The following is a 57,671-nucleotide window of genomic DNA, read 5'->3' as shown; positions in this document are numbered from 1 at the left end:
AATGCATACAGGCGTTCAACGCTCCAACTATACTGGTTTACTCGTACCAGAATGCCATAGAGAGAAAGTATTGAAAATGCATTGAGTAGAATAATGCTAATTAAGACAAAACCATTTAGACCTGTACGGTATTGATATTGGCTAGTGCCATCGCCATACACAAAATTGATGAAAATGAGGTTTAAAATTAAAAACCATAGCATCACCGCTGAGCCTAAATTCGTGGAGCTTAAACCTGAAAAGTAGGAAACAACAAAACCACCTAAGAAAATAACGGCAACAATATTTAAGAGGGGTAAGAAAAAACGAGCAATAAAGCTAGCAAAATTACTGAGCTGTACATTTAGTGTTGCCCGTAAAAAAACTAAACTCACGTTGAAGCCAAGTGCAAAGCTCACCCAGTAGATAACGTCGTTATCAAGAGCTTCACTCAAAAAATTAAGGTTAACAATATCAAATAGGAAACTGGCTATTTTTATGATTAGAGTTAGCAACCCACCGATAGCAGCAGCTAGAACACCTAAAAAGGTATTTTTAATATATAGCCCCATTAAGCAACCGTAATCGATTTTCCATGTTCTTGTTACTTGCCACAGTTGCATCCAAGGAAGCATAAAAAAGAACAGGACGGTTAGGGTGATAAAGGCGAAGAATGGGTCTGTATCTGCAGGATTTTTAAAGTCTTGGGCATGCCAGTAATTGAGCCAGAAAATTAACCCAATAATAACGACGATGTTGAGATAAAAAATACCGGATTTTGCATTGGTAATTAGGTAACTTATTGCTGAAGGAACAAAAATAGCGAGCAAAATAGGCAGATATAGAGTGGTCGTGCTTAATTGGCTTTCTATACGGATGGCGTAATCAGTGGTGGCAGTGATGACGATGCCTTGCATCACGGCAAGTATGACAATAATAAAATAAGAATAACCGCGAATGGCATCACGTTCTAATTGTTGCCCCATACCTACACCTATATTCGTAAATGTTATGTAAAAACAGTATAGGGAGTATTCGAGAAGTACAATATAAACTTGCTCTTAAAAATATATGTAAAACCAATAGTTAAGATGGGTAATATCAGTAACAAAAAAGGCTTCAATTGAATAAACATTGAAGCCTATTTAAGTCACAATAATTTATTGATTATTTAGATGCTAAGCCATCAAGATAACGCTCTGCATCTAAGGCGGCCATACAGCCTGTGCCCGCAGAGGTAATGGCTTGACGGTAGATGTGGTCCATGACATCACCGGCAGCGAACACACCTTCAACAGAGGTTTGGGTCGCATTACCTTGGGTGCCTGATTGCACTTTAATATAACCGTTGTCTAAATCGAGTTGACCTTCAAAAATGCCCGTATTTGGACTGTGGCCGATGGCAATAAATGCGCCCATAACAGGGATATCTTCTGTTGCGTGTGTTTTAGTACACTCTAAGCGCACACCTGTAACCCCCATGTCATCACCTAAGACTTCATTTAATGTACGGTCGGTATGCAGGATAATATTACCGTTTTCAACTTTATCCATTAAACGGTTAATAAGGATTTTTTCTGCACGGAAGCTATCACGGCGATGAATTAAATGGACTTCTGATGCAATATTAGAAAGGTACAGCGCTTCTTCTACCGCGGTGTTTCCACCACCAACGACAGCCACTTTTTGATTACGATAGAAGAAACCATCACAGGTTGCACAAGCTGAAACGCCACGGCCTTTGAACGCTTCTTCTGAAGGCAGACCGATATAACGTGCGGAAGCGCCTGTCGCAATAATTAAAGCATCACAGGTATATTCATTTTCATCGCCAATTAAACGGAAAGGACGTTGTTTTAAGTCCACTTTTTGGATATGGTCAGAAATGATTTCAGTATCAAATTTTGACGCGTGCTCATGCATGCGTTCCATAAGCCCTGGGCCAGTTAAACCTTCTGGGTCACCAGGCCAGTTTTCAACTTCAGTTGTGGTGGTCAATTGACCGCCTTTTTCCACCCCAGTAATCAATGCTGGGTTTAAGTTTGCACGTGCAGCATAGACAGCCGCAGTATAGCCAGCTGGGCCAGAACCAAGAATGATTAACTTGCGATGTGTTGTTGTGCTCATGAATTCCTCTTTAATCTAAAAAGCATTTATCAGATTGTAGGAGAAATAAGAGGCTAACAAAAGTGGTTTAAGTGCGACTTAGTTTCATTTGGCTTATTTCATTAATAGGTAAAACCGACAAAATGTAAAAAAGTGTGACAAAAAGTTGCTTGTGTCACGCATCACAATTTTTAGGAATTATCTTGAATTAAGGCTGCGAAACGTTTTACTGGAAAAAAAAGCGAAATCTTGTACTGATTTTTATTCATTTGCTTTGACAATCGGCTGCGCATTTGCGAAAACATCAGTGTAAGAGTTAATTATCTAGCGGATCAATGGAAATGGCGCATTTTTGTTCTCACTGGAAAATTAACTTTACACTACTTACAAATTTAAAATACAAGTAAAAATTGTGGGTGATAATTACATTCACACTAACTTCAGCATTACGAACAAAATTTGCTCCTGAACACGAATTCCTAAATAAAAAAGGTGGTGGCTAAGGTGCTTATTTTTAGATGTAGAAAATAACAATTAGAGAAAGAGAGATAAAGAGATGATTGACAATAAAAAGCGTCCAGGCAAAGACCTTGACCGTATCGACAGGAATATATTAAACGAGCTACAAAAAGACGGGCGAATTTCTAACGTAGAATTATCTAAACGAGTTGGTTTATCCCCAACACCTTGTTTAGAGCGTGTGCGTCGTCTTGAGAGACAAGGATTTATCTCTGGCTATACGGCGTTATTAAACCCACATTACTTAGATGCATCTTTACTCGTGTTTGTTGAAATTACACTCAACCGCGGTGCAGCTGATGTGTTTGAGCAATTCAATACTGCAGTTCAAAAATTGGAAGAAATTCAGGAATGTCACTTGGTTTCTGGTGACTTTGACTACCTGTTGAAAACGCGTGTGCCAGATATGTCCGCATATCGTAAACTATTAGGTGAAACTCTGTTACGTTTACCTGGTGTAAACGACACTCGCACCTATGTAGTTATGGAAGAAGTTAAACAAAGCAATCGCTTAGTGATCAAAACTCGCTAATCAGAGCTTTTTAACCTCGCTTCAGCACAGCATTTCAGCTTTGTTGCCGCACTGCAGTTTCAACGCTGAGTTTACTCAGCGTTGTTCCGTTTTTCTCACCTCATTTGCTGCTAGATAAAAACGTAATGTCTCGTCTTTAAAAGGCATTGTCTGACCGCAATCCCAGTCTTTCTGTGTTATCTTGCAAAAATTACTTAGCAATTGATAAATTTTATTTTCAATTTATTGATTCTAAAGCTATAAATATTTAGGACTTTTGATGAGAAATAGAAATTGAATCGTCATACATTAGATGGAATACTGCACCTTAGCGTTTTCATAATGCCCTGATTTACCTTAGATGTTGTAAAGCAGGCAGAGTCAGTCGTTTAATGGTAGAATAAACCTAGGTTAGTCAAGAACATCAGTTAGCAAAGAAACAATAATGAGCCAAGAATATACAGAAGATAAACACATCAAATTTAAAAAACTAAGTAGCGGAAGGCGGCTATTAGAGGTTATTTTGCTCGCAATATGCTTGAGCGCACTCTTCTTAATGGTGGCTTTATTGAGCTTCAGCCCTTCAGATCCAAGCTGGTCACAGACAACTTGGAATGCCCCAGTGAAGAATTTAGGGGGAAGTGTTGGTTCATGGAGCGCTGACATCCTTTTCTCGGCTTTTGGTATTCTTGCATTTGCTATTCCCCCCTTATTACTTCTAGGGTGCTGGGCGATTTTTCAATACGAAAGTCAGCGCCGATATATTGACTTTTTCTCTTTATCATTAAGATTAATCGGTGGTTTAGCACTTATTTTATCCTCTTGTGGACTCGCGGCTCTCAATTTTGACGACTTACCTAACTTCGCCTCTGGTGGAGTGATTGGCAGTGTATTTAGCAGTGCCATTATGCCGTGGTTCAATTCATTAGGCGCTACGTTAGCATTGCTATTTTTATGGGCAATAAGCTTTACCCTGTTTACTGGGTGGTCATGGCTTACAATCGCAGAAAAAATTGGTGCGGCTGTGCTTCTCCCAATTACGTTGCTGACAAATCGAGCAAGGGGAGATGATTTAGATAACTATGATTATGACGTTGAAGAGACTGAAGGGGCTTTACAGCGTGCGCAAGAAGCTGAGCACAGGGCCAATGACGATCTAGAAAATATTGATGCGGATGATATTTTATTTTCTGCTCCCACAGTGGCTGAATTAGTCACTGAAATCGCTCCAACAACGGAAAAAACGACGAATGAAGCGATGACAGCGACAGAAAACGCAATCCCATTGGTGAATCAAAGCGTGTCTGAGCAAGTTCCAGTAACGGCCTTCTCTGCAGTGGATGAGCCGAGCACATATCATTTTGAAGTACCTGAAGATTACCAGCCTAAGCTTGGTACTGGTTTTGATACAACTTCAGATACCGTTAATGAGCCGTTAGCTCAAGCGTCGCCATATGTTGCACCAGAAGAACAGCTGTTTAGTGTTCAGCATAATCAACAATCAGAACCACAAAAACAAGGTAATACCGCTTACCAAGAGTATTCGGATAAACAAGAAACGCCCGTTCAGCAAGCGGCTTTTGAATCACAAACTCACTCAGTTCCATCATTTGACACTACCAATATAACGCAAAGTGTTATTCCTTCATCAGTCACTGAAAGGGTCTCTAACCCTGCGGCATTAGCAGCTGCGGGTATTTCAGTGGCTGCGCTGGAACGTCATGCTCAGGTTAAACAAAATATGGAACCAGAGCTTCCGCGGCCAAACCCTGTTCGCTTACCGACTCGTCGTGAGTTATATGGTATTCGCATTCCATCGTTACGTGATGCAGAACTACAGCGGCGTGAAGAAGAAGCCTCTAAACGTGAGCAGATATATCAGCAGTGGTCTGCGAGTGAGTCTGAGCAACTTGAAACTGATGATGAAGCACAACAAGGTGAATTACTACGAGCTCAGTTTTTAGAGCAGCAACGCGAACGTTATGGTGAAGTTGATGAAACGGATTATGAAGCGCCATTAAATAGCGTACATTCAGATGAAGAACCATTACAAAATGAGCCAATGACAGAAAATAAAATCAGCTCATTTACACAGCCAGAAATTGAACACCGTTGGGCGTCGGCTTCACAACAGTCCAATAATACGCATACAATTCCAGAGCCTGAGGAAGTTGCGCCAGTCGTTGATAATGGCTATCAGCCTCAGTTCACGCAAGAGTATTCTTCGCAAGTACAAGAGGACTTTGAGCCTAGAATTGATTTAAGAAAAGAGTTCTCTGTACTGGATAGTTTTACCCCTGTTGATGATTTGGTTGACAACGAGCCTGCTGACCCATTATTTATGCCGTCATTTAGTACGTCTTCTGTTCCACCTACGGCTTCGCAAAATAATATTGATAATATTGCTGAAGGGCTTGGCAACTCACCAGCAGTAACACAAACTTTTGCGCAGCCACAGCAGCCACAGCAGCCACAGCAGCCACAGCAGCCACAGCAGCCACAGCAGCCACAGCAGCCACAGCAGCCACAGCAGCCACAGCAGCCACAGCAGCCACAGCAGCCACAGCAAGATAGCTTATTCCACCCGTTCTTAGTGCGTAATGACCAACCATTACCGAAACCAACAACGCCAATGCCATCTCTTGATTTGCTGGCAAGCCCGCCAGCGCAAGAAGAGCCAGTGGACATGTTCAAACTAGAACAAACAGCGAGGTTGATTGAAGCGAGGCTCAATGATTATCGTGTTAAAGCCGAAGTAGTTGGGTTCTCTCCAGGCCCTGTCATTACTCGGTTTGAGCTTGATCTAGCGCCGGGAGTAAAAGCAGCAAGGATATCTACATTGTCACGTGACCTTGCTCGTTCGTTGTCAACTGTAGCCGTACGTGTTGTAGAAGTGATACCGGGCAAACCTTATGTAGGCCTAGAGCTCCCTAATGAGAAACGGCAAACTGTTTACTTGAGTGAGGTATTAGATTGCGATGACTTCCGCAAAAATCCATCTCCTCTCACTATTGTCTTAGGGAAAGATATTGAAGGCGATCCTGTCGTTGCTGATTTAGCAAAAATGCCACATTTACTCGTTGCGGGGACAACCGGCTCTGGTAAATCTGTAGGGGTCAATGCAATGATCCTCAGCATTTTGTATAAAGCGAAACCAGAAGATGTTCGCTTTATCATGATTGACCCGAAAATGCTCGAATTATCCATTTATGAAGGTATCCCGCATCTATTGACAGAAGTGGTTACTGACATGAAAGATGCGGCAAATGCCTTGCGCTGGTGCGTGAATGAAATGGAACGTCGTTATAAACTCATGTCTGCATTAGGGGTACGTAACCTAGCGGGTTATAACGACCGCATCAAAGCGGCAGAAGAAATGGGCCGGCCAATTCCTGATCCGCATTGGAAACCTGGTGATAGTATGGATACAGAGCATCCAATGCTGAAAAAAGAACCTTACATTGTTGTCATGGTTGATGAGTTTGCTGACTTAATGATGACGGCAGGTAAAAAAGTGGAAGAGCTAATTGCACGATTGGCGCAAAAGGCACGTGCAGCGGGTATCCATTTGGTATTGGCAACCCAACGACCATCGGTTGATATTATTACAGGGTTAATCAAAGCAAATATTCCAACGCGGATTGCATTTACGGTATCCAGTAAAATTGACTCGCGCACGATCCTTGACCAAGGCGGTGCGGAGTCTTTACTCGGTATGGGGGATATGCTGTATTTACCGCCAAACTCTTCAATTCCAGTGCGGGTGCACGGCGCCTTTGTCCGTGACCAAGAGGTTCATGCCGTTGTGAATGATTGGAAAGCTCGCGGTAAACCACAATATATTGATAGCATTACAACCTGTAGTGATGATAGCGAAGGCGGTGGTTATGATAGTGGTGGCGAAGAGCTCGATCCACTGTTTGACCAAGCTGTTGAGTTTGTTGTTGAGAAACAACGAGTTTCCATTTCTGGGGTTCAACGCCAATTCAGGATCGGTTATAACCGTGCTGCAAGGATTGTTGAGCAAATGGAGGTCCAAGGCATTGTCAGTGAGCAAGGGCACAATGGTAACCGTGAAGTTCTTGCTCCTCCGTCAATGGGACATTAATAATTTAGTGTGCTGATTGCTGGTTTAATTTAAGGGGTGTATAAAGACGGGACGCCTCTTAAGGTAATAATTTTAAGGTCTTTCATCGATGAAAAAAATGATGTTATTGGGTGCGTTAGCCCTGAGTTTACATATTGGCCAAGTATTGGCAGACGCAAGCGAAGACCTTCAAGAACGTTTGAATAAGGTCAATAGCTTCCAAGCTAGCTTCTCGCAAAAAGTGACAAGTCCTGAAGGGGATTTGATTCAAGAAGGTGTTGGAGATTTATGGCTTGAGCGCCCAAATTTATTTAATTGGAACATGACATCACCGGATGAAAGTGTACTGGTGTCAGATGGAAAAAATTTGTGGTTTTATAATCCGTTTGTAGAACAAGTGACCGTAACTAATTTAGCGGATGCTACGCAGGATACGCCATTTCTACTAATTACACGTAACGACCCGAAAGATTGGAAACAGTACTCAATCATCCAACAAGGAAATACGTTTGATTTAAAACCAAAACAAACTAATGGAACTTTAAAACGTTTTTCCATTACAGTTTCTCCCCAAGGGACGATTGAGCAGTTTTCAGCGGTTGAACAAGATGGCCAAACCAGTGCTTATCAATTAAAAGAGCAAAAAAATGGTCGCGTTGATGCAAGTAAATTCAAGTTTACTGTGCCAAAAGGTGTCACTTTAGATGACCAGCGCTCAAACGCAAAATAAGCTTGATTAGAAAAAATATTAACCAGCAACATGAGTATTTGCTGGTTAATATATAGGGTATTTTAAGAGGTAAAAAAGAGGATATAGTGGGTAACCTGTCTCTTGATTTTTCGCAGAATGAATTTCAACCTTTAGCAGCAAGAATGCGGCCTGAAACCCTTGAACAATATATTGGCCAAAAGCATTTATTGGCAGAGGGCAAACCGTTACCGCGTGCGATTAAAGCGGGTCATCTGCACTCCATGATTTTATGGGGGCCCCCAGGAACAGGCAAAACAACCCTTGCTGAAATTATTGGCAATTATGCACAAGCCGATATTGAACGCATCTCAGCGGTTACCTCTGGTATTAAGGAAATCCGAGAATCCATTGAAAAGGCTCGGCAAAATCGTAGTGCAGGGCGAAGAACCATTTTATTTGTGGATGAAGTTCATCGTTTTAATAAAAGCCAGCAAGATGCATTTTTACCGCACATAGAAGATGGCACGATTACATTTATTGGTGCGACAACAGAAAACCCATCATTTGAATTAAACTCTGCGTTGTTATCACGTGCTAGGGTGTATTTGCTTAAATCTCTTGAAGAGAATGATATTGAACAAGTATTGCTGCAAGCGCTGGCAGACTCATCTCGTGGCCTTGGTGGGCAAAATATTGTTCTACCTGACAGCACGCGCAAAATGGTTGCTCAGTTGGTTAATGGGGATGCTAGGCGTTCATTAAATCTGCTGGAAATGATGGCGGATATGGCCGAAGCGGATGGCCAAGGGCAGCGTATTTTAACCGCTGATTTATTAAAAGAAGTCAGTGGTGAACGAACCGCAAGGTTTGATAACAAAGGCGACCGTTATTACGACTTAATTTCTGCGCTGCATAAGTCTATCAGAGGATCAGCACCGGATGCCGCACTATATTGGTTTGCAAGGATCATCACTGCGGGTGGTGACCCTTTGTATGTTGCTCGTCGGTTACTTGCAATTGCATCAGAAGATGTGGGTAATGCGGATCCTCGTGCGATGCAAGTAGCCATCTCAGCTTGGGATTGCTTTACTCGAGTGGGGCCTGCCGAAGGTGAGCGTGCAATTGCCCAAGCCATTGTTTATTTAGCTTGTGCACCAAAAAGTAACGCGGTTTATACCGCCTATAAAGCTGCGATTAAAGATGCACAAATGCAACCGGATTACGATGTGCCAGAACATCTTCGAAATGCACCAACTAAACTATTAAAAGAAATGGGAGCTGGGAAGGAGTATCGTTATGCGCATGATGAACCTAACGCTTATGCGGCAGGGGAAAACTATTTTCCTGAACCTATGCAAACAACACGTTATTACTACCCTACGAAACGGGGTCAAGAAAGCAAGTTTGCTGAAAAACTAGACTGGTTAGCCCAACAGGATCAAATTAGCACCACAAAACGCTATCGCTAAACTGGGCAATGCGGTAAGGTTATATAGCGAAATACTTTACTTTATTTGTTGTGCTGGAATGCACCTCAAAAAGTATCATTAATTACTAACAATAATCACAGGATAAGCATGCTCGATCCCAATTTACTGCGTACGGAGCTAGACGCGGTTGCTGAAAAACTGGCTCGCAGGGGTTTTACCCTTGATGTGGAAAAGCTGCGTGAATTAGAAGAACGCCGCAAAGTTTTACAAGTTGAAACTGAAACCCTGCAAGCAGACCGTAACTCGCGATCGAAAACTATTGGTGCGGCAAAAGCACGTGGTGAAGATATCGAACCATTACGTCTAGAAGTTAACCAATTAGGCGAAAAATTGGATTCTGCAAAAGCGGAGCTTGAAAAGCTGCAACAAGAAATCCGTGATATTGCCTTGAGTATCCCGAATATCCCTGATGACCAAGTACCTGACGGTAAAGATGATTCTGACAACGTTGAAGTGGCTCGTTGGGGTGAGCCTCGCCAGTATGATTTCGAAGTTAAAGACCATGTTAGCCTTGGTGAGCTATCTGGCGGCTTAGACTTTCCAGCTGCGGTAAAACTGACGGGTGCACGTTTTGTTGTCATGAAAGGGCAAATTGCTCGTATGCACCGTGCATTGGCACAATTCATGCTTGATTTACATACTGAACAACATGGCTACCAAGAATTGTATGTTCCGTATTTAGTCAACCATGACACGCTTTACGGAACTGGCCAATTACCAAAGTTTGGTGAAGACTTATTTCATACTAAACCACTGGAAGAAGAAGCAGACAGCAGCACTTATGCTTTGATTCCAACAGCTGAAGTACCTGTGACTAACTTGGTTCGTGATGAAATTTTAGATGAAGACTCACTTCCTCTGAAAATGACAGCACACACACCTTGTTTCCGTTCTGAAGCGGGATCTTATGGCCGTGATACACGTGGTTTGATCCGTATGCACCAATTTGACAAAGTTGAGTTAGTGCAAATCGTACATCCAGAAAAATCTATGGATGCATTGGAAGAGCTGACTGGCCATGCAGAGAAAGTATTACAATTACTGAACTTACCTTATCGTAAAGTGATTTTATGCACCGGTGATATTGGTTTTGGTTCACGTAAAACTTATGACTTAGAAGTATGGCTACCAGCGCAAAATACTTATCGTGAAATTTCATCTTGTTCAAACATGTGGGATTTCCAAGCGCGTCGTATGCAAGCTCGCTTCCGCGGTAAGAGTGATAAGAAAACACAACTTGTTCATACTCTGAATGGTTCTGGTTTAGCGGTTGGTCGTACATTGGTGGCGATTTTAGAAAACTACCAATTAGCAGATGGCCGTATTGAAGTTCCAGAAGTATTACGCCCATATATGAAAGGGTTAGAGTACATCGGTTAATTTCCGTTACTTCTTCAAAAGTAAAACGCGACTCATAGTAGTCGCGTTTTTTTTGCAAATTTAAAGCATTTTGAAAACGTATCCTCAGGCTAAACCTGATCCCCCCTCAATATTTTCCAAATAGCACTATTCAATGCAGGACATTACTCTACGGTAAAGTAAATTTATCGGAGCGAAATAAATGGGTGTAATTATTGGTGTTTTCTTACTAGCAGGCCTTGTAAAAGGGGTGATTGGGTTAGGGTTACCGACAATCGCAATGGGGTTATTAAGCACGTCAATGGAGCCTGCTGCCGCTGCTAGCTTGTTAATTATTCCCTCGTTAATCACGAATATATGGCAATTATTGATTGGCCCACAATTTATGGCACTAATCAAACGGCTCAGTGGTTTTATTATTGGGGTGGTACTTGGCACCATATTCAGTTTTTTACCTTCTTTAACCTCAGCATCTGGTTGGACACTACCTGCACTTGGTTTCGTGCTTATTATCTATGGAATATGGGGGTTAATCGCAAAAAAAATGCCATCATCCAAGAAGCATGAAATATGGCTTTCACCAACAGTGGGGTATATCACAGGTGTGATTACGGCTGCTACGGGTGTATTTGTTATTCCAGCAGTCCCTTATTTGCAAACCTTAAAATTAAATAAAAATGAGCTTATTCAGGCTCTAGGGTTAGCATTTACCGCATCAACAGTTGCATTAGCAATCAAGTTATCCATTGACCAGCAACAATATGATATTAATTGGAGTTTATCTGCCTTTGCCTTAATACCAGCTATTGGTGGAATGTACCTTGGTCAATATTTTCGCAAGATTATTAGCGAGAAATTATTCCGTCGTTGCTTTTTTATTGGTTTGATCGGATTAGGAATTTACATGGCGACAAAATTAGCCTTCAGATGACCAATTAATTAAGAAATTAACAAACTCATTAGTGTAATCAGGTAATTGGTTGAAATCTCGTGCACAGATAACTAATTTTCGGCATGCCCAAATTTCAGTCAATTGCACTATTTTACTCGCAGAGAGCTGGCTACGCTGTGCCGCTTGTTTGGGAATAATGGCTATGCCAATGCCATCATTAACTCCTTGCATTACAGCATCTAATGTTGGCATACGTACCCGGTAATTTAGCCGCCTGCCTTGTTGTTTGGCGTTATTATCAATATGTTTTTGTAATGGGTTATCTTCCATTAAACCAATAAATTCAGCATCAATAATGTCAGAAAATGGAACATTTTCTCGGTTTGCCCAAAGGCTATCTTTATGGACAAAAACAACTAATTCATCTGAGCTGAATGGCCGGATATCCAGCCCGGTGAGATCAGTAGAATCTGCGATAACACCGATATCAGCGATTTTATTTCTGATTGCAGTGACGATATTAGTACTTGGCATTTCCTTCACTGACACAGACATCGCAGGGTGCTGGCGTAAATAAGCACTAACACGGGCAGGTAAAAACTCCATTTGAGCAGAGGTATTACAAAGAATATTAATATGCCCACGCAGGTGTCGACTATATTGCTGCAGTTCATCTTGCATTACTTCAATTTGCTGCAAAATTGTTTTCGCATGCTCAATAAATGTATGACCTGCATTTGATAATGAAACCCCTTTCACTGAGCGAACAAAAATATCTACGTTTAATTCATTTTCTAACCCACGTATCCGTTCACTTGCAGATTGCAGTGTAAGATAAGTTAGTTTCGCTCCATGGGTGATGCTCCCTGCATTAGCGACATTAACACACAGTTTTAAATCAGTAATATCGAAATACATGGAAAACAGCTCCAATTTATGAAAGGAAAGAGGGAAATTACTATTTAAAGGAATATATGTGAATTTGTATGGGATAGCAAAAAGGAAAGCAATTGCTTTCCTTTTTTAGATTTAATGATTTAGCAAAGTCGTTAAACCATCACACTTTGGTTTATTTTACTTGTGAGAAAAACAGGCTGCGGTAGCTGCTGTAATAGCAAACATACATAATTGGCATAGAAACTAATAAACCTAAACCTAAAGGAATTACTGAGATTATCATTAAGATTGATAAAACGATAAAGAACAGGAGACCTGGCAGGATATTTTTCTTAACAGCTTGTAAGCTTGCAGAAATTGCAGCGCCAACAGTGAAGTCGTGGTTCATAACCAATGCTGGAGCAAACCATGTCAAGGCAGTACCTACTAACGCAGCAACGGCCATGATAATAATTGCAAAGAAGAATGTACCTGAAGATGCAAGGATAGCCGCGTCAGATGGTGAACCATATTGGTTGCTTTCCATCAATAAACCAAACATAGCAGAACCACCGATAATAAATGCGATGATCATGCCTACTAAGTTAGCCGCAAAGTTGATGGCACCAACGGCAAATAGGGTACCGAATTTATTTTGGAAACCAGCAAATAATAACCCAATTTCTGCTTGGCCAGTTTTACGTTGATTTTCACTGATAGCAATAATACCACCAATAAAAATAGGCGTAATAAAAGTAATCAGTAAGTTCAAGAATGGGATCATTGAAATGATAAAGATCACCGCAAACAGAACGATGTTAATTAGGATCCACATTCCCAGCTTTTCTTTAACAAGAGACCATGATTGGCTGATCCAGTTAACACCTTCACCTGCATCTACTGTGCGAGGTTCTGCGTGAAAAACGAATGTATCGGCTTGAGTTTGTGCGTTAATTGTAGGTGCAGGGTTGTTATCTGCACTGAAGTTTTCATTATTCATGATAAGAAAGGAACCTGTTAGTCGTAGTGAATTAGCAATATATTATTATTAATAAGTTTTCTGAGTTTATACTCATTCTTGTAACTTATCGGCAGTAGTATGCAGATAAGTTAACTTATTATAAAGCAGACTATTCTGGTAAGGTATTTTTGATTAAAATTTTCTTGTATAAGATATTTTTTATTGTAATAAGACCATTATCTATACCTTAATGTAATGAATAGAGTATGAGTATTTAGTAGTACAGTGAAAACGGCTGTTTTTTTTATTCTATACAGTAAGACCAAACCCTAATTTAATAGTGAATAGTAAATTAAATAATCATTATTATTAATACGTAAGCAAAATGCCATTTACCCAGCGGTTAAATGAGCGATATGGGGTAAGCATCCAATGGCTTAATCTCTTTTAGTACAAACATACTTTGCATTTCTTTGATACCCGGTAACCGGCGAATAACCGTCATCGCGAAATCGGCGTAGGAGTCTAAATCATGAGATACAACCTGCAATAAAAAGTCGGTATCACCACCAATACTGTAGCAAGCGACAACATTTTCGAGCTCAGTCACTTCTTGTTCAAATTTTTGAGCTTCAGCCTCGCTATCGCTATCAATAATAACGCGAACAAATACCATCACACCTAAGCCAATTTTTTTACGATTGAGAATAGCGCGATATCCTTCAATAACATGTTCTTCTTCTAGCTTTTTAACTCTTCGCCAACAGGGAGAGGCTGACATGCCTACTTTTTCAGCAAGAACTTGATTCGTTATTCGAGCGTCATCTTGTAGTAATTTCAATATTTTTATTTCTGTCTTATCTATTGCCATAAATGAAAGCCTTTACCTTAAAATTGCATAAAATAGGATAAAATTGCCTAAATTTTAGCGTGTAATGACTGAGTTAGAAAGCTTATTTCTTTCTTTAAATGCAATAATAATGAGGTGTTTTAGAACAATAACAAACAGTAAAAGGGAAAAGAGAGATGATTTTTAATCCAACAGAACACCGTTGTGCCATCGTGGTAAACCAAAACTTATCGAATGGTTTAGCGATGAATGCAGCGAGTGTAATTGGTGTGAGTTTAGGAAATAAAGTCAATAATATGGTAGGGAATGATCTTAATAGTTTGGATAATATGAATTACCCAGGGGTGATTTATGCACCATTACCGATATTAAAATCCGCAGAGCAATATATGAAAGAGATTGAAGTGGCAGCTTACCAGAAAGATGATATTTATATCATTCCTTTTAGTTTGCTCGCTCAATCTTGCCGTACTTATGATGAATATCAGCAGAAATTATCTGAACAGCAATATAAAGATATTCAATTGGCAGGGATAGGCTTGGTGGGAAATAAAAAAGCAGTTACTCAGTTAATTGGCCATTTACCGCTTTTCAAATAAATAAGAGGCTCTGCAAAGAGCCTCTATAATTTTAGTACATCACTTTGTGACCATAACTTTCAAGAATACTTTTGACTCGTTCCATCACTTCTTTTGATGGTGGTCTAACGCCATCTAGCTTGTATTCTTCACCCATAGTTTCCCATTTGTGTTTACCAAGCTCATGGTAAGGTAATAATTCGATTTTCTCGATATTGTTCATATCTTTGGTAAATTCGCCCAGTAAATGTACTGAATGGTCGTCATCGCTCCAACCCGGCACGACAACATAGCGTACCCAGGTTTTTTGGTTGCGTTTGGCAAGGTAACGGGCAAATTCCAAAGTACGGTGATTAGAAACACCCACTAATTTTTGATGAATTGCATCATCGATTTGTTTTAAATCAAGCATCACTAAGTCAGTGACATCCATCAGTTCATCAATCACTGGGTCGTAGCGGCGTACAAAGCCATTGGTATCAAGGCAAGTATGAATATTTTCTTTTTTACATGCGCGGAACCAGTCACGAACAAATTCGGCTTGTAAGATAGCTTCACCACCAGAGGCGGTAACGCCGCCGCCTGTCGCATTCATAAAGTGGCGATAGGTCACGGCTTCTTTCATTAATTCGTCAACAGTGACGATATTGCCACCATGGGTGTCCCAAGTATCGCGGTTATGGCAATACAGGCAGCGCATTAAGCAGCCTTGGAAAAAGACAATAAAACGGATCCCTGGACCATCGACCGTTCCGCATGATTCAAATGAATGAATGCGGCCGAGTGTGGTTGGGGTTTCTGTCATATTAGTTATCGCTATTGTTTTGGTTTTTGTATCATCGATAGACATAGCAGGCACTCCAAAATATCTGTCATACCGCAAACTTTAGAGAAAAAATATCGTTGCTGGTATAGATAAAAAGACCCCATAAAGCGGGGTCTTTAATTTACTTTATTTTAATAAGCTAATTATTACATTGTGCTTGTGAAAGTACGAGTAATAACGTCTTGCTGTTGCTCTTTAGTCAGTGAGTTGAAACGTACAGCATATCCCGATACACGGATAGTCAGCTGTGGATATTTCTCTGGGTTTTCCATTGCATCTAACAGCATTTCACGATTCATAACGTTAACGTTTAAGTGCTGGCCGCCTTCGATAGACGCTTCGTGGTGGAAGTAACCATCCATCAGACCGGCTAAGTTAGTTTTACGAACGTCATCATCTTTACCTAACGCATTTGGTACGATAGAGAAAGTATAAGAAATACCATCTTTCGCGTAAGCAAATGGCAGTTTAGCAACAGAAGTCAGTGAAGCTACCGCACCTTTTTGGTCACGACCGTGCATTGGGTTTGCACCTGGTCCGAATGGTGCACCTGCACGACGACCATCTGGTGTGTTACCTGTTTTCTTACCATACACAACGTTAGATGTGATGGTCAGGATTGACTGAGTTGGTACCGCGTTACGGTAAGTAGGCAGTTTCTGAATTTTCTTCATGAAACGTTCAACTAAGTCACACGCGATATCATCTACACGAGAGTCGTTGTTACCAAATTGAGGGTATTCACCTTCGATTTCGAAGTCGATAGCAATACCGTCTTCGTCACGAATTGGTTTAACTTTCGCATATTTGATTGCAGACAGTGAGTCAGCAGCAACAGATAGACCCGCGATACCACAAGCCATGGTGCGATATACATCACGGTCATGTAACGCCATCAGTGAAGCTTCATAGCTGTATTTATCATGCATGAAGTGGATGCAGTTCAGTGCAGTGACGTACTGAGTTGCTAACCAATCCATGAAGTGGTCCATTTGGTTCATCACAGTATCGAAATCTAAGACTTCGTCCATGATTGGTGTATGTTTAGGACCTACTTGCATTTTCAGTTTTTCATCAACACCACCATTGATGGTATACAGCATGGTTTTCGCTAAGTTTGCGCGAGCACCGAAGAACTGCATTTGTTTACCAACAATCATTGGGCTGACGCAACATGCGATTGCGTAGTCATCGTTATTGAAGTCTGGGCGCATCAGGTCATCATTTTCATACTGAACTGATGAGGTATCGATAGACACTTTTGCTGCGAATTTTTTGAAATTCATTGGCAGTTTTTCTGACCACAGGATAGTCATGTTTGGCTCAGGAGATGGGCCCATGGTATACAGTGTGTTCAGGAAACGGAATGTGCTTTTTGTTACCAGAGTACGACCATCAAGGCCCATACCTGCTAATGACTCAGTTGCCCAGATTGGGTCACCAGAGAACAGCTCATCGTATTCAGGAGTACGTAAGAAACGTACCATACGCAGTTTCATGACTAAGTGGTCAATTAATTCTTGCGCTTGTTGTTCGGTGATTTTACCTGCTTCTAAGTCACGTTGGATATACACGTCTAAGAAGGTAGAAACACGACCAAATGACATTGCAGCACCGTTTTGTGATTTAACAGCGGCTAAGTAACCGAAGTAAGTCCACTGTACTGCTTCTTGTGCGTTTGTTGCTGGTGCAGAAATATCGTAACCGTATTTTGCAGCCATTTCTTTCATTTGACCTAATGCACGGTGCTGTTCAGCAATTTCTTCGCGCAGTTGGATAGTCATTTGTAAGTCTTCACCTTTTTCTAATCTTTCTTGCAAAGAGGTGAATTGGTTAAATTTGTCTTTCATCAGGAAATCAATACCGTACAGTGCAACACGACGGTAGTCACCGATGATACGACCACGACCATATGCATCAGGTAGACCCGTTAAGATACCTGATTTACGGCATTTTAAGATGTCTGGTGTGTAAACGTCGAAAACACCTTGGTTGTGAGTTTTACGGTATTCAGTGAAGATTTTTTTGATTTCAGGGTCTAAAGTGCGGTCGTAAGCTTTGCATGAGCCTTCAACCATTTTGATACCACCGAACGGGATAAGACCACGTTTCAGAGGTGCATCAGTTTGTAAACCAACAATTTTTTCTAATTCTTTAGTAATGTAACCTGCATCATGGGAAGTGATGGTTGAAGCGACATCTGTGTCAAAATCAACTGGCGCATGAGTGCGGTTTTCGATTTTGATCCCTTCCATGACTTTATCCCACAACGTGTCAGTTGCTGGAGTAGAGCCTGCTAAGAAAGATTCATCACCTTCATATGGAGTGTAGTTTTTCTGGATGAAATCACGTACGTTGACGTTATTCTGCCAGTCACCTTGGTTAAAACCTTGCCATGCTAAAGCGAATTTTTCATTTAACTCGGACATGATACTTTTACCTTTTAACAATGGATCTTTTAGGGATCTTAATAAATCTTTTAGTGTGTGTCAGTGGCTATTAATGTTTTTGGCCACTACGTAAATGCATAAACCAATAAATGAGGCCGACTAAAATCGCGCCGCCAATAATATTTCCGATAGTAACTGGAATTAAGTTATCTGTAATAAAGTTACCGACTGTTAGGTGTGAAAATTGATCAGGAGACATATTTATTTGAGACCAATATTCAGCAGGTGCAAACTCTTTAATCATAATACCTAATGGGATCATGAACATGTTTGCAATACTATGCTCAAAACCACTCGCCACAAACATCGCGACAGGTAACACTAGAACGACCAGTTTATCAGTTAAACTACGGCCGGAGTAACTCATCCAAACGGCAAGGCAAACCATTAAGTTTGCTAAAATTCCTAATGCAACCGCTTCAATAAAGGTATGGTGCAATTTATGGCTGGTGGTTTGTAATACATTTAATCCCCATTGGCCATTGGCTGCGGTGTATTGTCCTGCAAACCAAATCAGTGCAACAAAGAACAGCGCGCCAATTAAGTTACCAATATAGACATTAAACCAGTTGAGGAACATTTGCCCCCAAGTGATTCTACCTGTGGCTTTTGAGACGATAGTGAGTACGGTGGAGGTGAAAAGGTCTGCACCACATACAACCACTAACATCAGGCCTAAGGAGAAACAAATCCCGCCAATAAGTTTAGTGAAACCATAAGGCGCTTCAGCTGCCCCGGTTGTTGCCGTGATATAGAATACAAATGCGATAGAGATAAAAATACCGGCAGTGAATGCTGACAAGTAAGTAATTGCAGGATGTTTATTTGCCTTATAAACAGAGGCATCATCTGCGACTTGCGCCATTACAGCTGGTGGCAATAAATTAAAAGGGTTGTCAGCTTTCATACCAACACTCTCTTACAAAGTTGATTAATTATAGCACGCAATAATAGTAACAAAGGGGAGAATTGATAAATTTGATATGGATCATGAACTCTCTAGAGAGAGTGGTGAAAACGGTTAATTTAATGTTAAATTACAACTTATCCATTTGATAAATAAGGTTTAAATATTTTTTAAAATTTATATAAAATTTTTATAAAGTCAGTTTTGGCCAGCAAAATAAGTAAAAATATACGCGTAAATGTTAACTATTTAAGATGAATATGATCTCTTTGGCATATAATTTAACTTATGTTTGCATAATGCCCTAGTTAATTAGGGGAGATTCCGATATATATTCCTTAGCCAAACCATATTTTTGCAATATTTATCTAACAATTATGCAAATAATAAAAGATTAATATAAATTAATCGATAAATTAAAGTGATATATCTTAATAAAACAATCCGTTTTTAACGTTGTAACTAGGTATAAAATTCAATATTGTCAAGAGTGTTTAGTTCTTGCTCAATACGTTCTCGACTAGTTAAGAGCGTTTTGATGACTTGGTTCACTTTGGGTTCATCGATGCGGAAGGTTGGGATAGACACACTGATTGCCGCAATGATGTTATTGCGTTGTCGTAATGAGACAGCATAACAAATGGTTTCTTCATCAATTTCTTTATTATCAACGGCATAACTATTTTCGCGAACCGCGTTAAGCTGTAGGCGAAGTTCAGCCAAAGTTTGCACGCTGTATTGGGTTAACGGAGTAAAACCCGAAGGATAAAGTTCGGAAATTTGCTGGTCACTGTAGTTAAAAATCATAGCCTTACCCAGTGCCGAGTAAATCGCAGGCAAACGAGTTCCAATATTAGAGATTAATTGGACCTTTTGCGCCGATTGAACTTTATCAATGTATAACACATTAGCACCGTCTAAAATCCCCATTTGGCACACTTCATTGCATTCATCAACGATATGCACCATTTCCCGATGAACCATTTTTAGCCAATAGGATTTTTCGAAAAATGAGCGGGAAAGAAGCGAGCAGGCGATACCTAAATAATATAGCTGGCTATTATCATCGTAATTAATATACCGATGTTCAACCAATGTTTTTAAGATAGGATAAATCGTCCCTTTTAATATTTGTGTTTTATCAGAAAGTTGCGTCAAAGAAAGCCCAGTATTTTCAGCCGATAAAACTTGCAGTATTTCTAATACCCGAATTGTCGGCATGTGCCCCGTAGACATTAAACCACCTCCCTGATTAATTTTGTCGCTATTCTAGGTTTAAAATACCACTATGTAAATCATCTCAGGAATACGTTTAATCTCAAATTGGTCACTCTTAATAATGGGTAAAGTCATCCAAAAGGCGTGACTTTGCTCAAAATTTAGCAATAAAAAAATTATTCTTTAGTTAGCTTTATGACCACTTAATCCCTTCAAATATCTTTTTAATCAGATTATTACATAAAATTTTCATATGAGTTGTATGAATTTGACTCAATCAATGATTCATGATTTCTTGTTTATAGTTTTTATTTATGAATGTGGTTTGTATATATGAACATCGGTAACGAGGAGATTATCAGTATGGAAAGTCGTTATATCACTCCAGTAGTGACCATCTTTGATGACAAAGGTCGAGTGGATATAGAACAAAATATACGTGTTTATGACTCATTGAAGGGCAAAGTCTCCGGTTTTGTCACTATGGGAAGCACGGGGGAGTTTTTTGCGCTCAATATGCAGAGCTCAAAAAAACTCATCGACCTATGTGGTCGTTATCCCAAGGAGGAAATGCGTGTTTATGCAGGGGCAAGCCGCCTTGATGTGGAAGAGTCGATTGAATTGGCTAACTATGCATATGAAAAAGGAATCGATGGGGTGATGATTATTAGCCCATATTATTTCCCGCTAGATGATGAAGGTGTTTTTCGTTTTTACAGTGCGATAGCAGCAAAAACATCTGCTAACATTTTCATTTATAACTTTCCTGAACGAACAGGTTATTCTGTCTCCCCTGATGTTTGCCTACGTTTAGCGGATAAATATCCCAATATCATCGGATTAAAAGATACCATTCCTGACACGACTCATACCGCCCAAGTGATTGAAACGGTGAAATCACGCTTGCCTCATTTTGAGGTATACGCAGGTTACGATAATAACTTTGCTCATGTGGTGTTATCGGGGGGAAATGGGTGCATTGGTGGGCTTTCAAATATTGTGCCGCAATTTTTTGCATCATGGATGCAGGCGTTTACCCAAGGTGATTTAGCGTTAGTGGCAAAACACCAGCAACGAGTAGACCAATTGATGGCTATATATGGCGTCAATGCGCCATTCATCCCAACCTTTAAGAAAGCGTTGCAGCTAAAAGGTGTGGTTAATTCAGATTATTGTACAGCACCATTTATTGGGTTGAACAATATACAGATTGAGCAACTTCAGCAGTTGTTAACCCTTGCTGATTCACCGCTCTGACCTTTCCTGAATCAAACACAATAGAACATCTTACCAACAGGGAAAAATATCATGGCGACAACTAAAGCTTATAACAATCCTGTTTTAAATTCTGCGATAGCCAAATCGTGGAAACGTTTAGTACCCCTGATGTTTATTTTGTATTTTGTTGCATTTATTGACCGAGTCAACGTAGGTTTTGCGAAAGATGCAATGCAAGTCGACATTGGTTTATCTGATTCAGCGTTTGCTTTTGGTGCCGGTATTTTCTTTGCGGCATATGCGCTATTTGGCATTCCCGCTAACTTAATTTTAAACAAAATTGGTGCGCAAAAGTGGCTGAGTATTACCACGGTAATCTGGGGCGTTCTGTCGGCAATGACAGGTTTTATCACCAATGAAACGCAATTTATAGTTTTGCGTTTCTTGTTGGGACTTGGGGAAGCTGGCTTTTATCCAGGCATTCTATTATTAGCCTCAATTTATTTCCCCAATAATGTACGTGGGTCTGTAATTGGGATCTTTGTTCTAGGTGTACCTTTGGCATTGACACTGGGTTCGCCATTATCAGGCGCGTTACTGGAATTGCATGGCTGGTTAGGCCGGACAGGTTGGTTCTGGATGTTTGTCATTGAAGGACTTCCTGCCGTTGTGATTGGTATTTTTGCTTTCTTTTATTTGGATGATAGCCCTGAAAAAGCCCGTTTTTTAACCGAAGAAGAGAAAAAAGCGCTAACTGAACAATTAGCCAAAGAAAATGCAAAAACTGAAACCACATCGGTATTATCTGCACTAAAAAATATCAAAGTTTGGCACCTTGCACTGATTTACGGCACGATACAAATTTCAGTATACGGTTTGATGTTCTTTCTGCCTTCCCAAGTTGCGTCCTTAATGGGGGAAAGTTTAGGCTTTAAACAATCCTTAGTTGCTGCCATACCTTGGGCTTGTTCTGCATTCGGGGTGTATTACATTCCTCGTTTTGCTGACCGCCATCCAACTCGTCGCATCGAAATCTCAGTGCTGTGTATGTTAGCCGCAGCATTAGGTTTGGCATTGTCAGCATTTGCAAGCCCTGTTTTTGCTATTGCAGCATTATGTTTAAGCGCTGTTGGTTTTTTATCCGTTCAACCAGTATTTTGGACGTTTCCTCCTCAGTTATTAAGCGGCCCTGCATTAGCAGCAGGAATTGGTTTCTGTACCACCATGGGGGCATTTTGTTCATTCCTCGCGCCAATCATTCGCGTGGAAGTCGATAAAATGATGAATAGCAATACCGCAGGTATCGTGACATTAGCGGTGATCACCGTAGGTTGTGCCGTCTTAATCGCATTACTTAAAAAAAATACGCATAACAAGAATCTCAACGCATTGTCATCTAACTAATGACAATTTTTAGGAAGGTGTGACATGCAAAAAATTCTCAAAATTGATGAGAGCGACAACCTAATTGTTGCCTTAAAGGACTTGCAAGCAGGGGATATTTATCACTGGGGAAGTGAAGATGTGACCCTCGTGACTGATGTTAAAGCAAAGCATAAATTTGCCATGGAAGCGATACCCGTTGATGGCATTGTTTCTATGTATGGCACAGCAGTAGGAAAAGCAACAAAGCCAATTGCAAAAGGTGAAGTTATCACAGTCGATAATATTCGCCACTATGCAGCCCCAGTTTCTTTAGAACAAGATGCACCGTACGAGTGGAATGCACCTGATGTATCTGCATATCAAGGACGCACATTTAAAGGCTATGTACGTGAGGATGGGCGAGTAGGAACCGCAAACTACTGGTTAATTTTTCCATTGGTATTTTGTGAAAACCGCAATGTAACAAAACTTACAGACGCCTTAAATGAAGCATTAGGTTATACCAATAATAGTTTGAAAAATTTTGCGTTGGATTTAACAGCTGGTGAGCAAGGGGGAACGGCAAAACCTAAATTATTCCCACATATAGAAGGTGTACGATGTATTACGGTCACGAGTGGTTGTGGTGGAGCGACCTCTGACAGTAAAACGATGTGTGATGTGCTTGCTGCTTATGCGGACCACCCTAATGTCATCGGTATTACGGTATTCAGTTTGGGCTGTGAAAAAGCACAGCGTAAAATGTTTAAAGAGTCACTTGTTGCTCGTAACCCTAATTTTGCTAAACCTGCACTTTACTTTCGCCAGCAAGAGTGGAGTAGCGAAGAAGAAATGATGCAAACAGCATTGAAGCAAACCTATGAGTGCATGAAGGCCGTCATACCGCAATCTCGTGTGGACGTTCCGTTGTCTCATTTAAAACTCGGTGTGAAATGTGGCGCTTCTGACGGTTTTTCTGGGATCTCGGGTAACCCTGCGATGGGGCTAGTTTCTGATTGGCTAGTGACTTTGGGGGGCGCATCAGGGTTAGCTGAATTTCCGGAATTATGTGGTGCAGAAGGGGATATGGTGAAACGGTGCGTCTCTTTTGAAGATAAGAAAAAATTCTTAGATTTGATGGAACGTTATGAAAAAACAGCGAATTTCTTTAATACTACCATTGCCGATAACCCAAGTCCCGGCAATATTGCGGACGGGCTAATAACCGATGCGATTAAATCGACCGGAGCGGCTAAAAAAGGCGGAACATCGCCGATTAGTGCGGTGTGTGACTATGCGGAGCCGATGCCTGACAGTGGGTTATCCTTAGTTTGTACGCCGGGTAATGATGTTGATGCAGTCACAGGACTTGTTGCTGCAGGGTGTAATGTGGTTATTTTCTCAACAGGGCTTGGCACTCCCACAGGGAACCCGATTGTACCTGTTTTAAAAATATCGACGAATAGTGCCATTGCAGAGCGCCTATCGGACATAATTGATTATGATTGCGGGCCAATTATTGATGGGGTTCCATTACCGACAATAAGTAAAGGGCTATTTGAACGGGTAATTGATACGGCAAGCGGTGACTATCAGGTCCAAGCGGATCGCCTAGAACAGTTTGATTTCTTATTATGGAAACGTTCATTGGATTTATAATTAATATAAACCAATAAAATGTAAAAATGTTGACGGGGCAAGTTCCCCGTCAACGATTTAATTCACATTATGCATTATCACGCTTTGCTTTTTGCAGCTTTTCATAAGCAGCCAGCAAAGCTTGATGCGCAGGAAGTGCTTTAAGTTCTTCGTCAATAGACCACAAGCCATAGAAGCATGATTCCCCAGCGATAGCGGCTGATGCAGCATCTACTGCCTCTTGACCATACATACGCACAAAGGCGTTGTAGTATTGCGCAGGGTCACGTTCTTCTTCTTGAGATAACAACAACAGGGTTTGCAAGCAACGATAATAATTTGCGCGCTCGGCAGTAAATACTGAGCTATTGAAGTCTTGTGTCCATTCAACCCAAGCAAGTGCTTGTTCAAGATCACCACCCGCTAGTGCCAACATGGATTTTAGTTCACCAATACGCAGGTTACTCCACCCATTGTCTTTACCTACTGCCAAACCAAGTAATTCACGAACACGGGTAAAATCATCTAAACCGTCGTCATCTAATTGCTCGATAAGGGCAAGATAGTCTTGTTTTTCCCATTGGCTATCAGGTAGGTTGATAATGGTGTCGCGTAAATAAGCGCCCATCGCGTTATTGGCGATATGTAAGTCTTCAACTGGGTAAATATCAGACATACCTGGGACTAAGATTCGGCAAGCGTAGACACCCAAGTGGTTATAATCTGCAATATAGACTTCAGCATCTAATGTATTGAAAATACTGATAAGTGTTGCAAACTCTTCTTGAGTTGTGCCTTTAAAGCTCCAATCTGCAAAGGCATAATCGGCATCATCTTTAAACAGATCCCAGCTAATTAAACCGCTTGAATCAATAAAGTGAGTTTCAAGATTCGTGTGCTCAGCCACTTCTTCGTCATCAAAGGTCGGTGCATTAAACACATCGAGGTCTTTTAAGCCACGGCCTTGCAGTAATTCCGTGACGGTACGCTCAAGGGCAACACCAAAGTCGGGGTGAGCACCAAATGAGGCAAAACAAGTCCCATTTTGTGGGTTAAATAACACCACACAAATCACAGGGTACTGGCCACCGAGTGATGCGTCATAACAGAAAATTGGAAAACCTTCTTTTTCTAAGGTTTCAACCGCTTCAACTACCGCAGGGTAGCGTGCCATGACGTCTGCTGGGATAGCCGGTAGGCTAATACTTTCAGCAATGATTTTATTTTTTACAAAGCGTTCAAAGACTTCGGAAAGTCCTTGTACACGAGCTTCGTTGGCTGTATTGCCCGCAGACATCCCGTTAGAAACATAGAGATTGCCAACAATATTCATTGGAATATATACAGTTTGGTTGTCTGATTGACGGGTAAATGGCAGTGCACAAATACCGCGTTCTTCATTACCAGATTGCAAGTCAATTAATTGGCTGGCGGCTAAGGCGTTGTCGGGGTCATAAAACTTAATCAAACGATTGTCTAATAACCCTTCAGGTAAGCTATCATCTTCGGTTAATGGGAACCATTTTTCATTAGGGTAGTGGACAAAATCCCCTTCAGCAATAGATTTACCTAGGTAGAAATCCGCAAAGAAGTAATTCGTTGATAAACGCTCAAAATACTCACCAAGCGCTGAGGCTAATGCAGCTTTCTTGCTCGCCCCTTTACCATTAGTAAAGCAAAGTGGGCACGCTTTATCGCGGATATGTACAGACCAAACGTTAGGTACAGGGTTTAACCAAGAGGCTTCTTCAATATCAAACCCTAATTTCTTTAATTTGGTTTGAAATGCATCAATGGAATCTTCAAGAGCGGCATCTTTGCCGGGAATAAAAGTTTGGCTCATTGTCAGTCACTTGTGAATAGAGTGTTTCAAACGGGCTATGATACGGATTTTTGCTGCAAGCCTCACGCTTTTTATTCATTCATAGATAAATCATCTTAAAATTCATTATTTATCCTAAAATAATTGTATAGGTCACATAAAATTCAGCACAATTCCACATAATAACCGAAGTTTATTAATGAAAGGAAAATAGGATGAAAAACAGAAATAAAGCGCTTTTGGCGACATTGGTTTCACTGTTTGCCGTATCCGCTATCGCTCAACCGAATATTACGGTATTGGCGACAGGGGGAACGATAGCAGGTGGTGGTGATTCAGCCACATCCTCCAGTTACCAAGCGGGTAAAGTAGGGATTGATGCTTTAATTAATGCGGTGCCAGAAACCAAAAAAATTGCCAATTTAAGCGGTGAACAATTGGTGAATATTGGTTCGCAAGATATGAATGACCAAGTTTGGCTGGCACTGGCGAAAAAAATTAACCAAGATTGTGATAAAACAGATGGTTTTGTAATCACTCACGGGACTGATACTTTAGAAGAAACGGCATTCTTCCTTGATTTAACCACGCAATGTAAAAAGCCCATTGTCTTGGTTGGTGCAATGCGACCGTCAACGGCTTTAGGCGCTGACGGTCCTTTGAACCTGTATAATGCAGTCGTTTTAGCGACGGATAAGTCTGCTGGAGAGCGCGGTGTTTTGATGGCAATGAACGATAAAGTCGTGCAAGGCCGTAATGTGATGAAAATGAGCACCACTGAAGTACAAGCGTTTGATGCCGTTAATAGTGGGGCAGAAGGCTTTATTCATGATGGTAAAGTTACTTATTTCCAAGCAGCGCAACCTCGTAGTGACAAAGCGGCATTCGACGTCAGTAAGCTCGAAAAGCTCCCTGCGGTAGGTATCGTTTATAACTATGCCAATGCATCAGCAGCTCCTGTGAAAGCCTTGAGAGAAGAAGGGGTTGAAGGAATTGTAAGCGCGGGTGTGGGTAACGGTAATATGTATAAGACTGTCTTTGACGCTTTAGCAAAAGCAGCGAAAGAAGACGTGGTTGTCGTTCGCTCAAGCCGTGTACCAACAGGGTATACGACAAGAAATGCCGAAGTGGATGATAACTTATATGGTTTTGTTGCTTCAGAAAGGTTAAATCCGCAAAAAGCGCGCGTATTGCTGCAATTAGCCTTAACTCAGACTAAAGATCCTCAGCAAATTCAGGCATTATTCGAAAAATATTAATTATCAAAACGAGTATTTATTTCATACAGCGGGGTGCAGTAGCCTGTACCCCGTTAGTTTTGCTGTGACAATAAGGCAATATTATTGAATGCTCGAATTACACAATGTCATCGATAACGCCACCATCAACACGTAAGGCTGCACCGGAAGTCGCTGAGGCTTGTTTAGAGCAGGTATAAACTACCATATTCGCGACTTCTTCGGCAGTCGCTGCAGAGAAACGGCATCATTAACACGTATATTGTTACGGCCATTAATCAAAACTTCTGCGCCACAATTAGCGAGGCCTTTAGCAATTGCATAACCAATTCCAGCTGTTGATGCACTGACTAATGCGCGTTTGCCTGTTAAGTCTATTTTCATTTACGAACTCTTTATATTGAAAAGGAGAGTTCATAATAGCAAATGATAATGCGGTGCTTTTCTTAATAATGCTGTACATTTTATTTGATTATTTATTGAGAAATTTTATAGCTGTGTATGTTATTTTTCAGCATAACAACATTTATCCTAATTATTTGACTCAGTAATCTGATCTATTTTAAGGCAATTAGGTCAATGTGGTGATAGAACTTAGCGAATTCCTGCAGAATAGACGAAATTAAGGAACAATTAGTTAATTTATTGATTTTTTCTTAAACACTTCCTTATACGTATCCCATGCATATTTTTTATATTTATCAATCAATTACTTTTTATTTTTAGCAAGGTCATCATCGGTGATAATGACAGTTAATTAAAATTAATGTGCCATTGATCATATTTTGGCAACAAAGCCTGTATCTGTGTTGATAATTCGCGTTGCAAAAAATAGGCTAAATACATCGCAAGAGATATAACTCATTGTGAATATTTAGATTTAAATGGAAAGTTAAATCGTATTTCGGCCGAAAAATAAAATTAAAAAATATTAGAGGAATACAAGAATGGTTAATAAAAATGTCAATACTGGCAGGAAATTGCTCGTCTTAAAAATTGCAATAGCAATGCTTCCTATTGGTTATCAACCAATCATGCATGCGGAGCAATTTATTGAAGATTCAAAACTTACAGGTGGCCTTTACTACTGGCAACGCGATCGTTCACGTAAAGATTTAGACCCAAATAGCGATAAATATAAAAAGTATGCGGATAATCTTAAACACTCAACATTTAATGCCAGTCTTGATTTCTCATCCGGTTATTTTCAGGACATCATCGGGCTAGATTTAGCGGGTTTTACCGCTATTGAGTTATCTAATAGTGGGCCAGCTGCACCCAATGAAATCGGCTTTAGTGATGCGAAATCACGTTGGGATGAAAAATGGACTGGAGATCGTAGTGGTGTGACTTTTTATAAGGCTGCTGCAAAATTGAAATATGGCCCTTTCTGGGGTAGAGGTGGCTATATTCAACCTACTGGTCAAACTATACTCGCATCCCACTGGAGCTATATGCCGGGTACATATCGCGGATTAGAGGTAGGCGGGGTGTTTGATTTTGAGCAAAATGGTGAACTTAGCATGTCCTATATGTGGACTGACCGCTATAAAGCACCTTGGTACCGTAGCATGTATGACTTTCGTGAAGCGGATGGTGAAACTGGGATCAGTTATTTACACTCAATTGGCTTTAAATATGACTTTAAAAACAATTTAGTCTTAGAAGGGGCATATGGGCAAGCTAAAAGCTATATGGATCAATATTTTGCCAAGGTTTCCTATGCAGTTCCTGTTGTTGACCGTGACTTACGTATGTCTTATCAATTTTATGGTGCAAAAGATAAGGTTTCAGGGGGGGGAGTTAACGATGTTTATGACGGTTTAGCTTGGTTGCAAGCGATGACACTAGGCTACACTTACGATGAATTTGATTTTAAATTAGAAGGAACCTATGTAAAAGCCAAAGGTAACCAAGGTTATTTCCTGCAGCGTATGACCCCCGGTTGGGCAACATCAAATGGTCGCATGGACATTTGGTGGGATGGCCGTTCGGATTGGAATGCTAATAATGAAAAAGCCGTTATGGCCGGTGTCATGTATGATTTAAAAAATTGGGACTTAGCTGGATGGAAGGTTGGAACCTCATATATTTATGGATGGGATGCTAAACCAAGTACCAATAGCCAATATGCTCAGGATGTACGCTTAAAAGAAAGCGCATGGAACTTTGATATTTTATATACCGTACAGTCAGGTCGAGCAAAAGATACATTATTTAAATTGCATTTTACCAAGTATGATAACCATACAGATATTCCGAGCTATGGCGGTGGTTACGGAAATATCTTCCAAGATGAAAAAGATATTAAATTTATGGTGATGATGCCATTCACGGTATTCTAATTAGTAAAATCCTTTAGTAGCAATGACTGCTATAAAGAAACTATAGCAGTCATTTGCCCTGATAGCTAAAGGCTTACCATATATTTTTAATATTGAATGGAATATTAAGACAAGAATAAACACTTATATTAAGAGTTAAAAATAAGGTGAATTTATTCACCTTATTTTATTTTTGATTACAAGGATGCGTTATTTACACTTTCATTGAGTATAAGGGTATCTTGTTTTAATTTATCTTTTAATACGGTAACTTTTTCTGATTGATGGGGTGGGTTTTTAACTTGTGCTTGGCCAGATAAAATTCCCCCTTTTTTAATTGATAAACTACTGTAATGGATAGTACCGTGGATTTCCCCATTATTTTCAATACAAATAGTATCAGATAAGCATTCACCTTCAATACGACCATTAACCACCAGTTCTTTGCAGGTGATATTTCCCGTAACTTGGCCGTTTAACATAACTTTAACCGTATTTTCTTTTCCTGTTATATTTCCAATGACTTTCCCATAGATATGCACTTGCTCATTAGACGTAATATTTCCTTCAAAAATAACGTCCCTAGAGATAATCGTATTCGATTTTTCTTCACTAATAGTCGGAGTTGACAGTGTTATTTGTTCTTCTATTTTTGTAGTCACTTCAGGCTCATTACTTATAGAAGGGGACGTCGCTGTAGGCGTGGGCTTGTTTTGTCTTTTGGTGAACATTTTACTTACCTTTTTTTGATTGAAGTATACGATCAAGAACAGTATTGATAATACAAACGAAAATAAGGTGATAGACGAATAGCTAAAAAACCACCCTATTAAAGTAAGAAACCAGAAGAAAAAACTTGTATTGAGAAAAAGATAGGTTTTTTTCATCAGTTAATCTCTTACAAATTACTCAAGTACTCAAGTACTCAATTAGTTTAGTCAATAAATGTAATTACGCATTTAAATGATGATTTAACGTTATGACTACATTTGGATCATTAACTCTCTAATTTGGAGTTGAAATTATAGCAAGGTAATTAAATAATTTTAAATAGTATGAAATGTTTGGAATCATCTATGATGTTATTTATATACCACTTTGATATGTAAAGTATTATTCTAGATAACGGAATATATTTATCTCTGAAATAATATAAGGGTTTTGATTTGAATTGCAACTATTATAGTTTTTATAAAAATCTTGCATTGTTGCTAAAATACAGTGATAAATAATTGTGTTTAAGTTACTTACTAACAATTATCACTAATCGAGTAAAAAAGGGAATATTAATACTTAAAATAAAAAACCCCGATAAAATTGTATTATCAGGGTTTTGGCATTTTTAACCATGATGTTTCATCAACGATGGTTGAATACTATTACTCTTTTGCTTCGTGTGCGTCAGCATTGTCACGGCAATCACCATCTGCGCAATGACCATATAGATATAAACTATGGTTAGATAGTTTAATGCCATGGCGAGCAGCGATATTCTTTTGGCGGGTTTCAATGGATTCGTCAGTAAACTCAATCACTTTTCCACAATCTAAACAGATTAAATGGTCATGGTGATGTTGCTGAGTTAGTTCGAATACAGATTTACCACCCTCGAAGTTGTGACGGGTTACGATACCGGCATCATCAAACTGGTTTAACACGCGGTATACAGTTGCTAACCCGATCTCTTCACCCATATCGATCAGCTTTTTATAGAGATCTTCCGCACTGACGTGGTGGCACTCAGGCTCTTGAAGTACTTCCAAAATTTTTAATCTTGGAAGAGTGACTTTGAGTCCAGCATTTTTCAATGCTTTATTGTTGTCTGTCATGCGGGTTTGTCCTGTATCTTAAATCATAAATTTAACAATAATGAGACATTTTTAACATCAATACAGTTGTCTTCTAAACTGATTTACAATTATAGGCATGGAAAATAAAAATAGAAACCATGCATTGTCTCATTATTTTGATAATCTCTTGAGAACCTATCCTATTAGGATACCTTATCGGTTATTTTAGACTACGCCACTGGCTTTGGGGTTCATTTTGTGTAAGACAGTGGTGTAATCTATGGGTAAGGGTTCTTTATGTAGTCTATCAGCCTAAAATTTCAGCTAAAGACATCTCTTCAGAGATTTGTTTTACCCATGCATCAACACGTTCATCAGTTAGCTCAGGTTGACGATCTTCATCAATAGCTAAACCAATAAAATGGTTGTCATCTGCCATGCCTTTGGATACTTCAAAGTGATAACCTTCTGTTGGCCAGTGACCAACAATAACAGCACCACGTGGTTCGATAATATCGCGGATCGTACCCATAGCATCACAGAAATATTCAGCGTAGTCTTCTTGGTCTCCACAACCAAATAAGGCGACAAGTTTACCTTCGAAATCAATCTCTTCGAGAGTAGGGAAAAAATCATCCCAGTCACATTGGGCTTCACCATAATACCAAGTTGGAATACCAAGAAGTAGAATGTCAAAAGCTTCAATATCTTCTTTGCTGCATTTCGCGATATCGTGAACTTCTGCTACATCTTTGCCTAATCTTTCTTGGATCATTTTGGCAATATTTTCTGTGTTACCTGTGTCACTTCCGAAGAAAATGCCTATGACTGCCATAAAGTGATTAACCTCTTGTTTTTCTAAGAGAGCTAGAGGTGAAAATTCGCCTTCTATAGCCCGTTTAGAACGAAAATAGATAGAATATTACGCCTTATTTTGGCGAAAAAATGTTGCTAAGTCTGTCAAATTTGTGTGATTTATCAAGATAACGTTACTTGAGTATTGATGTATCAACATGTTCAAGTTGTGACATCAAAATTTCTTCGATCAATTCACTACGGCTTATATTTTTATCTTCAGCTAACTGATTCAATACCGCGACAGCGTCTTCGTTCAGTTTCAATTCAACTCTGCGCAATCCCTTCACTTTATCTCGTTTCAGTTGGTTGCGTTTGTTGATCCTCAGTTGTTCATCCCGTGATAGCGGGCTTGTTTTAGGTCGCCCAGGCCTTCGTTCCTCAGCGAACAAATCTAGTGTCGTTCGATCCGTTTGTTCTTTTGCCATGTCTATAACTGCTAAAAGGGTGTGCCAGTAATTCAGCGCGCCATGATACCCTAGCTAATCCCCTTGTGCTATAGCTTCATCAATGATGATTGGGTTTAATTGATTGTAAAATGAGCGCTTTTGGTAAAAAAGCACCACTTGCTATAAGCGTGATGCTTTTTTATTCGTATTATTGTGTCTGCTGGTGCCATAAATTGGCGTATAAACCATTTGATTTGAGTAAGTTTTCGTGGGTATCCATCTCGTGTACTTCTCCTTGGCAAATCACACATATCCTATCAGCGTGCATAATCGTATTTAGCCGGTGAGCAATGCTAATGACGGTTCTTCCTTGAGTAATTAATGGCATATTCTCCATAATGGCGGCTTCTGACTCGTAATCGAGTGCAGAAGTGGCCTCATCGAGAATTAAGATATCGGGTTCGGTGAGTAATGCACGCGCAAGTGCAATCCTTTGACGTTGACCACCTGAAAGATTGGAGCCTTTTTCTGATAAGGGATAATTAAAATTATCAGTCAATGTCATGATAAATTCATAAGCTCCCGCTAATTTTGCTGCGTGAATCACCTGCTCGTCAGTCGCTTGTGGATGACTCAAACGGATATTATCTGCGATAGAACCAACGAATAAGGTACTTTCTTGTAATACGACGCTCATTTTTCGGCGTAATGATACGGTATCTGCGACAGCTAAATCCATGCCATCAACAATAACTTGCCCATGTTGTGGGACATAAAGCCGCTGTAATAATTTCGTTAAGGTACTTTTTCCTGAACCTGAGGGGCCAGTAATACCAATAAATTCACCTGCATTAACCATTAAGGATAAATTATTGAGAACTTCAGGTGTATCAGGTTGATAGCGAAAACGGATATTTTGAAACTCTATTTTTCCGTGAATATTTGATGTATTTGCAATCCCTTTACGTTCATTTTCTACCGGTTCATCAAGAATATCTCCCACTCGGCGTAATGAAATAATGGTATGTTGGAAATCTTGCCAAACCTGGGCAAACCGCAATACGGGCTGCGTAACATGCGCACTTAGCATATTAAATGCCACTAATTCGCCAGGAGAAATTCCACCATTTAATACCTCTTTGACACCGACCCACAAAAGGATCGCAGTCGTTATTTTGCTCACAAATGTCATTAATTGAGAGGCTACTTCACTGCGCATTGATACTTTAAAGCTTTGAGTTAGCTGTTTGCTAAATATTTTTTTCCAACGTTGATTAAAGTATTTTTCTGTTGCGGTTGTTTTGATGGTTTCAATCCCAGTAATACTTTCGGTGAGAAAAGTGAGACCATTTTCATCCGCTTGATAAGATTTTTCAGTTTGTTGGCGAATAATGGGGCCGAGTATCATCCATAAAACAAAAAATACCCCCATTGAGCCCAATAAAATCCAAGCCATCAAACTACTGTAGGAAAATAAAACTGCGACAAAAAGGATGACAAAGATAAAATCAATAAACAGCATCAGTGTTGAGCCCGTTAAAAATTGCCTTATATGGGCTAATTCACGGATTCTGGCAATAATTTTCCCTGTTGGCCTTAGCTTAAAATAATTTAACGGTAAGGCCATTAAGTGGCGATAAATTTTCCCTGACAACTCAGCACTGATCTGGCTACTACTATGACTAAAAATTTTATTACGAATAAAACCATATATCGGTTCTGCAACAGCAATGGCAAAAATCGCCAATGCAATGACATGTAAATTTGAGAGACTGCGACCAACTAACACTTTGTCGATTAAATTCTGAAACAACAGCGGGCTAATTAAGGCGAAAAGCTGAATAATGGCAGAGAGAATAAAAATATTTCGTAATTTAACATGTTGTCGCAAAACAGAGGGAATAAACCAGCTAAAGCCAAAGGCCTTTTTTTGCTCTGGCTCTAATTGCTCCTTAATGAGTAATACATCATATTCAGTTTCTTGATGTCCAATAGAGTTATGAATAGGTTTTCGTTCCTCATTAGTAGGGTTAATGAGAATTAATTCATTTTCTTGGCTAATAACTTGCCAAAAACCATCTATATAGATTAAAGCGGGTAAAGGTAGCGTTATTAATTGTGTGTATCGTGCAGTAATAAGCTCGGTTTCATACCCCAATGTATGTGCACACTCTCTAATTTCCCACTCTGTAGGAGATATAGTTTGCATACCAATTGCGTGCCTGAGTTGATCTGATGAAACATTGTTTTGGTAATATTTAGCCACCCAAACTAAGGCATCCAAGCCATGATTATTAAACTGTTCCATCGATTATTTTTCTCTCATCGCGTTTGAGGTGTATTCATTAATAGGGCTAAGCAAGTAGTCAATAATACGGCGTTTATCCGTTTTTATTTCTGCCACAATGGATAAACCGGGAGTCAGTTCAATAGATTCACCATCAACGGATAGTTCTTTTTGGTTAAGACCAATTTGCCCTAAGAACACTAATCCAAGCTTTTCATCGAGAGTACTGTCGCGCGATATGGAAATCACTTCACCTTCAATCGTGCCATAACGTGTGTAAGGGAATGCATCTATTTTCACCTCTGCTCTCAACCCTTCATGGATGAACCCAATGTCTTTGTTCAAGATTTTAATTTCAGCTAATTGAACATTATTGTTAGGAACAACAGCCATTAGTTGCTGTGCGGGTTGCAATACAGCTCCTAAAGTGTGTGTAGCAAGCTGTTGAATAGTGCCATCAACGGGGGCTCGTATAATTTCTAATTGATTTCTTTCTTTATTTTTTAATAGTTCTTGCTCAAGAGAAGCTCGTTTAAAGTCAGCTTGTTTGTATTTCTCATCCCACTCTTGGTTTTTTTGGGCTTTTATCCGGTCTATTTTTTCATTTAAGGCATGGTGCTGGCTTTTCAGAATTGAAAGCTCAGATAATTTGGTCACTTTTTCTTTTTTAGCGATTAATAGCTCTCGCTCTTGTTCTAAAAATTCCTTTTGACTGATTAACTGTTTTTCAGTTAACGAATGGTGTGCATCGAGGCGTTTTTTGATATTGACAATAAGGGAGTTGATGGTAAGTAATTCATCTTTTCGGGCTTGTTGATTGACGGTATTCAATTGAATTTCATTATTAAGTTCATTCATTAATGAATCAAATTCTAATTTTTGTGTTTGATAGCTAGCCCGCGTGTTGTTTTGCTCTAGTTCAGTTAATTGATTAAATAGAGGTAACTGCTCAATAGGCTGTTGTGAAATCAATGCTTGATAAATTACTATTTCGGCCAAATGGAAGTTGTGTTGATAATTTAAACTTAGAATATCTTGGTCAACACCTAACACATTGACGGTAATTAAAGGATCGCCTTGTTTTACTGTTTGCCCATCAGTAACATGAATATGTTCTAAACGGCTTAATTCAAACGCTTGAATTAATTGTGTTCGCCCTGAAACAATAAGTTTACCCTGCGTGGTGGCTTGAATATCCAACTTACCAAAAAACGACCAAGTCACAGCAAGAAAAATACCCACACTAATAGAAATAGCGACGTATAGTGCCAAGTAAGATGGGGGAGTTTTTAATATCGCCAAGTGTGAAGGCAAAAAGCTGTTATAACGGTTTTTGTCTAATCGATGTTTCATTTTACGTCCATGTCTGATTTCAGAGACTGCTGTAGAGTCCACAAGTGTTTATAAAAATTACCTTGTTCAATAAGTTGCTGATGGCTACCTTGCTCAATGATTTCACCATGTTGCATCACAATAATCCGCTGGTGATGGCGAATGGTTGATAAGCGGTGAGCAATTGTGATGACGGTTCTTCCTTTGGCAATGAATTGCATATTTTCTTGAATAACTGCTTGGGATTCGTCGTCTAAAGCGCTAGTCGCCTCATCAAAAATAATTACTCTAGGGTTTGAAAGCAGCGTTCTAGCAATTGCAATGCGTTGGCGTTGACCGCCAGAAAGAGATGATCCCCCCTCAGCAAGAACAGTGTCGTAGCCTTTGGGTAATTTCAAAATAAATTCATGTGCTCCCGCCATTTTGGCAGCATGAACCACTTCATCCATGGAGGCATTAGGTGAGGTTTGAGCAATATTATGAAAAACAGATTGGCTGAATAAGAAATTCTCTTGCAACACAATACCAATTTGCTGACGAAGAGAGTGTAAGTTAATCGCGGATATGGGAGTGCCATCCACAAATATGGTTCCACTTTCAGGGGTATAAAGCCGTAGTAATAATTTAGCAAGAGTGCTCTTGCCTGACCCTGATGTGCCAACAATGCCAATGGTTTCTCCCGCTGCAATATTTAAATTAAAGTTTTTTAGAACAAACGGCATGTTCGGTTGGTAGCGGAACGAGATATTTTTTAGGTTTAAATGCCCTTGAAGAGGTAATTTATTTTCTTGCTGAGATTGTTCGATGGGTAAGTTGATAATCTGGGAAAGTTTTTCGATAGCGACGCTCGTGCGAATATAGTCTCCCCATAGCTTGGTCAGTTTGATGAGAGGCTGGTTAGCATGGTTAACCATCATATAAAAAGCAATAAGTTGGCCAATTGTCATCTGCAATGCTAAAACTTCAGAGGCACCAACCCACAATACAATCGCACTGGTAATTTTTTCGATAGCCATTACGAGATGCTCGGAACGGGAGCTAATTTGTCCTGCTACAAAGTTAGTTTGGCTCATATCTGAGGTTTGACCATCCCAGCGACGCGTAAAATTCGGTTCGACGGATAAACTTTTGGCGGTTTCTATCCCATTAATACTTTCGGTCAAAAAAGAGGTATTAATGGCGATATTAGTAAACTGTTGCTGTGCGGCAGACTCGATTTTAGGCGTTAGCCACCAAGCCAATAAAAGATAAAAAGGAATAGAGCACAAAAATATTATTGTGAGTGTTGTGGATATTAAATTCATCACGAAAATGAATACAAATAAAAACAACACATCAACACATAGCGTGAAAAAACTACTGGTTAAAAATTCGCGAATAGTTTCGAGCTCTTTTACGCGAGTGACAATCGCGCCTATTTGCCTACTTTTAAAAAAGGGAATAGGCAATCTCAATAAATGATTAACTAGCTTTAAGCCGAGTGTCATATCAATACGGTTAACTGTATGATGGTAAATATATTCACGTAACCCTTTTAACGTTACTTCTATTAGTGCAGCAACCATTAACCCAAAAATTAAAACGTCCAAGGTGACTAAGCTATTATGAACGAGCACCTTATCCATAATCACTTGCATAACAATAGGGGAGACTAATGCGAGGATTTGCAATATAAATGAAAAAAATAAAACCCACAAAATAATGGATTTGTATTTCATAAATTCAGCTTGGAACCAAGTGATGTCAAATTGCCCTTGTTTAAGGCTTACCTGTAACCAATGGCCACTCCATTGTTGGTTTAGCTCGTCAATGCTCCATATCTCTGGCGGTTTATTCCCAAATTGCTGAATGAGAACTTGTTCTTGATTGCGGTTAGCTAATAGAAAAGCTACGCCTTTGGTATTATATAAAATTGCTGGGCAAACGATTTTAGCTATATTTTTATCTTTCTGATATTTATTCCTACAGCGAATGTTGTGTTTCGATTTAATAATGTTAATTTTTTCATTATAACCAATAGATTGATTGAGTGTTTGTTCTAGTTCTTTAGGATTTACTTGCCCTGATAACTTAGCAATGACACTAATGAAATATAATGTTGATTTTGATTTTAGACTATCCATTTTCTATATTAATAAATTCCTTAAGTTATTTGAATTTTTAAATCCAAACTTGCATTAATAAAATATGCACTAGATAGTAATAAGGTAGAGTAGAATTTGGATAATACAGGGTTTATAATTCGCTGTGTATTGAAGTTAGTCTTATTGTGTAATTAATAAAGTAATTATATTTAACTACAAATATATTTAAAGATATTGAAAAGATACATGTCTTTCCAATATCTATATTTAAATATGATTAATTATTCAGGATCAGGAATAGATAAAAAGCGATGGATAGCTCTTAATACATGGTCTGGTTTTTCTGCATGAACCCAGTGGCCCGTATCGGCGACAACCCATGCTTTGGCTTGTGGAAATTGTTGCGCTATTTGCTCTTTATATTCCGCTTGCACATAAGGGGAGTTTCCTCCGGGGATTAACAATACGGGTTTATTCCAAGCGGGTACGGTTTCCCAACCAATAATATGTTCATAATTCGCTTTGAGGGCAGGCAAATTAAATTTCCATTCACCTTGTTTAAAAGATTTAAGCAGAAATTGGATAACGCCATCTTCGTTAATATAATTACGCATAATCACGGTAGCTTCTTGGCGAGTTTTCGCATTTTTTTCCGTGACGGCATCAAGAGCCGCAAATATTTTATCATGACGACGGACTTGGTAAGCGACAGGCGCCATATCAATAGCAACGATGCTATCAATAAAATTAGGGGCGATTGCAGTTGCAGCCATGGCTATTTTGCCACCCATTGAGTGACCAATTAAAATAGCATTTTCGTACCCTAAAGATTTTATTAATGTAATAACATCTTGGGCCATTTGCTGGTAACTCATTTGCTCATCACGGAATGAGTCACCGTGATTACGAACATCAATTTGAATCGTATCGAAATATTGTTGTAAATTACGACCTAAAACACCTAAGTTATTGAGGTCACCAAATAACCCATGTATGAGTACTATAGGGCTATTTGAGATTGGATTTTCAGGTTTATGGATAGTATGGTTAAGTAACACAGTCATATTTATTTGATCAATTCGTCAGTGGTACATGTGGTCTTATCATGTCACGGCTCTGAGTAAAATCCAAATGGTCAAATAAACGGCTATCTTGGCTGAGGTAAGTTAATAGTCGATAACTAGGAGGTTTATAGCCAATAAATTTCAGAAAATTGAATTCGCTCACTGAAGTAAAATATTGAAATTAATGGCATGATAACCCACTGAATTATCTTTGAACTTAGAAAAATGTTTACTTTAAGTTATTGAAATTTTAATTGTTTTGTTTTTTTTAAATCTGTCTTATAATCACACCGCAAATTTTAGTTAAATAAGTACTGGGAAAAAATGAAAACGATAGAAGTTGATGAAGAGCTTTACCGCTATATTGCGAGCCATACACAGCATATCGGTGAAAGTGCATCGGATATTTTGCGCCGTATGTTAAATTTCAAATCCGGGCAGCCAGTACAAGCAAAAGAAATTAGTCAGGAACATGCCGTCATTAAGGCTGAACCTGCGATGAGTACACCCGCTGTTGCATTAAATCCTGTTAGAGTCATTAGAGAGCTTCTGTTATCTGACGCTTATGCAGAAAAAAGTAAAGCGATTGACCGCTTTATGTTGATTTTATCTACCTTATATAGTTTAGATTCAAATCGTTTTGCGAGTGCAACAGAGTTAATGCATGGCCGAACTCGTATTTATTTTGCTGGTGATGAGCAAACATTACTTGCAGCTGGCAAGCAATCTAAGCCGCGTCATATACCAGGAACACCCTATTGGGTGATCACAAATACGAATACTAATCGTAAGCGTAGTATGGTTGATGCAATCATGCAGGAAATGCAATTTCCAGCCAATGTGATTGAAAAAGTTTGTAATACTATTTAAAAACTGACAGGCCACTGGTGTTGATAACAAAGCATCAGTGCTTTGGGAGAAAACAAGTGACAATACATGAACGTGCAGGGCAGCTTCCGTTTCAAAGTGACTTGATCAATGTCGCTCAATTAACCGCTCAATATTATACGCAGCAACCACAACCTGGAAATGCATCTCAGGCTGTTAAGTTTGGAACATCAGGGCATCGCGGTAGCTCATTGCGTAAAAACTTTAATGAAAACCATATACTAGCCATTGCACAAGCAATTGCTGATTTACGCAAAAAGCAAGGCGTAACAGGCCCTTGTTTTGTGGGCAAAGACACCCATGCGTTATCAGAAGCGGCATTTATGACTGTGGTTGAAGTGTTAGCGGCAAATCAGGTTCATGTTATTGTTCAGGAGAATAATGGGTTTACTCCAACTCCAGCTATCTCTCATGCTATCTTAAGTTATAACCAATCACACCAAGATATTGCAGATGGCATTGTGATTACACCATCACATAACCCACCTGAAGATGGCGGTATTAAATACAACCCAGCAAATGGCGGGCCGGCTGATACCGATTTAACCTCTGTGATTGAGAAAAATGCCAACCAATTGCTAGCCAATAACCTCGAAGGTGTAAAACGAGTCAGTTTTGATACAGCAATGACAAGCGAATATGTGACCCAGCAAGACTTAATCATGCCTTATGTCTGTGCATTGGGTGATGTTGTTGATATGCAAGCAATTGCTAAGTCAGGTTTAAAAATTGGTGTTGACCCTCTAGGCGGCTCCGGTATTGAATATTGGAAAAAAATTGCAGAATATTATCAACTCGATATTGAAATCGTAAACGACCAACTCGACCAAACTTTCCGCTTTATGCCACTTGACCATGATGGTGTTATTCGCATGGATTGCTCATCAAGTTGGGCGATGGCGGGTTTGCTTGGGATGAAAGAAAAATTTGATCTTGCGTTTGCTAATGACCCAGATTACGACCGTCATGGCATCGTCACGCCAGATGGGCTAATGAATCCTAATCACTATCTTGCTGTTGCTATTGATTATTTATTTCAACATCGTCCTCAATGGGGTAAAGATGTTGCCGTCGGAAAAACATTGGTCTCGAGCGCCATGATTGACCGTGTGGTTAATGACATCGGTTGTGAACTAGTCGAAGTACCTGTAGGGTTCAAATGGTTTGTTGATGGCTTATTTAGCGGTAAATTAGGTTTTGGTGGCGAAGAAAGCGCTGGAGCATCGTTCTTAAAATTTGATGGCACACCGTGGTCAACGGATAAAGACGGTATCATTCTTTGCTTACTCGCAGCTGAAATTACGGCTGTTACAGGTGAAAATCCTCAACAACGTTATAATAATCTCGCTAAGAAATTCGGCGCGCCGATTTATAACCGTATCCAAGCGAAAGCCACTCACGAAGAAAAAGTAAAGCTAAGTAAATTATCACCTGAAATGGTTGCAGCAGATACATTGGCGGGAGATAAAATTACACAGCGTTTAACCGCTGCGCCAGGTAACAATGCACCAATCGGCGGTTTAAAAATCATGACGGATTATGGCTGGTTTGCAGCAAGGCCATCAGGCACGGAAGAAGCCTATAAAATTTATTGTGAAAGTTTCCGTGGTGAAGAGCATTTACGTCAAATAGAAAAAGAAGCGATTGAAATCGTAAGCAAAGTTATTCGCTAATTTTTAATCCTCAATAAAAGACATATTCAATGAATATCCCGAAATACAGCGCAATGACGTAATTCGGGATATTATCGCTTATTTATTGTTAATTTCTCCATAAAATGATGCTTGTCGAGAGTGTGACAAGATTAACAAAATTCTTTTCCTCATTATCAAAAAATAACCCCTCTTTCTTTTTTGGACTTGCTGACAATAACCGTTGCAGCTAAAGGCTTGGAGTGGTACAACTTTAACTATCTGAGTGAATTTTATTAACCATAATTGAAGATGGATAGGGTGAGGTCAATGAGTCAGGTTTATAATTTCAGTGCAGGTCCAGCTATGCTACCTGTTGAAGTCATGCGTCGTGCTGAACAAGAATTTTGTAATTGGAAGGGGTTAGGCGTTTCTGTGATGGAAGTGAGTCACCGCGGAAAAGACTTTGTCGAAGTGGCAACAGAAGCAGAGCAAAATCTACGTGATTTATTAAACATCCCTGATAACTATAAAGTTTTATTTTGTCACGGCGGGGCACGGGCCCATTTTGCAACGTTACCAATGAATTTATTAGGTGATAAAACGACAGCAGACTATATTGTAAGCGGCTATTGGTCCGAGTCTGCAGCAAAAGAAGCTGAAAAATACTGCTCTCCTAATGTGATTCAAATTACTGAAGAAAAAGACGGTGTAGTGAGTTTAAAACCCATGAAAGAATGGCCATTAAGTGATGATGCAGCTTATGTCCATTATTGCCCAAATGAAACCATAGGCGGTTTAGCTATTCATGAGGAACCTGACTTCCCTGAAGATAAAATTATTGTTGCTGACTATTCCTCTTCTATCTTATCTAAACCGATTGATGTAAGCCGTTATGGTGTAATTTATGCAGGGGCTCAAAAAAATATTGGGCCAGCAGGGCTAACTATCGTTATTATCCGAGAAGACCTACTCGGTAAAGCTTCACCTCAGACTCCATCCGTATTTGATTACTCGGTATTAGCAAAACATGATTCAATGTTTAATACTCCACCGACTTTCGCTTGGTATCTCGCAGGTATGGTCTTCAAATGGTTAAAAGAGCAAGGCGGTTTGCAAGAAATGGCTAAGCGTAATTATGAAAAATCACAATTACTCTACAATGCAATTGATGATAGCCAGTTCTATATTAACCGTGTTGCAGTTGAAAACCGTTCTTGGATGAATGTACCGTTCCAAATGCAAAATCCAGCCCTTGATGCGAAATTTATTGACGAAGCCAAAGAACAAGGCTTACTTTCGCTGAAAGGCCACAAAGTGGCTGGTGGTATGCGTGCATCAATCTATAATGCGATGCCATTAGCGGGAGTTCAGGCTTTGGTTGACTTTATGGCTGATTTTGAACGTCATAACGCTCAATAATGAGATTTGCCGACTGAAATAGGATGTTCAGTCGGTTATTTGTGCTCTTTGTATTTGACTTAAAAGAAAATAGAGCCAAATTTTATTTACTTGCAAAACTTCACTGGAGAAACTGCTTTTTATGCAATCCCTGACATTACAACCTATTCCTTCAATTAACGGCACAATTAATTTGCCAGGGTCAAAAAGTGTCTCAAACCGCGCACTGTTATTAGCAGCGATGGCTAAAGGAACGACCACACTCACTAATTTATTGGACAGTGATGATATTCGCCATATGCTGAATGCATTAACCCAGTTAGGTGTTAGCTACCAACTGTCTGAAGATAAAACACGTTGTCGTGTGGAAGGTTTAGGCGGAAATTTATCTCATCCAGATGAGCTAGAAATATTTTTAGGCAATGCGGGAACGGCAATGCGCCCACTGACTGCAGCACTATCACTAAGCCGTAATAATATTATTTTAACGGGTGAGCCTCGCATGAAAGAGCGCCCAATTGGGCATTTGGTTGATGCGCTGAGGGAAGGCGGTGCAGAGATTGAATATTTGGAACAAGAGAATTACCCACCACTACGTTTAAAAGGTGGTTTTATCGGTGGCCAAATTTCAGTCGATGGGTCTGTTTCCAGCCAGTTTTTAACTGCGCTGTTAATGGCGGCACCGCGTGCAGAGCAAGACACAACAATTACAATTATTGGCGAGTTAGTCTCCAAACCTTACATTGATATCACATTAGCATTAATGAAAACGTTTGGTGTTAATGTCGAAAATCATCAATATGAATATTTCGTTATCAAAGGGCAGCAACAATACCAATCACCAGGCGAATATTTAGTGGAAGGTGATGCTTCATCAGCGTCTTATTTCCTCGCTGCGGCCGCCATTAAGGGGGGCGTAGTGCGTGTAACAGGAATTGGGCGCAATAGTTTGCAAGGGGACACTAAATTTGCCAACGTATTAGAAAAAATGGGCGCGACTATTCGTTGGGGTGATGACTACGTTGAATGTGAACGCGGAACATTGACGGGCATTGACATGGATATGAATGCGATTCCTGATGCGGCAATGACCATTGGCACCGTCGCTTTATTTGCTGAAGGCGAAACAGTGATACGTAATATCTATAACTGGCGAGTAAAAGAGACCGACAGGTTATATGCGATGGCGACAGAGCTAAGAAAAGTTGGCGCTGAAGTGGAAGAAGGGCATGATTATATACGTGTGGTCCCACCGAAAAAATTACAACATGCTGAAATTGAAACCTATAACGACCATCGTATTGCAATGTGTTTTTCATTAGTTGCATTATCAGATACGCCAGTAACAATTTTGGATCCGGGCTGCACGGCAAAAACATTTCCTGATTACTTCGAACAGCTGGCACGTTTAAGTCATTAATTTATTGATTAGGTTGATATTACTTTGTTTGATATCAACCTAATTTTTATGGTTCAAATATCAATTTTTTCTTATTTTTTAGCAATCATCAGAACCTGCTTATTTCACAAATCTACTGAATTGGTATAATACTTTCACAGATTTTAATTGCGGGTAGCTCGGCTATTTGCAGAAAAGGAGATTTTTTATGGTGGCGATAGCCCCTGTAATCACCGTTGATGGACCAAGCGGAGCAGGTAAAGGTACACTTTGCCAAGCATTAGCAAACGAATTTGGGTGGCAACTTTTAGACTCAGGCGCAATTTATCGTGTATTAGCGTTAGCTGCGTTACATCACCATGTTGATATCCAATCCGAAGATGCGTTAGTTCCTTTGGCTGCAAATTTAGATGTGAAATTTGTTCCTGAAGACAATGTACTGAAAGTCATTCTGGAAGGGGAAGATGTTTCAAATCAAATTAGAACCGAAACAGTAGGAAATACGGCATCCCAAACAGCAACTTTTCCTCGCGTACGTGAAGCTTTACTTCGACGCCAACGTGCATTTAGAACATTACCTGGGCTTATTGCTGATGGCCGTGATATGGGAACGGTGGTTTTCCCCGATGCACCGGTAAAAATTTTTCTTGATGCCTCAGCTGAAGAACGGGCTCATCGGCGGATGAAGCAGTTGCAAGAGAAAGGTTTTGATGTTAATTTTGAACGTCTTTTGAGCGAAATTGAAGAACGTGATTTTCGTGATCGTAACCGTTCTGTTGCCCCCCTTATTGCCGCGAAAGACGCATTAGTGCTGGATTCCACAAGTATGTCTATTGGGGAAGTTATTGAAAAAGCACACACCTATGCAAAAAAAATTCTACAATTATCGTGATAATAGGCTTTATTTTAGCTTATAATTAGATAATATACGCAGTTATCGCTATGTGATTATATTATTAGCATAGCATCAACCTTGCGACATGGAATGTTGTGGGGTATGTGAAACAACCCCATTTGGCGGGAAGCTAAGTGGACGTTAATTTAAAACTCTTGAAGATCATTAATATGACTGAATCTTTTGCTCAACTCTTTGAAGAATCCCTGCAGAATATTGAAACTCGTCCTGGTTCTATCGTCCGTGGTACTGTTGTTGCCATCGATAAAGACGTAGTCCTTGTTGACGCAGGTCTTAAATCAGAATCTGCTATCCCAGTAGAACAGTTCAAAAATGCTCAGGGTGAGCTAGAAATCCAAGTTGGCGATGAAATCGATGTAGCTCTGGATGCAGTAGAAGATGGTTTCGGTGAAACTATCCTGTCTCGTGAGAAAGCTAAACGTCATGAAGCATGGCTGATGCTGGAAAAAGCTTACGAAGAAGCTGAAACTGTAACTGGTGTTATCAACGGTAAAGTTAAAGGTGGTTTCACTGTTGAACTGAACGGTATTCGTGCGTTCTTACCAGGTTCACTGGTTGATGTACGTCCAGTTCGTGATACTACTCACTTGGAAGGCAAAGAGCTTGAGTTCAAAGTAATCAAGCTGGATCAGAAACGCAACAACGTTGTTGTTTCTCGTCGTGCTGTAATTGAATCTGAAAGCAGCGCTGAGCGCGATCAACTGCTGGAAAATCTGCAAGAAGGCATGGAAGTTAAAGGTATCGTTAAGAACCTTACTGACTACGGTGCATTCGTTGATCTGGGCGGTGTTGACGGCCTGCTGCATATCACTGACATGGCTTGGAAACGTGTTAAACACCCAAGCGAAATCGTCAACGTTGGTGATGAAATCAATGTTAAAGTTCTGAAATTCGACCGTGAGCGCACTCGTGTTTCTCTGGGTCTGAAACAACTGGGCGAAGATCCTTGGGTCGCAATCGCTAAACGTTACCCAGAAGGTACTAAACTGACTGGTCGCGTTACTAACCTGACTGACTATGGCTGCTTCGTAGAAATCGAAGAAGGTGTTGAAGGTCTGGTTCACGTTTCAGAAATGGATTGGACTAACAAAAACATTCACCCATCTAAAGTTGTTAACGTTGGTGATGTTGTTGAAGTTATGGTTCTGGATATCGATGAAGAACGTCGTCGTATCTCACTGGGCCTGAAACAGTGCAAATCTAACCCATGGCAGCAATTTGCTGAGACTCACAACAAAGGCGACCGCGTTGAAGGTAAAATCAAGTCTATCACTGACTTCGGTATCTTCATTGGTCTGGACGGCGGCATCGATGGCCTGGTTCACCTGTCTGACATCTCCTGGAACGTTGCAGGCGAAGAAGCAGTTCGTGAATACAAAAAAGGTGATGAAATCGCAGCTGTTGTTCTGCAAGTCGACGCAGAGCGTGAGCGTATTTCTTTAGGTGTTAAACAGTTAGCTGAAGATCCATTCAATAACTACTTAGCAGCAACTAAGAAAGGCGCAATCGTGACTGGTAAAGTAATCGCAGTTGATGCTAAAGGTGCAACTGTTGAGCTGACACTGGGCGTTGAAGGTTACCTGCGTGCATCAGAAGCTTCACGTGACCGTGTTGAAGATGCAACTCTGGTTCTGAACGTTGGTGATGATGTTGAAGCTAAATACACTGGTGTTGATCGTAAAAACCGTGTAATCAACCTGTCTGTTCGCGCTAAAGACGAAGCTGATGAGAAAGACGCTGTCGCAGCTGTGAACAAACAAGAAGATACAGCATTCGGCAACAATGCTATGGCTGAAGCTTTCAAAGCAGCTAAAGGCGAATAATTAAGTGGGGACAACAGTAGTGTTGTCCCTTTGTAACGGTAGTTTAGGGAGGTACTATGACCAAGTCTGAATTAATTGAAAGACTGGCTAGCCAGCAGTCTCATCTTTCAGCAAAAACCGTTGAGGAAGCTGTAAAGGAAATTCTTGAGCATATGGCGGATACGTTAGCTAACGGTGAACGTATTGAAGTCCGTGGTTTCGGCAGTTTTTCTCTTCACTACCGTGCTCCACGCGTTGGCCGTAACCCGAAAACTGGTGATAAAGTGGAACTAGAAGGTAAATATGTTCCTCATTTTAAACCAGGTAAAGAATTACGTGATCGTGTAAATATTTACGGCCAATAATTAGGCTGTAAATCTTAATTATTACATCAAAACAGTGCTTGTATTCTATACGGCACTGTTTTTTATATCTAACCAACACCAACACCAACACCAACACCAACACCAACACCAACACCAACACCAACACCAACACCAACACCAACACCAACACCTCTCTATATTTATAAAAAATATTAAAACCAATTCAAAACCATATTGAGTGGTATATCCATATTTTGCGAAGCTCCTCGCAAACGAATATGTACTTTTTTGTCGGTGAAAAATATATTGGAAAGCGCTACGTAAAATAAAAGAAGGAAACTTTAAAAAAATAATAGAAATAAATAAACTAAAGCGAATAAATGCTATGTAGGGATACAAAAATTGATAGAAAATATCATCTACATAATAAGATGGCTAAACAATCGACTCAAAAAATATAATTCAATCTTTAGTAAAAGTTTACCTGTTTCGATAACAATGGCTTCTATTGCATTGATTTTTGGTACGTTACCACTTTTATTTATACCTAAAATTATAATGTTGAGTGAATTGTTATTTGTTTTTTTATTTTTTACGTTGATAATAATGTTTTTTGTATTTGGTAAGTTAGGTAAATTTTTAGCATTAATTATTATGTTTTTCCTGTGGGGTAATTGGCATGGAGTTAACATTATTAATCATGTTAATTATCTATCTAACCAAAATAATGATATTGATGTGGTTATTATTGGTACTCCTTTGAATAACAAAGAGCAAAAAATCAAAGTACGTATTGAAAAAATTAACAACCGTATTGTTTTTCCGCCTTTATATGCTACATGGAAAACAAAAGAATCTGTTTGCGCAGGGCAATCTTGGCGAATCAATGGTAAAGTAAGGCCATTGCACAGCTCACTAAATGAAGGTGGATTTAATCTACAACGCTACTATTTAGCTAATAGAATTATAGGGGTTTTGAAAAGCCAAAAAGTAAAACCATTACAAATGAGGTGTTCTGTAAGGCAAAAAATCATTTATAACTACATGGAACTAATTAATCCATTGTCTAATAAAGGAGTTATTTATGGGTTAATGTTTGGTGATAGAAGTTTATTAGCCGCAGATCAAGCCTATTTACTACAGAAAACGGGCTTAACACATTTAATGGCCATATCAGGTTTGCATATTGGCTTAGCTTACTTGTTTGGCATTTTTATTACTCGAGGAATTCAATATTTTTTACCAATAAAATATATCAATGAAATACTACCAACAGTAATAGGTTTGGGGTTAGCTGTTTTTTATGCGTGGATCTCGGGGTTTGCTATCCCTGCGACTCGAGCATTATTTGCCTTACTATTATGGATATATATTAAAAATAAACCAGCAAGGTATTTTGTTTGGCAATGGGCTCTTTGGAGTATAGCGGGAATATTATTATTTGATCCATTGGCGATTTTGTCAGATAGTTTTTGGTTGTCTAGTTTCGCTGTTCTAGCCATTCTTTATTGGTTATCGATATTTCCACTACCATATCATTTAGCTAAAGGTGTTCAGGGAAAAATTATAGGATTAATACACTTACAAATTGGCTTACTAGTATTACTTATTCCAATGCAACTTATCATATTTAATGGTATTAACATAATGGGTTTAGTGGCTAACCTTTGGTTTGTCCCGCTCGTTTCCTGGTGTGTTGTTCCTGCTATTTTTGTCGTATTTTTAGTGCCAATAGAAGTAGTTCAGCAGTCGCTTTTATATGTGATAGATAGCGTTATAGCCTTAGGACTAAAACCATTACCTTATTTAAGTACTTTTTGGTCAGAATTCATCAATGTCCCCTATTATTTATTCTTAATATGTTGGCTAAGTATCATTGTCGTTTTATTTAAGTGGTATAAGCGTTATTTCGGGCTTGTTAGTTGTGTGGTTATTTTGATTTTCTTAGAAAGGGGAAGTGGTAAACAATTCAAAGAAGGCTGGAGAATGACGGTATTAGATATCGGACACGGTTTGGCAGTTGTGATAGAACAAAATAATGTGGCATTACTCTATGATACAGGTAATGCATGGAAAGGGGATAGCAATGCACAGCGTCAAATTATTCCTTTCCTTAAATATCATGATATAACCCCAATTGGAGTAATTTTAAGCCATAATCATTTAGATCACACTGGAGGGGCTAATTATTTAATCCAGCAATATCCATGGCTAAGTGTAAGAAGTAGTTTTGGGCCACAAAAAACTTCGGCATACAGGAAAAAAAATAATAAACTTAATAAGATAAAAAATATGGCTCACCTTCCATGTTTTAAAGGTCAAAAATGGCGGTGGGGAATATTAACTTTTGAAGTATTATGGCCTGAAAAGTTAGCGCCAATATCGCATAACAATGATTCTTGTGTCATTCAATTAACGGATGGCTACCATAAACGGATGGCTACCATAAAATTTTATTAACAGGGGATATCGAAAAACAAGGGGAGAAATCACTTGTTGAAATGTACAAAAATCGATTACGTTCGACTCTTCTTTTCGCTCCACATCATGGAAGCAGCACTTCATCAACAGATTTATTGTTAAGAAATGTTCAACCTTCAATGGTGGTAGTATCATCAGCAAGGTATAGTGCATGGAAAATTCCATCTCCAAAAGTCTATTTTAGATATAAAAATAGTAACATTAAATGGTTAAATACAGCAGAAGATGGGCAGTTAACTTTATGGTTTAAAAAGGAAAAAATTCAGATTTCGCGTTATCGCTATGAAATTCAGCCCCGCTGGTATCATCTGTGGTTTGGCTTACCGCTATTTCCCGAGTAGAATAGTGCGCTTACATTAAGTCTGGTAATTAAAAGTATGAATGATAAAGACCTTTCGACAAAACAAACTTTTCGTCGCTTGTGGCCAATAATAGCGCCTTTTAAAGCGGGTTTAATCGTTGCAGCAATAGCACTTATCATAAACGCAGCAGGTGACGCGTTTATGATTTCTTTATTAAAACCTTTATTGGATGAAGGCTTTGATAAGGCAGATAATGACGTTTTAAAATGGCTTCCGCTCGCGGTGTTAGGATTAATGGTTGTTCGTGGTGGGTCTAGCTTTGTTTCAACCTATTGTGTTTCGTGGGTTGCAGGTAAAGTCGTGATGAACATGCGCCGTAAATTATTTGGTCATATGATGGGAATGCCGGTTAGTTTTTTTGACCAGCAATCTACAGGAACACTGTTATCTAGGATTACCTATGACTCAGAACAAGTTGCATCATCTTCTTCTGGGGCATTAATTACAATTATCCGGGAAAGTGCTTATATCATCGGGTTGTTTGCGATGATGTTTTATTATAGCTGGCAACTTTCCCTTATTTTAATCGTGATCGCTCCTGTTGTATCAGTCACTATTCGTATTGTCTCCAAACGTTTTCGTAAGATCAGTAAAAACATGCAAACGGGTATGGGGCATGTGACGGCTAGCGCGGAGCAGATGTTAAAAGGCCATAAAGAAGTTTTAATTTTTGGTGGGCAGAAAGTTGAGACTGAGCGCTTTAATAAAGTCAGTAACAATATGCGCCGCCAAAATATGAAAATGGTAACCGCTTCAGCAATTTCAGACCCTATTGTTCAGTTAATTGCATCATTTGCATTAGCATTTGTCCTATATGCTGCGAGTTTTCCTGAAATTCGTGATCAGCTAACTTCAGGTACAATTGCTGTTGTATTTTCATCAATGTTTGCATTGATGCGTCCGTTAAAATCATTAACGAATGTTAACTCTCAATTCCAACGTGGTATGGCGGCTTGCCAAACTTTATTTGCTATCTTAGATTCTGAACAAGAGAAAGATAACGGAACCAAAGTACTTAAAGAAGTTAAAGGTGATATTAAATTTGAGCATGTCACCTTTACCTATGCAACCAAAGAGCATCCTGCGTTAGACGATGTTTCGTTTACTTTGCCAGCAGGAAAATCAGTTGCTCTAGTTGGGCGATCAGGCTCAGGTAAATCCACAATTGCAAATTTGATTACTCGTTTTTATGACATTGATGAAGGGTCTATTCAAATTGATGGCCATGACATCCGCGAATACACATTGTCTTCATTACGTAGCCAAGTCGCGTTAGTTTCTCAGCATGTTTATCTATTTAACGATACGATAGCGAATAATATTGCTTATGCAACAGATGGTAGCTACAGCCGTGAGCAAATAGAGAAAGCTGCAGAAATGGCCTATGCAATGGATTTCATTGCTAAACTTGAAAAAGGTCTAGATACCGTTATTGGCGAAAATGGTGTGATGCTTTCTGGCGGACAACGTCAAAGAATAGCGATTGCTCGAGCACTTCTACGTGACGCTCCAATTCTTATTCTTGATGAGGCGACGTCTGCACTAGATACAGAGTCTGAACGTGCTATTCAAGCGGCCCTCGACGAGTTACAGAAAAATAGAACATCTTTGGTCATTGCCCACCGGTTATCGACGATAGAAAATGCGGATGAAATATTAGTTGTACAAGATGGACGAATCATTGAACGTGGTAACCATGCATCGCTATTAGCTCAAGATGGTGCATATTCACAATTACATAGTATTCAATTTAAACAATGATAGAACGTATTTGGTCTGGTAAATCATGGCTGTATCTCTTATTACTGCCGTTATCTTTCCTTTATGGGTTAGTAACGGTAATTAGAGATATGGTTTATAAAATCGGGCTAAAACGTTCATGGAAAGCCCCAATTCCAGTAGTAGTGGTTGGAAACCTGACAGCGGGGGGAAATGGTAAAACCCCTGTTGTTATCTGGTTAGTGGAATCACTTACTAAAGAAGGCTACCGTGTAGGGGTTGTTTCTCGAGGTTATGGTGGTAAATCTGAAAAGTACCCGCTGATACTCGATGAAACAACGACAACTGAAGTTGCAGGAGATGAGCCCGTATTAATTTTTCATCGTACTAAATCTCCTGTAGCGGTTGCCCCCAAGCGTAGTGATGCAGTTAAAGCCTTATTAGAGAAATTTCCATTAGATGTGATTATTACTGATGATGGGTTGCAACATTATGCTTTGCAACGTGACTACGAAATTGTCGTTATTGATGGTCAACGTCGGTTTGGTAATGGTTGGTGGTTACCTGCAGGGCCTATGCGCGAAAGGGCTGGGCGTTTGAAAAGTGTTAATGCTGTTGTTGTTAACGGCGGTGAAGCTCAAGAAAATGAAGCCTTAATGGCCCTTGAAGGTGATGTTGCTTGTAATCTTGTTAGTGGGGAAAAACGAGCGGTTACACAATTACCTGCGGTTATCGCAATGGCAGGCATTGGTCATCCACCTCGTTTTTTTACCTCATTAGAAAACAAAGGGGTAGACGTCATTAACACTCATGCTTTTGCTGACCACCAGTCATATGAATTAAAACAGCTTTCACGGTTAGTTAAAAATGAACAAAACTTATTAATGACTGAAAAGGATGCGGTGAAATGCCGTGCTTTTGCTCAGCCGAATTGGTGGTTCCTGCCAGTCCAAGCACAATTACAGACAACTGATGCTGAAAAAATCTTAAGCGGAATAAAAAAACTTATCACAAATAACAAAAAAACTTGTCTATAACGTTTCTCTGTGATAATAATATCGCCAATGTGATATAGATCCACTTATTATGTATCTAGATGCAATACATTGATAATTGGATTTTATACTAGCTTAAATTTCACGCTCCGTTCTTTAGTTAGTCTTCATATCCTCGCACAATCTACACTGTAAAGTCGTTGTCACTGCGTTTTGTCATCATAATGTCAAAATAGACTGTTAACTTCGCAGTAGATTTGCGGTGTCTGAAATCTACATATATGAGCGTTATAAAATATGCACAATGATTTGTGCGCATGAATTGGTAAAGTTTAATTACTCTTTGATGTATTAATAGATCGGCAATTTATAAATGGGAAGCAAGAAAGAGTAATGATACAAAGATAAAAAAAATATTGTTCTCAGAACAAAAGGAGTTTTAATATGAATTTTCAATTACATATGGGTCGAGTTAAATGGTTTGACGCAAAAGAAGGTTATGGTTTTATTTCCCCATTCAATGGTGGTGATGATGTGTTTGTGACAACAAAGTCAATTGCTAATAAAAAAATCAAATCATTATTCGAAGGTCAAAACGTTGAGTTCTCTGTTACTCGTAATTCGGATGGCGTAACGGCAGCTGACGTTATCGCTTATTAAATAATAAACAGAACAATTTCTCCTGCTTTATCCTCTCATCTCCTGCAGGAGATCTTATTCAGGAAGATTAAAGTTAACGGTGATATCTGCATGTGATATCCTGACTCCAAGTGAGTTAAAATCCATTCGGGAGAAAACATGGATCACCGTTTACTTGAAATCGTTGCCTGTCCTGTATGTCACGGCAAATTGAGCTATAACAAAGAAAACCTTGAACTTATCTGTAAGTTTGATCATCTAGCCTATCCCATTCGTGATGGCATTCCTGTATTGCTAGAAAATGAAGCACGTCCTGTTTCATTAGATGAAGGCCAGTAATCATCATGTTTACGGTTATTATTCCTGCCCGTTATGCGTCAACACGTTTACCTGGTAAACCTTTGGCTGACATCCACGGCAAGCCGATGGTTGTTCGAGTGATGGAGCAAGCGATTAAATCAGGGGCTAGTCGAGTGATAGTTGCGACAGATCACTCTGATGTTGCTAAAGCGGTGATTGAAGCAGGTGGTGAAGCTTGTATGACAGATCCAAACCATCAATCTGGAACTGAAAGATTGGCTGAAGTTATCGACACCTACGCTTTTTCTGACAATGAAATCATCGTGAATGTACAAGGTGATGAACCTTTAATTCCACCTGAGATTATTAGCCAAGTTGCTCATAACCTTCGGGGGAGCAAAGCTGAAATGGGGACACTAGCTGTGCCTATTTATGATGCCCATGAAGCATTTAACCCAAATGCTGTGAAGGTTGTTATTGATCACGAAGGTTATGCATTGTATTTTTCTCGGGCAACGATTCCTTGGGATAGAGACAACTTTGCGAAAAGCCAAGACACGATAGGTGATACCTTTTTACGTCATATTGGTATATACGCCTATCGTGCAGGGTTTATTCGCCGTTATATTAAGTGGGAAGCAAGTCCATTAGAAAAAATCGAAATGTTAGAGCAACTTAGGGTGCTTTGGTATGGAGAGAAAATTCATGTGGATGTTGCGAAAACTACGCCAGGCGCTGGTGTTGATACCCCTGAAGATCTTGAACTAGTTAGAAAGCAATTTATTCCGTAGTCAGCATTTTCCTGATAGCGGGAATGGCCAATATGCGATTTAGCTAAATGAAAGGTGTAATCTCAATAGATTACACCTTTTTTGTTACTATTCAGCGGTAACAACTTCAGGCGTGGCAAGTTGCTCTTCTAACGTTTGTGTATTATTGGGTTTTAAATGCCACCAAAGCGTACCAAGAAATTCATACCAAGCACGTTCACTATGACCGAAGTAATACGAGGAAGGGATATATTTCTCCCATGGATTGATTTCACTCGTGATAACTAACTGATTTGCAGGGGCTGGGAAAGGGTTCATTCCCCGTTGAGTAAACATAGTCATCGCTCGAGGTAAATGGTTAGCAGAAGTTACTAATAAAAAAGGCGATTTCCCAATAATTTTTTCAACTTCATAAGCTTCTTCTTGTGTATCTTTGGGTTCAGTGAGTGGGATCGTATCCTGTGCAGGAACCCCCAAGGATTGAGCGACTTGTGCGGCAACTTCGGCACTGCTGATAGGGCTACTTGCTTTACCACCAGTGAAAATGAGTTTACTGCCGGGATGGTTAAGATAAAGGCGGACGCCTTCAGTCACTCTAGGTAAGCTATTATTCAATAGGTTAGAACTTGGACTCCAATCAGGGTTATATGTAAAACCGCCTCCGAGTACAACAATGTAACGTACCTCTTGAGGTGGAGTTTCAGTGATAAGTTCATAGCGTTTATTAAATTGCTTTTCTGCAGGAGCAAGCAAAGTATCTGAAATAGGCTGTAACCCTAATAGGGTTATTAAAACTAAACTTAGGGTAGCAAATGCTTTCCCACAACGTTGCCAGCGCGTGAACCAAAGCAAAAGTAACCCGATAAACCCGACGATGAGCAATAATGGTAATGGCATCAATAGCGAACCAATATATTTTTTTAAGAGAAATAACATAACTAAGCCTATTCTTAAGGGGTATCGAACAATCGTTGTGGTGGTGTTTACAGAAAAAAAACGCAATAAAGCAGCTAAATTGGCGTAAAAATAACAAATTAGTGTTTAATAGCACTAAATTGAAATTTGCTGAGTACAATAAAGTACTATGCAAAAATATAGCGATTATCTGTTATAATTCCTGCTTTAACTGTCGCTTCGCATTGTATGTGATAAGTGCAATACAATGTGAGAATATTTCTGGTTAGCATTAATTTTCCCAGTATCAGGGTGTAATCAACCATTTTACGTTTTTTCGCGACAAATTGGCGCATAAACCGCTTTAAATAATAGATGATAGGCAACCGGATAGCACATGGCAGACCGCAACTTTGATGATATTGTCGATAAATTTGCAAAAAATATCTACGGAACGACAAAAGGAAAAATACGAGAAGCGGTAGTTTGGCAAGATTTAACTCAATTATTGTGCAGCCAATTTGAAGGGAAAACCCTAAAAATACTTGATGCAGGCGGGGGAGAAGGGCATTTTTCACGCAAACTAGCCGAAATGGGACATCAAGTGATACTTTGCGATTTATCCGAAGAGATGTTGGAGCGCGCCGGTGAACTCGCCAAGGAACAAGGCATAAGCGATAACATGCGTTTTATTCATTGTGCAGCGCAAGACATAGCTCAGTATATTGATGAACCGGTTGACCTTGTTTTATTTCATGCAGTACTTGAATGGATTAGCGATCAAAAATATGCAATTGAACAACTGGTAGATATAATTAGACCTGAAGGCGTATTTTCTGTCATGTTCTATAATGCAAATGGCTTGGTGATGCGTAACGCAATTTTGGGAAATTTTCATCTTGCAACGCCACATATTCAACGTCGTCGTAAACGCTCGTTATCACCACAAAAACCGCTTTTTCCTCATCAAGTTGATGCTTGGTTGGGTGAGTGTAATATGCAAATTATCGGTAAAAGTGGTGTCAGGGTATTCCATGACTATTTACAAAGTCGGCAGTTACAGCAGAAAGATTTTCCGGCATTGTTGGCATTAGAACAGCAGTATTGCCGTGAAGAACCCTATATTAGCATGGGGCGTTATATTCATGTCATGGCACGCAAACAAATACAAAAGGACGATTTATGAGTGATTTTTCCCAGACCGTCCCTGAACTTGTGTCTTGGGCACGAAAAAATGATTTTTCGATTTCACTTCCCGCTGAACGTTTAGCATTTTTGCTCGCGGTAGCGGTATTAAACAGTGAAAGAGTCAATGGTGAAATGAGTGAAGGGGAGCTGATTGATGCCTTTCGTGAGGTTTGCAAAGGGTTTGAACAGACGACTGAATCTTTGGCGGTAAGAGCCAATAATGCTATCAATGATATGGTTCGCCAGAAGATATT

Annotated in this window: 46 protein-coding genes and 2 pseudogenes (2 of these 48 cut by a window edge); 27 read left to right on the top strand and 21 right to left on the bottom strand. The window is 39.6% G+C overall.

Going from position 1 to position 57,671, the window contains the following annotated elements; genetic code table 11:
* Together P3L37_RS13370 and trxB are read right to left on the bottom strand one after the other, a co-directional pair.
* Positions 1–965, bottom strand: partial view of a DUF4153 domain-containing protein gene (locus P3L37_RS13370; protein WP_272667326.1) — the 5' portion only. 715 nt of this gene lie to the left of the window's left edge; 965 of the gene's 1,680 nt are visible here — the first part of the coding sequence; the start codon lies at positions 963–965; the stop codon falls past the left edge of the window.
* Between the two features lie 181 nt (positions 966–1,146).
* On the bottom strand, positions 1,147–2,106 hold the full coding sequence (gene trxB / locus P3L37_RS13365; RefSeq protein ID WP_109911028.1) for a thioredoxin-disulfide reductase: 960 nt from the start codon (positions 2,104–2,106) through the stop codon (positions 1,147–1,149).
* A gap of 535 nt (positions 2,107–2,641) precedes the next feature.
* Here trxB and lrp point away from each other — a divergent pair.
* From lrp to P3L37_RS13335, 6 genes are all read left to right on the top strand, one after another.
* Positions 2,642–3,136 carry a leucine-responsive transcriptional regulator Lrp gene (gene lrp, locus P3L37_RS13360; protein ID WP_004256338.1) on the top strand — a complete coding sequence of 165 codons (495 nt, stop codon included), beginning with the start codon at positions 2,642–2,644 and terminating at the stop codon, positions 3,134–3,136.
* A 424-nt stretch (positions 3,137–3,560) separates the two neighbouring features.
* Positions 3,561–7,223, top strand: a complete 3,663-nt coding sequence (locus P3L37_RS13355) for a DNA translocase FtsK 4TM domain-containing protein (protein ID WP_272667324.1) — start codon at positions 3,561–3,563, stop codon at positions 7,221–7,223.
* A gap of 88 nt (positions 7,224–7,311) precedes the next feature.
* On the top strand, positions 7,312–7,932 hold the full coding sequence (gene lolA, locus P3L37_RS13350) for an outer membrane lipoprotein chaperone LolA (protein WP_004909466.1): 621 nt from the start codon (positions 7,312–7,314) through the stop codon (positions 7,930–7,932).
* An 86-nt stretch (positions 7,933–8,018) separates the two neighbouring features.
* Positions 8,019–9,362, top strand: a complete 1,344-nt coding sequence (locus P3L37_RS13345) for a replication-associated recombination protein A (protein ID WP_004909469.1) — start codon at positions 8,019–8,021, stop codon at positions 9,360–9,362.
* A 108-nt stretch (positions 9,363–9,470) separates the two neighbouring features.
* Positions 9,471–10,763, top strand: a complete 1,293-nt coding sequence (serS, locus tag P3L37_RS13340) for a serine--tRNA ligase (protein WP_004909472.1) — start codon at positions 9,471–9,473, stop codon at positions 10,761–10,763.
* Between the two features lie 181 nt (positions 10,764–10,944).
* Positions 10,945–11,673: a sulfite exporter TauE/SafE family protein gene (locus P3L37_RS13335; protein ID WP_004909475.1), complete on the top strand. Its 729-nt coding sequence runs from the start codon at positions 10,945–10,947 to the stop codon at positions 11,671–11,673.
* Here P3L37_RS13335 and P3L37_RS13330 read toward each other — a convergent pair.
* From P3L37_RS13330 to P3L37_RS13320, 3 genes are all read right to left on the bottom strand, one after another.
* On the bottom strand, positions 11,659–12,552 hold the full coding sequence (locus tag P3L37_RS13330) for a LysR substrate-binding domain-containing protein (RefSeq protein WP_109911030.1): 894 nt from the start codon (positions 12,550–12,552) through the stop codon (positions 11,659–11,661). The two genes, P3L37_RS13335 and P3L37_RS13330, sit on opposite strands and share 15 nt — an antisense overlap.
* 151 nt (positions 12,553–12,703) lie before the next feature.
* The gene (locus tag P3L37_RS13325) at positions 12,704–13,510 is read right to left on the bottom strand and encodes a BPSS1780 family membrane protein (RefSeq protein ID WP_004909482.1); all 807 of its coding nucleotides are present in this window, start codon (positions 13,508–13,510) and stop codon (positions 12,704–12,706) included.
* A 364-nt stretch (positions 13,511–13,874) separates the two neighbouring features.
* Complete coding sequence (locus tag P3L37_RS13320; protein ID WP_004909485.1) at positions 13,875–14,342, bottom strand: Lrp/AsnC family transcriptional regulator; 468 nt, start codon at positions 14,340–14,342, stop codon at positions 13,875–13,877.
* A 155-nt stretch (positions 14,343–14,497) separates the two neighbouring features.
* Here P3L37_RS13320 and P3L37_RS13315 point away from each other — a divergent pair, with 155 nt between their 5' ends.
* Positions 14,498–14,920, top strand: a complete 423-nt coding sequence (locus P3L37_RS13315; RefSeq protein WP_004909488.1) for a DUF2000 domain-containing protein — start codon at positions 14,498–14,500, stop codon at positions 14,918–14,920.
* A gap of 31 nt (positions 14,921–14,951) precedes the next feature.
* Here P3L37_RS13315 and pflA read toward each other — a convergent pair whose 3' ends face one another.
* The 4 genes from pflA to P3L37_RS13295 all read right to left on the bottom strand — a co-directional run bounded on the left by pflA (position 14,952) and on the right by P3L37_RS13295 (position 20,318).
* The gene (gene pflA / locus P3L37_RS13310) at positions 14,952–15,704 is read right to left on the bottom strand and encodes a pyruvate formate lyase 1-activating protein (protein ID WP_042851778.1); all 753 of its coding nucleotides are present in this window, start codon (positions 15,702–15,704) and stop codon (positions 14,952–14,954) included.
* A gap of 167 nt (positions 15,705–15,871) precedes the next feature.
* On the bottom strand, positions 15,872–18,154 hold the full coding sequence (gene pflB, locus P3L37_RS13305) for a formate C-acetyltransferase (protein WP_109911031.1): 2,283 nt from the start codon (positions 18,152–18,154) through the stop codon (positions 15,872–15,874).
* 70 nt (positions 18,155–18,224) lie between these two features.
* A complete protein-coding gene (gene focA / locus P3L37_RS13300) occupies positions 18,225–19,082 on the bottom strand; it encodes a formate transporter FocA (RefSeq protein WP_109911032.1) in 858 nt (285 codons plus the stop codon).
* A 462-nt stretch (positions 19,083–19,544) separates the two neighbouring features.
* On the bottom strand, positions 19,545–20,318 hold the full coding sequence (locus tag P3L37_RS13295) for an IclR family transcriptional regulator (protein ID WP_004909501.1): 774 nt from the start codon (positions 20,316–20,318) through the stop codon (positions 19,545–19,547).
* A 345-nt stretch (positions 20,319–20,663) separates the two neighbouring features.
* Here P3L37_RS13295 and P3L37_RS13290 point away from each other — a divergent pair, with 345 nt between their 5' ends.
* Genes P3L37_RS13290 through P3L37_RS13280 form a run of 3 tightly spaced genes read left to right on the top strand, consistent with a single transcriptional unit; the run spans position 20,664 to position 24,542 of the window.
* Positions 20,664–21,557: a dihydrodipicolinate synthase family protein gene (locus P3L37_RS13290; RefSeq protein WP_109911033.1), complete on the top strand. Its 894-nt coding sequence runs from the start codon at positions 20,664–20,666 to the stop codon at positions 21,555–21,557.
* A 51-nt stretch (positions 21,558–21,608) separates the two neighbouring features.
* Complete coding sequence (locus P3L37_RS13285) at positions 21,609–22,922, top strand: MFS transporter (protein ID WP_272667323.1); 1,314 nt, start codon at positions 21,609–21,611, stop codon at positions 22,920–22,922.
* A gap of 24 nt (positions 22,923–22,946) precedes the next feature.
* Entirely contained in the window at positions 22,947–24,542 is a 1,596-nt protein-coding gene (locus P3L37_RS13280; RefSeq protein ID WP_109911035.1) for a UxaA family hydrolase, read from the top strand.
* Positions 24,543–24,609: 67 nt separating this feature from the next.
* Here the strand turns inward: P3L37_RS13280 and ycaO are convergent, their stop codons facing one another.
* Positions 24,610–26,364 (bottom strand): 30S ribosomal protein S12 methylthiotransferase accessory factor YcaO, encoded by a 1,755-nt coding sequence (gene ycaO / locus P3L37_RS13275; protein WP_110731821.1) that lies wholly within the window; start codon positions 26,362–26,364, stop codon positions 24,610–24,612.
* Between the two features lie 194 nt (positions 26,365–26,558).
* Here ycaO and ansB point away from each other — a divergent pair, with 194 nt between their 5' ends.
* Positions 26,559–27,602: an L-asparaginase 2 gene (ansB, locus tag P3L37_RS13270; protein ID WP_109911037.1), complete on the top strand. Its 1,044-nt coding sequence runs from the start codon at positions 26,559–26,561 to the stop codon at positions 27,600–27,602.
* 97 nt (positions 27,603–27,699) lie between these two features.
* Here ansB and P3L37_RS13265 read toward each other — a convergent pair.
* Positions 27,700–27,816: pseudogene (locus P3L37_RS13265) on the bottom strand (SDR family oxidoreductase); the annotation flags it as partial.
* A 2-nt stretch (positions 27,817–27,818) separates the two neighbouring features.
* Positions 27,819–27,965, bottom strand: a pseudogene (locus P3L37_RS13260) (oxidoreductase); the annotation flags it as partial.
* Between the two features lie 563 nt (positions 27,966–28,528).
* Here P3L37_RS13260 and chiP point away from each other — a divergent pair.
* Positions 28,529–29,926: a chitoporin ChiP gene (chiP, locus tag P3L37_RS13255; protein WP_109911038.1), complete on the top strand. Its 1,398-nt coding sequence runs from the start codon at positions 28,529–28,531 to the stop codon at positions 29,924–29,926.
* A 176-nt stretch (positions 29,927–30,102) separates the two neighbouring features.
* On the opposite strand, the gene P3L37_RS13250 is transcribed toward chiP, so the two are convergent.
* From P3L37_RS13250 to ybfF, 8 genes are all read right to left on the bottom strand, one after another.
* Positions 30,103–30,636 carry a polymer-forming cytoskeletal protein gene (locus P3L37_RS13250; protein WP_004909525.1) on the bottom strand — a complete coding sequence of 178 codons (534 nt, stop codon included), beginning with the start codon at positions 30,634–30,636 and terminating at the stop codon, positions 30,103–30,105.
* A 648-nt stretch (positions 30,637–31,284) separates the two neighbouring features.
* Positions 31,285–31,734: a ferric iron uptake transcriptional regulator gene (fur, locus tag P3L37_RS13245; protein ID WP_004256285.1), complete on the bottom strand. Its 450-nt coding sequence runs from the start codon at positions 31,732–31,734 to the stop codon at positions 31,285–31,287.
* Positions 31,735–32,002: 268 nt separating this feature from the next.
* Positions 32,003–32,530 (bottom strand): flavodoxin FldA, encoded by a 528-nt coding sequence (fldA, locus tag P3L37_RS13240; protein WP_004256261.1) that lies wholly within the window; start codon positions 32,528–32,530, stop codon positions 32,003–32,005.
* A 154-nt stretch (positions 32,531–32,684) separates the two neighbouring features.
* Entirely contained in the window at positions 32,685–32,978 is a 294-nt protein-coding gene (ybfE, locus tag P3L37_RS13235) for a LexA regulated protein (protein WP_004909532.1), read from the bottom strand.
* Positions 32,979–33,147: 169 nt separating this feature from the next.
* Positions 33,148–35,247 carry a type I secretion system permease/ATPase gene (locus tag P3L37_RS13230; protein WP_109911040.1) on the bottom strand — a complete coding sequence of 700 codons (2,100 nt, stop codon included), beginning with the start codon at positions 35,245–35,247 and terminating at the stop codon, positions 33,148–33,150.
* Between the two features lie 3 nt (positions 35,248–35,250).
* Complete coding sequence (locus tag P3L37_RS13225) at positions 35,251–36,579, bottom strand: HlyD family type I secretion periplasmic adaptor subunit (RefSeq protein WP_004909537.1); 1,329 nt, start codon at positions 36,577–36,579, stop codon at positions 35,251–35,253.
* Positions 36,576–38,681 (bottom strand): peptidase domain-containing ABC transporter, encoded by a 2,106-nt coding sequence (locus tag P3L37_RS13220; protein ID WP_110731823.1) that lies wholly within the window; start codon positions 38,679–38,681, stop codon positions 36,576–36,578. The genes P3L37_RS13225 and P3L37_RS13220 overlap by 4 nt, the downstream gene beginning before the upstream one ends.
* A 242-nt stretch (positions 38,682–38,923) precedes the next feature.
* Positions 38,924–39,706: an esterase gene (ybfF, locus tag P3L37_RS13215; RefSeq protein ID WP_110731824.1), complete on the bottom strand. Its 783-nt coding sequence runs from the start codon at positions 39,704–39,706 to the stop codon at positions 38,924–38,926.
* 324 nt (positions 39,707–40,030) lie between these two features.
* On the opposite strand from ybfF, the gene seqA reads away from it, so the two are divergent.
* The 13 genes from seqA to kdsB all read left to right on the top strand — a co-directional run bounded on the left by seqA (position 40,031) and on the right by kdsB (position 55,356).
* Positions 40,031–40,576 (top strand): replication initiation negative regulator SeqA, encoded by a 546-nt coding sequence (gene seqA / locus P3L37_RS13210; RefSeq protein ID WP_109911042.1) that lies wholly within the window; start codon positions 40,031–40,033, stop codon positions 40,574–40,576.
* A 56-nt stretch (positions 40,577–40,632) separates the two neighbouring features.
* Complete coding sequence (pgm, locus tag P3L37_RS13205) at positions 40,633–42,267, top strand: phosphoglucomutase (alpha-D-glucose-1,6-bisphosphate-dependent) (protein WP_222959841.1); 1,635 nt, start codon at positions 40,633–40,635, stop codon at positions 42,265–42,267.
* Between the two features lie 288 nt (positions 42,268–42,555).
* Positions 42,556–43,647 (top strand): 3-phosphoserine/phosphohydroxythreonine transaminase, encoded by a 1,092-nt coding sequence (gene serC / locus P3L37_RS13200; RefSeq protein WP_110731825.1) that lies wholly within the window; start codon positions 42,556–42,558, stop codon positions 43,645–43,647.
* A 121-nt stretch (positions 43,648–43,768) separates the two neighbouring features.
* A complete protein-coding gene (gene aroA / locus P3L37_RS13195; protein ID WP_109911045.1) occupies positions 43,769–45,046 on the top strand; it encodes a 3-phosphoshikimate 1-carboxyvinyltransferase in 1,278 nt (425 codons plus the stop codon).
* Between the two features lie 187 nt (positions 45,047–45,233).
* Complete coding sequence (gene cmk / locus P3L37_RS13190) at positions 45,234–45,917, top strand: (d)CMP kinase (protein ID WP_004909557.1); 684 nt, start codon at positions 45,234–45,236, stop codon at positions 45,915–45,917.
* Between the two features lie 173 nt (positions 45,918–46,090).
* Positions 46,091–47,764, top strand: coding sequence for a 30S ribosomal protein S1 (gene rpsA / locus P3L37_RS13185; protein WP_004909559.1), 1,674 nt, complete (start codon positions 46,091–46,093; stop codon positions 47,762–47,764).
* A 56-nt stretch (positions 47,765–47,820) separates the two neighbouring features.
* Complete coding sequence (gene ihfB / locus P3L37_RS13180) at positions 47,821–48,108, top strand: integration host factor subunit beta (protein WP_004256221.1); 288 nt, start codon at positions 47,821–47,823, stop codon at positions 48,106–48,108.
* Between the two features lie 363 nt (positions 48,109–48,471).
* Positions 48,472–50,529, top strand: coding sequence for a DNA internalization-related competence protein ComEC/Rec2 (locus P3L37_RS13175; protein ID WP_316927664.1), 2,058 nt, complete (start codon positions 48,472–48,474; stop codon positions 50,527–50,529).
* A gap of 398 nt (positions 50,530–50,927) precedes the next feature.
* Entirely contained in the window at positions 50,928–52,673 is a 1,746-nt protein-coding gene (msbA, locus tag P3L37_RS13170) for a lipid A ABC transporter ATP-binding protein/permease MsbA (RefSeq protein WP_109911047.1), read from the top strand.
* Positions 52,670–53,668, top strand: coding sequence for a tetraacyldisaccharide 4'-kinase (gene lpxK / locus P3L37_RS13165; RefSeq protein ID WP_004909572.1), 999 nt, complete (start codon positions 52,670–52,672; stop codon positions 53,666–53,668). The genes msbA and lpxK overlap by 4 nt, the downstream gene beginning before the upstream one ends.
* Positions 53,669–54,070: 402 nt before the next feature.
* Positions 54,071–54,286, top strand: a complete 216-nt coding sequence (locus tag P3L37_RS13160; protein WP_004909576.1) for a cold-shock protein — start codon at positions 54,071–54,073, stop codon at positions 54,284–54,286.
* 138 nt (positions 54,287–54,424) lie between these two features.
* Positions 54,425–54,604: a Trm112 family protein gene (locus P3L37_RS13155; protein ID WP_004256203.1), complete on the top strand. Its 180-nt coding sequence runs from the start codon at positions 54,425–54,427 to the stop codon at positions 54,602–54,604.
* Positions 54,605–54,609: 5 nt separating this feature from the next.
* A complete protein-coding gene (gene kdsB, locus P3L37_RS13150) occupies positions 54,610–55,356 on the top strand; it encodes a 3-deoxy-manno-octulosonate cytidylyltransferase (protein WP_210844937.1) in 747 nt (248 codons plus the stop codon).
* Between the two features lie 87 nt (positions 55,357–55,443).
* Here kdsB and elyC read toward each other — a convergent pair whose 3' ends face one another.
* Positions 55,444–56,271: an envelope biogenesis factor ElyC gene (gene elyC / locus P3L37_RS13145; protein ID WP_117162081.1), complete on the bottom strand. Its 828-nt coding sequence runs from the start codon at positions 56,269–56,271 to the stop codon at positions 55,444–55,446.
* A gap of 355 nt (positions 56,272–56,626) precedes the next feature.
* Between elyC and cmoM the strand changes: the two genes are divergently transcribed.
* Together cmoM and mukF are read left to right on the top strand one after the other, a co-directional pair.
* Positions 56,627–57,415 carry a tRNA uridine 5-oxyacetic acid(34) methyltransferase CmoM gene (gene cmoM, locus P3L37_RS13140; protein ID WP_004909582.1) on the top strand — a complete coding sequence of 263 codons (789 nt, stop codon included), beginning with the start codon at positions 56,627–56,629 and terminating at the stop codon, positions 57,413–57,415.
* Positions 57,412–57,671 carry the 5' end (the start) of a chromosome partition protein MukF gene (gene mukF / locus P3L37_RS13135; RefSeq protein WP_109911049.1) on the top strand. It continues 1,066 nt past the right edge of the window, so the window shows 260 of its 1,326 coding nt (coding positions 1–260); the start codon lies at positions 57,412–57,414; its stop codon lies off the right edge, out of view. Before cmoM ends, mukF begins: the two co-directional genes overlap by 4 nt.

The organism is Providencia sp. PROV114 (genome assembly GCF_032704305.1).
In the GTDB taxonomy this organism is placed as follows: domain Bacteria; phylum Pseudomonadota; class Gammaproteobacteria; order Enterobacterales; family Enterobacteriaceae; genus Providencia; species Providencia rettgeri.
The sequence above is the reverse complement of the archived record's forward strand: the minus strand, read 5'-3'. Positions and strand labels throughout refer to the sequence as shown.

What these genes read in the sequence shown, in the direction of transcription:
- trxB (WP_109911028.1), bottom strand. Translation starts at nt 2,106, where the DNA reads ATGAGCACAACAACACATCGCAAGTTAATCATTCTTGGTTCTGGCCCA.
- lrp (WP_004256338.1), top strand. Translation starts at nt 2,642, where the DNA reads ATGATTGACAATAAAAAGCGTCCAGGCAAAGACCTTGACCGTATCGAC.
- P3L37_RS13355 (WP_272667324.1), top strand. Translation starts at nt 3,561, where the DNA reads ATGAGCCAAGAATATACAGAAGATAAACACATCAAATTTAAAAAACTA.
- lolA (WP_004909466.1), top strand. Translation starts at nt 7,312, where the DNA reads ATGAAAAAAATGATGTTATTGGGTGCGTTAGCCCTGAGTTTACATATT.
- serS (WP_004909472.1), top strand. Translation starts at nt 9,471, where the DNA reads ATGCTCGATCCCAATTTACTGCGTACGGAGCTAGACGCGGTTGCTGAA.
- P3L37_RS13335 (WP_004909475.1), top strand. Translation starts at nt 10,945, where the DNA reads ATGGGTGTAATTATTGGTGTTTTCTTACTAGCAGGCCTTGTAAAAGGG.
- P3L37_RS13330 (WP_109911030.1), bottom strand. Translation starts at nt 12,552, where the DNA reads ATGTATTTCGATATTACTGATTTAAAACTGTGTGTTAATGTCGCTAAT.
- P3L37_RS13325 (WP_004909482.1), bottom strand. Translation starts at nt 13,510, where the DNA reads ATGAATAATGAAAACTTCAGTGCAGATAACAACCCTGCACCTACAATT.
- P3L37_RS13320 (WP_004909485.1), bottom strand. Translation starts at nt 14,342, where the DNA reads ATGGCAATAGATAAGACAGAAATAAAAATATTGAAATTACTACAAGAT.
- P3L37_RS13315 (WP_004909488.1), top strand. Translation starts at nt 14,498, where the DNA reads ATGATTTTTAATCCAACAGAACACCGTTGTGCCATCGTGGTAAACCAA.
- pflA (WP_042851778.1), bottom strand. Translation starts at nt 15,704, where the DNA reads ATGACAGAAACCCCAACCACACTCGGCCGCATTCATTCATTTGAATCA.
- pflB (WP_109911031.1), bottom strand. Translation starts at nt 18,154, where the DNA reads ATGTCCGAGTTAAATGAAAAATTCGCTTTAGCATGGCAAGGTTTTAAC.
- focA (WP_109911032.1), bottom strand. Translation starts at nt 19,082, where the DNA reads ATGAAAGCTGACAACCCTTTTAATTTATTGCCACCAGCTGTAATGGCG.
- P3L37_RS13295 (WP_004909501.1), bottom strand. Translation starts at nt 20,318, where the DNA reads ATGTCTACGGGGCACATGCCGACAATTCGGGTATTAGAAATACTGCAA.
- P3L37_RS13290 (WP_109911033.1), top strand. Translation starts at nt 20,664, where the DNA reads ATGGAAAGTCGTTATATCACTCCAGTAGTGACCATCTTTGATGACAAA.
- P3L37_RS13285 (WP_272667323.1), top strand. Translation starts at nt 21,609, where the DNA reads ATGGCGACAACTAAAGCTTATAACAATCCTGTTTTAAATTCTGCGATA.
- P3L37_RS13280 (WP_109911035.1), top strand. Translation starts at nt 22,947, where the DNA reads ATGCAAAAAATTCTCAAAATTGATGAGAGCGACAACCTAATTGTTGCC.
- ycaO (WP_110731821.1), bottom strand. Translation starts at nt 26,364, where the DNA reads ATGAGCCAAACTTTTATTCCCGGCAAAGATGCCGCTCTTGAAGATTCC.
- ansB (WP_109911037.1), top strand. Translation starts at nt 26,559, where the DNA reads ATGAAAAACAGAAATAAAGCGCTTTTGGCGACATTGGTTTCACTGTTT.
- chiP (WP_109911038.1), top strand. Translation starts at nt 28,529, where the DNA reads ATGGTTAATAAAAATGTCAATACTGGCAGGAAATTGCTCGTCTTAAAA.
- P3L37_RS13250 (WP_004909525.1), bottom strand. Translation starts at nt 30,636, where the DNA reads ATGTTCACCAAAAGACAAAACAAGCCCACGCCTACAGCGACGTCCCCT.
- fur (WP_004256285.1), bottom strand. Translation starts at nt 31,734, where the DNA reads ATGACAGACAACAATAAAGCATTGAAAAATGCTGGACTCAAAGTCACT.
- fldA (WP_004256261.1), bottom strand. Translation starts at nt 32,530, where the DNA reads ATGGCAGTCATAGGCATTTTCTTCGGAAGTGACACAGGTAACACAGAA.
- ybfE (WP_004909532.1), bottom strand. Translation starts at nt 32,978, where the DNA reads ATGGCAAAAGAACAAACGGATCGAACGACACTAGATTTGTTCGCTGAG.
- P3L37_RS13230 (WP_109911040.1), bottom strand. Translation starts at nt 35,247, where the DNA reads ATGGAACAGTTTAATAATCATGGCTTGGATGCCTTAGTTTGGGTGGCT.
- P3L37_RS13225 (WP_004909537.1), bottom strand. Translation starts at nt 36,579, where the DNA reads ATGAAACATCGATTAGACAAAAACCGTTATAACAGCTTTTTGCCTTCA.
- P3L37_RS13220 (WP_110731823.1), bottom strand. Translation starts at nt 38,681, where the DNA reads ATGGATAGTCTAAAATCAAAATCAACATTATATTTCATTAGTGTCATT.
- ybfF (WP_110731824.1), bottom strand. Translation starts at nt 39,706, where the DNA reads ATGACTGTGTTACTTAACCATACTATCCATAAACCTGAAAATCCAATC.
- seqA (WP_109911042.1), top strand. Translation starts at nt 40,031, where the DNA reads ATGAAAACGATAGAAGTTGATGAAGAGCTTTACCGCTATATTGCGAGC.
- serC (WP_110731825.1), top strand. Translation starts at nt 42,556, where the DNA reads ATGAGTCAGGTTTATAATTTCAGTGCAGGTCCAGCTATGCTACCTGTT.
- aroA (WP_109911045.1), top strand. Translation starts at nt 43,769, where the DNA reads ATGCAATCCCTGACATTACAACCTATTCCTTCAATTAACGGCACAATT.
- cmk (WP_004909557.1), top strand. Translation starts at nt 45,234, where the DNA reads ATGGTGGCGATAGCCCCTGTAATCACCGTTGATGGACCAAGCGGAGCA.
- rpsA (WP_004909559.1), top strand. Translation starts at nt 46,091, where the DNA reads ATGACTGAATCTTTTGCTCAACTCTTTGAAGAATCCCTGCAGAATATT.
- ihfB (WP_004256221.1), top strand. Translation starts at nt 47,821, where the DNA reads ATGACCAAGTCTGAATTAATTGAAAGACTGGCTAGCCAGCAGTCTCAT.
- msbA (WP_109911047.1), top strand. Translation starts at nt 50,928, where the DNA reads ATGAATGATAAAGACCTTTCGACAAAACAAACTTTTCGTCGCTTGTGG.
- lpxK (WP_004909572.1), top strand. Translation starts at nt 52,670, where the DNA reads ATGATAGAACGTATTTGGTCTGGTAAATCATGGCTGTATCTCTTATTA.
- P3L37_RS13160 (WP_004909576.1), top strand. Translation starts at nt 54,071, where the DNA reads ATGAATTTTCAATTACATATGGGTCGAGTTAAATGGTTTGACGCAAAA.
- P3L37_RS13155 (WP_004256203.1), top strand. Translation starts at nt 54,425, where the DNA reads ATGGATCACCGTTTACTTGAAATCGTTGCCTGTCCTGTATGTCACGGC.
- kdsB (WP_210844937.1), top strand. Translation starts at nt 54,610, where the DNA reads ATGTTTACGGTTATTATTCCTGCCCGTTATGCGTCAACACGTTTACCT.
- elyC (WP_117162081.1), bottom strand. Translation starts at nt 56,271, where the DNA reads ATGTTATTTCTCTTAAAAAAATATATTGGTTCGCTATTGATGCCATTA.
- cmoM (WP_004909582.1), top strand. Translation starts at nt 56,627, where the DNA reads ATGGCAGACCGCAACTTTGATGATATTGTCGATAAATTTGCAAAAAAT.